At 54.0% G+C, this 57,671-nt stretch carries 35 protein-coding genes, 1 tRNA gene and 1 pseudogene (2 of these 37 running past the window's edge); 30 read left to right on the top strand and 7 right to left on the bottom strand.

Annotated elements, in window-relative coordinates:
• The 17 genes from D3A97_RS19145 to D3A97_RS19065 form a co-directional block, all read left to right on the top strand.
• Positions 1-1,729: the 3' portion of a putative Ig domain-containing protein gene (locus D3A97_RS19145; RefSeq protein WP_198674074.1), read on the top strand. It extends 2,411 nt beyond the left edge of the window; only the last 1,729 of its 4,140 coding nucleotides appear in the window; the start codon falls outside the window, past its left edge; the stop codon is at positions 1,727-1,729.
• Positions 1,730-1,817: 88 nt separating this feature from the next.
• Positions 1,818-3,644, top strand: a complete 1,827-nt coding sequence (locus D3A97_RS19140; RefSeq protein WP_119080115.1) for a glycoside hydrolase domain-containing protein — start codon at positions 1,818-1,820, stop codon at positions 3,642-3,644.
• A gap of 155 nt (positions 3,645-3,799) precedes the next feature.
• Positions 3,800-4,939: an SGNH/GDSL hydrolase family protein gene (locus tag D3A97_RS19135; RefSeq protein WP_119080114.1), complete on the top strand. Its 1,140-nt coding sequence runs from the start codon at positions 3,800-3,802 to the stop codon at positions 4,937-4,939.
• Positions 4,940-4,976: 37 nt separating this feature from the next.
• The gene (locus D3A97_RS19130) at positions 4,977-6,794 is read left to right on the top strand and encodes a glycoside hydrolase domain-containing protein (protein ID WP_157986632.1); all 1,818 of its coding nucleotides are present in this window, start codon (positions 4,977-4,979) and stop codon (positions 6,792-6,794) included.
• 29 nt (positions 6,795-6,823) lie between these two features.
• Complete coding sequence (locus D3A97_RS19125) at positions 6,824-7,549, top strand: D-lyxose/D-mannose family sugar isomerase (protein WP_119080112.1); 726 nt, start codon at positions 6,824-6,826, stop codon at positions 7,547-7,549.
• A 5-nt stretch (positions 7,550-7,554) separates the two neighbouring features.
• The gene (locus D3A97_RS19120; RefSeq protein WP_119080111.1) at positions 7,555-9,315 is read left to right on the top strand and encodes an exo-alpha-sialidase; all 1,761 of its coding nucleotides are present in this window, start codon (positions 7,555-7,557) and stop codon (positions 9,313-9,315) included.
• Between the two features lie 12 nt (positions 9,316-9,327).
• Positions 9,328-10,947, top strand: a complete 1,620-nt coding sequence (locus tag D3A97_RS19115) for a beta-N-acetylhexosaminidase (RefSeq protein WP_119080110.1) — start codon at positions 9,328-9,330, stop codon at positions 10,945-10,947.
• A gap of 40 nt (positions 10,948-10,987) precedes the next feature.
• A complete protein-coding gene (locus tag D3A97_RS19110; protein WP_119080109.1) occupies positions 10,988-12,292 on the top strand; it encodes an MFS transporter in 1,305 nt (434 codons plus the stop codon).
• A gap of 44 nt (positions 12,293-12,336) precedes the next feature.
• Positions 12,337-13,227, top strand: coding sequence for a phytanoyl-CoA dioxygenase family protein (locus D3A97_RS19105; protein ID WP_119080108.1), 891 nt, complete (start codon positions 12,337-12,339; stop codon positions 13,225-13,227).
• A 96-nt stretch (positions 13,228-13,323) separates the two neighbouring features.
• Complete coding sequence (locus D3A97_RS19100) at positions 13,324-14,469, top strand: glycoside hydrolase family 5 protein (RefSeq protein WP_119080107.1); 1,146 nt, start codon at positions 13,324-13,326, stop codon at positions 14,467-14,469.
• A gap of 255 nt (positions 14,470-14,724) precedes the next feature.
• Positions 14,725-15,723 carry a 2-hydroxyacid dehydrogenase gene (locus D3A97_RS19095; protein WP_119080106.1) on the top strand — a complete coding sequence of 333 codons (999 nt, stop codon included), beginning with the start codon at positions 14,725-14,727 and terminating at the stop codon, positions 15,721-15,723.
• A 65-nt stretch (positions 15,724-15,788) separates the two neighbouring features.
• Positions 15,789-16,331: an RNA polymerase sigma factor gene (locus D3A97_RS19090; protein ID WP_157986631.1), complete on the top strand. Its 543-nt coding sequence runs from the start codon at positions 15,789-15,791 to the stop codon at positions 16,329-16,331.
• Between the two features lie 25 nt (positions 16,332-16,356).
• Complete coding sequence (locus tag D3A97_RS19085; RefSeq protein ID WP_198674073.1) at positions 16,357-17,382, top strand: FecR family protein; 1,026 nt, start codon at positions 16,357-16,359, stop codon at positions 17,380-17,382.
• A gap of 105 nt (positions 17,383-17,487) precedes the next feature.
• Positions 17,488-20,553 carry a SusC/RagA family TonB-linked outer membrane protein gene (locus D3A97_RS19080; protein WP_157986630.1) on the top strand — a complete coding sequence of 1,022 codons (3,066 nt, stop codon included), beginning with the start codon at positions 17,488-17,490 and terminating at the stop codon, positions 20,551-20,553.
• Between the two features lie 24 nt (positions 20,554-20,577).
• Complete coding sequence (locus D3A97_RS19075; RefSeq protein WP_119080102.1) at positions 20,578-22,029, top strand: RagB/SusD family nutrient uptake outer membrane protein; 1,452 nt, start codon at positions 20,578-20,580, stop codon at positions 22,027-22,029.
• Positions 22,010-23,467, top strand: coding sequence for an alpha-L-fucosidase (locus D3A97_RS19070; RefSeq protein WP_198674072.1), 1,458 nt, complete (start codon positions 22,010-22,012; stop codon positions 23,465-23,467). The genes D3A97_RS19075 and D3A97_RS19070 overlap by 20 nt, the downstream gene beginning before the upstream one ends.
• An 8-nt stretch (positions 23,468-23,475) precedes the next feature.
• Positions 23,476-25,020 carry a sulfatase gene (locus tag D3A97_RS19065; RefSeq protein WP_119080100.1) on the top strand — a complete coding sequence of 515 codons (1,545 nt, stop codon included), beginning with the start codon at positions 23,476-23,478 and terminating at the stop codon, positions 25,018-25,020.
• Between the two features lie 93 nt (positions 25,021-25,113).
• Here the strand turns inward: D3A97_RS19065 and D3A97_RS19060 are convergent, their stop codons facing one another.
• Both D3A97_RS19060 and D3A97_RS19055 read right to left on the bottom strand, forming a co-directional pair.
• On the bottom strand, positions 25,114-26,391 hold the full coding sequence (locus D3A97_RS19060) for a TCR/Tet family MFS transporter (protein ID WP_119080099.1): 1,278 nt from the start codon (positions 26,389-26,391) through the stop codon (positions 25,114-25,116).
• Positions 26,392-26,566: 175 nt separating this feature from the next.
• Positions 26,567-27,784, bottom strand: coding sequence for an amidohydrolase family protein (locus D3A97_RS19055; RefSeq protein ID WP_157986629.1), 1,218 nt, complete (start codon positions 27,782-27,784; stop codon positions 26,567-26,569).
• Between the two features lie 366 nt (positions 27,785-28,150).
• Between D3A97_RS19055 and D3A97_RS19050 the strand changes: the two genes are divergently transcribed.
• From D3A97_RS19050 to D3A97_RS19020, 7 genes are all read left to right on the top strand, one after another.
• Positions 28,151-30,595, top strand: a complete 2,445-nt coding sequence (locus tag D3A97_RS19050; protein ID WP_157986628.1) for a mechanosensitive ion channel domain-containing protein — start codon at positions 28,151-28,153, stop codon at positions 30,593-30,595.
• Between the two features lie 499 nt (positions 30,596-31,094).
• The gene (locus D3A97_RS19045; RefSeq protein WP_119080096.1) at positions 31,095-34,397 is read left to right on the top strand and encodes a SusC/RagA family TonB-linked outer membrane protein; all 3,303 of its coding nucleotides are present in this window, start codon (positions 31,095-31,097) and stop codon (positions 34,395-34,397) included.
• A gap of 11 nt (positions 34,398-34,408) precedes the next feature.
• The gene (locus D3A97_RS19040; RefSeq protein WP_119080095.1) at positions 34,409-36,202 is read left to right on the top strand and encodes a RagB/SusD family nutrient uptake outer membrane protein; all 1,794 of its coding nucleotides are present in this window, start codon (positions 34,409-34,411) and stop codon (positions 36,200-36,202) included.
• A 26-nt stretch (positions 36,203-36,228) separates the two neighbouring features.
• Complete coding sequence (locus D3A97_RS19035; RefSeq protein ID WP_119080094.1) at positions 36,229-39,264, top strand: SusC/RagA family TonB-linked outer membrane protein; 3,036 nt, start codon at positions 36,229-36,231, stop codon at positions 39,262-39,264.
• A 21-nt stretch (positions 39,265-39,285) separates the two neighbouring features.
• Entirely contained in the window at positions 39,286-41,049 is a 1,764-nt protein-coding gene (locus tag D3A97_RS19030; protein WP_119080093.1) for a RagB/SusD family nutrient uptake outer membrane protein, read from the top strand.
• 41 nt (positions 41,050-41,090) lie between these two features.
• A complete protein-coding gene (locus D3A97_RS19025) occupies positions 41,091-42,089 on the top strand; it encodes a DUF5627 domain-containing protein (protein WP_198674071.1) in 999 nt (332 codons plus the stop codon).
• A gap of 161 nt (positions 42,090-42,250) precedes the next feature.
• Positions 42,251-43,279: an NHL repeat-containing protein gene (locus D3A97_RS19020; RefSeq protein ID WP_119080091.1), complete on the top strand. Its 1,029-nt coding sequence runs from the start codon at positions 42,251-42,253 to the stop codon at positions 43,277-43,279.
• Here D3A97_RS19020 and D3A97_RS19015 read toward each other — a convergent pair.
• A complete protein-coding gene (locus D3A97_RS19015; protein ID WP_157986627.1) occupies positions 43,238-44,545 on the bottom strand; it encodes a hypothetical protein in 1,308 nt (435 codons plus the stop codon). The two genes, D3A97_RS19020 and D3A97_RS19015, sit on opposite strands and share 42 nt — an antisense overlap.
• Positions 44,546-44,906: 361 nt before the next feature.
• On the opposite strand from D3A97_RS19015, the gene D3A97_RS19010 reads away from it, so the two are divergent.
• Together D3A97_RS19010 and D3A97_RS19005 are read left to right on the top strand one after the other, a co-directional pair.
• Positions 44,907-45,944, top strand: a complete 1,038-nt coding sequence (locus tag D3A97_RS19010; protein ID WP_119080089.1) for a multicopper oxidase domain-containing protein — start codon at positions 44,907-44,909, stop codon at positions 45,942-45,944.
• A gap of 5 nt (positions 45,945-45,949) precedes the next feature.
• Positions 45,950-46,432, top strand: coding sequence for a thioredoxin domain-containing protein (locus D3A97_RS19005; protein WP_119080088.1), 483 nt, complete (start codon positions 45,950-45,952; stop codon positions 46,430-46,432).
• Between the two features lie 364 nt (positions 46,433-46,796).
• Here the strand turns inward: D3A97_RS19005 and D3A97_RS19000 are convergent.
• Positions 46,797-46,880: transfer RNA gene (locus tag D3A97_RS19000), tRNA-Leu, on the bottom strand.
• A 240-nt stretch (positions 46,881-47,120) separates the two neighbouring features.
• Between D3A97_RS19000 and D3A97_RS18995 the strand changes: the two genes are divergently transcribed.
• Positions 47,121-48,302, top strand: a complete 1,182-nt coding sequence (locus tag D3A97_RS18995) for a hypothetical protein (RefSeq protein ID WP_119080087.1) — start codon at positions 47,121-47,123, stop codon at positions 48,300-48,302.
• Between the two features lie 232 nt (positions 48,303-48,534).
• Here D3A97_RS18995 and D3A97_RS18990 read toward each other — a convergent pair whose 3' ends face one another.
• Complete coding sequence (locus D3A97_RS18990; protein ID WP_119080086.1) at positions 48,535-49,521, bottom strand: MBL fold metallo-hydrolase; 987 nt, start codon at positions 49,519-49,521, stop codon at positions 48,535-48,537.
• A gap of 67 nt (positions 49,522-49,588) precedes the next feature.
• Between D3A97_RS18990 and D3A97_RS18985 the strand changes: the two genes are divergently transcribed.
• The gene (locus tag D3A97_RS18985) at positions 49,589-49,969 is read left to right on the top strand and encodes an MmcQ/YjbR family DNA-binding protein (protein ID WP_119080085.1); all 381 of its coding nucleotides are present in this window, start codon (positions 49,589-49,591) and stop codon (positions 49,967-49,969) included.
• Positions 49,970-52,409: 2,440 nt separating this feature from the next.
• Here D3A97_RS18985 and D3A97_RS25435 read toward each other — a convergent pair.
• Positions 52,410-53,165, bottom strand: a pseudogene (locus D3A97_RS25435) (ATP-binding protein); the annotation flags it as partial.
• Positions 53,137-55,002 (bottom strand): CHAT domain-containing protein, encoded by a 1,866-nt coding sequence (locus D3A97_RS18975; protein WP_119080083.1) that lies wholly within the window; start codon positions 55,000-55,002, stop codon positions 53,137-53,139. The pseudogene D3A97_RS25435 and the gene D3A97_RS18975, both read right to left, overlap by 29 nt.
• A gap of 187 nt (positions 55,003-55,189) precedes the next feature.
• Here D3A97_RS18975 and D3A97_RS18970 point away from each other — a divergent pair, with 187 nt between their 5' ends.
• Together D3A97_RS18970 and D3A97_RS18965 are read left to right on the top strand one after the other, a co-directional pair.
• Entirely contained in the window at positions 55,190-57,103 is a 1,914-nt protein-coding gene (locus D3A97_RS18970) for a caspase family protein (protein WP_119080082.1), read from the top strand.
• Positions 57,104-57,129: 26 nt separating this feature from the next.
• Positions 57,130-57,671, top strand: partial view of a S8 family serine peptidase gene (locus D3A97_RS18965; protein WP_198674070.1) — the start only. Its footprint extends 2,056 nt past the window's final position; the window shows 542 of its 2,598 coding nt (coding positions 1-542); the start codon lies at positions 57,130-57,132; the stop codon falls past the right edge of the window.

The raw sequence follows: 57,671 nt of genomic DNA, 5'->3' as shown, positions 1-57,671 counted from the left end.
TCCGTCTTTGCCGGCGGGGCTTGTTTTCGAAGGTGCAACAGGTACCATCAGTGGAACTCCGACTGTAGTATCTGGATCTACAAGCTACGTTGTTACAGCATACAATAATGTTGGGTTTGATTCGGATACCTTTAGTATAGAATTATACAGTGACGCTCCTCCGCAAATCAGCTATAGTACGCCGCAAACTTATTATACCAGCATCGAAACATCCTTTCAGATCCCTGTCAATAGTGGTGGGCCTGTACCCGCTGTTGCCGCCTATGGACAGGTCAGCACTTTTGCCGGTAGCGGAGTTGCGGGTTCAGCGAATGGACTGGAGATAGAGGCAACCTTCAACGGGCCGCACGGGGTAGCAATGGATAAGACGGGAAATATCTACGTAGCCGACCGGAATAATCATCTTATCCGGAAAGTCACCCCTTCCGGCGTGGTGAGCACATTTGCCGGCAGCGGTACAGCGGGCTCTGCTGATGGAATTGGAACAGCGGCTGGTTTTCGGGAACCTGCCGGTATCGCTATTGATACGGCTGGCAATCTTTATGTAAGTGATATGAAGAACCACACGATCCGCAAGATCACTCCTGCAGGTGTAGTCAGCACACTTGCGGGTACTGTTGGTATACTGGGTTTTGCAGATGGCAGCGGTAGTGCAGCAAAGTTCAATTATCCGTTCGGGCTGGCTACGGACGTGTCGGGAAATATCTATGTAGCTGACCGTTATAATCATAAGATCCGGAAAATCACGCCGGCCGGTGTGGTAACCACGCTGGCGGGCAGCGTGTCTGGCTATCTGGATTCGGTAAACCCCTTGTCAGCCAAATTCAATAACCCTGTAGGTATCGCCATTGACCAGGCAGGCGCTATTTATGTTGGGGATTACAGTAATAACAGGATAAGGAAAATAGCGCTGACGGGAGAGGTTAGCACCTTGGCAGGTCAAACAGCTTCGGGATCAACTGACGGGACAGGAGCTGCCGCCAGTTTTGCCAATCCTTTCGGGATAAGTGCAGATGATTTAGGCAATATCTACGTGGCGGATTACAATAATCATAAGATCCGGAAAGTAACTTCCACCGGGGTAGTAAGCACGTTGGCCGGCAGCGGTTCAATGGGGTCGGCTGATACTGTGGGCAGTTCGGCGGAGTTTAAATACCCGGTGGATGTAACTGCTGACGGCAAGGGAAGAATATATGTGGTTGATGGTAATCATAAGGTGCGCAAGGTGTCGGTTACGGGTTATTCGATAAGTCCGTCTTTGCCGGCGGGGCTTGTTTTCGAAGGTGCAACAGGTACCATCAGCGGAACTCCGACTGTAGTATCTGGATCTGCAAGCTACGTTGTTACAGCATACAATAATGTTGGGTTTGATTCGGATACAATTAGTATAGAAGTGGTGGATGACAGTCACTTATTGATGTCTGCGGGTTTACTCGAAAAAATAGCTGCTCTTAATACAAATTTAAACTCAAAAGGTGATACGATATTGCAACAGGCCTGGACTGTATATCCCAATCCCAATAATGGCAGGTTTACAATTGAGATGACACTTTCCTCTCCTGATCCACAGTTATTAAAAATTTATAATACTGTTGGTGTGCTGGTATATAGCAAAGTGTTGACTGTAGTGAAGGGTCGAATGGAAATAAATGTAAGCAATCAATTAACACCAGGTATTTATCTGGTTGTGATTGAAAGAATGGGGGCCAGGAAAATAATTGTGCATTAAAAAAGCTATACGAATTGACTTATGTAAATAGCGATCTAAAAGTTGAATAATCAGAATAAACATATATGACCATAATACTATTCCCCATATGAAAAAAATGATTAGAAACACCATGTTCTTAACAAGCCTGGTTGCATTTGCAGCTATTGCAGCGGCAGGGGATAGCCCAGCGCGTCTCAAAAATGTGAAGGCTGTATGGGATAGCGCTTTTCAGTGTAAATTGTTGGATATACATGCGCGTATTTATCCGGACAACTATGCAGGCTCTGGACCAGCCTATCAGATGCCTGATGCTCCCCGGAATTATACTTTAGGCATTCAGCTTGCGATCAATTCTGCCGGTAGTCAGCATTTTGAGATACATATGGATAGCTTGAAAAACGGCGAGGGTACGCTGTTTCCGGGTACGCTTACTTTTCGTCAATTGTTGCCTGTTCATATTGAAGCAAATACCCGGGATTACCAAAGCGAGCCGGGGGTACCTACTTATCCTTCGTGGGTTCCTAAGTACCTGATTAGAACCGCTCCATTTGATGTGTTGGAAGTTGTTTCGGATGTAGCGGGAGATACATTGACTGTGGGTGCGGGTAATACTTCCGGAATTTTATTGCGATTGTTTATCCCTTCCGGCTGCCCTACAGGAATTTACAGAGGTAATATTACAGTGACGGGGTCCTTGGGCGCGGAAGTTACCCTGCCGGTATCATTCGCTGTGCATAAAATTGTGATAAATGAAAATGATTTGTTGAACAGTGTTCATTGGTTGTCTTCACTCCCGGAAAACTTAAAAAGCGGGGCTTCTGTGGAATGGTGGAGCGAAGATCATTGGAAGCTATTGGAACGGGCGGGCAAGCTGTTCAGAGAAACAGGGGATAATGTAATGTATACACCGTTGGTAGATTATCCAATGAGCGGAGTGCCGCATCCTTTAATACGGTCGCTGTGGAATAGCAATACCAAGGAGATGTCATTTGATTTTTCACGACTTGACCGTTGGATGCAGACTTTTGATACATTGGGGTTTAAGTACTTTTCAGGACGGCACATAAAAAATATGGGTGCAAATCTAAAAGTAATAGACGTTATATCAGGAGATACGCTCGCCTATAGCGGTGCTGAAATTAAGATGGACCGGGATTGTTTTAGACAAGTATTTCTTAAGGCGCTGAACAGCCATCTACAGTCTATAGGTATGCTGAACAGATACATTCAACATATATACGATGAGCCCTGGCCAGAGGTTGTAGAGGAGTACAGACAATATTACAGCCTTCTTCAGAAAACGATGCCAGGCGTCAAGTCTATTGATGCATTTACAAGAGGCGCGGATGTGACTACATTGTTTTCAGATTTGAGTGATATTCAGGTAATGAATATTTATGGAATTACGCAATTAGCAAATTCCACTGTCAAAAAACGTATGCAACAAAACAAAGAAACCTGGTTGTATAATACTGTTGGACCTAAGCCTCCCTTGCCAAATCGCCACCTGGACCAACCCTTGACGCTAAACAGGCTTTGGCCCTGGCTTTGTATGAAATATAATGCATCCGGATATCTGTATTGGGCTGCTAATGAATATCGCGGCGTTACGAATGAATATCTCGCATCTATTGGCCCGTACCCAGAGCAAAATAACTACCCTATTGGTTACCCTCCTGGAGATAATTGGTTTTACTACAGAACATCAAACGGTTTAGTTCCTTCTATGCGGATTCTTAGCTATCGTGAGGGCCTAGTTGATGCTTTTCTTTTGACGAACATAAAAAAGACCAATGCAGCAAAATTTCAGGATTTGCTGTCCAAGGTGATTTTCCCGGAATTTGAGCCAGAGCAGCAGAAGGGCTATGAAGATTCGCCGGTTAAATTCAACATTTTCAGAAAAGAGATGCTGGATTATTTAGACACATTTTAAAATTAGTATCAATGAAAGTAATGAACCTGAAAAGAGCTGTAGTGAATGAGAGCGGCGATATTGCCAGTGAAGCAGTTTCCTGGGATTCGGGAAATGGGCATCAATAAAAACCTGCAGCAAAACCCCGGTTGGGAATAAAAACGATCGTACGGCATATGAAAAAGTTAATAGTTATCATCTTTTTGCTGCTGCACCTTCAGGTAGTATACGCCTACCGTGCAGACAGCCTCACCTGGTGGAACCCCGCAGAAAGCACGTTTCCGGTAATTGGAGGAAAAGGCTGGCAGCAAAGCGGCGTTATTGCCCCGTACCAGCGCCTGCCGCTCAGTGCGCAGGGCAAGGTAAGAAGCCAGGTATGGGCGCTGTCCCGCAACGCCACCGGGCTGGTCATCCGCTTTAAAACAAATGCGCATTTTTTCTCCATCCGGTACACGGTGGCGGGCGCGCTGCAGCTGCCGCATTTCCCCGCCACGGGGTTCAGCGGCCTTGACCTGTACTCGCGCAACAGCAACGGCGGCTGGAACTGGATACCGGGAAAGTATGCTTTCAAGGATACTATCTCGTATGACTATACCATCAGCGATGCCGATTCGCTCCGCAACCCGGAACGGGAGTACTTCCTGTACCTGCCCATCTACAACACGGTAAAGGAACTGCGGATAGGCATGCCGAAGGGGGCCATGTTCACGCCCCTTGCCGCGGACACTCAAAAACCCGTGGTGATATACGGTACCTCCATTACACAGGGCGGCTGTGCATCAAGGCCCGGCCTGGCATGGACGTCTGTGATGGGCCGCAAGCTGGAGCTGCCGGTGGTTAACCTGGGCTTCTCCGGCAATGGTACGCTGGACAAGGAAGTGATCGGGTTCGTCAATGAACTGGATGCCGGTCTCTTTGTACTGGATTGCCTGGGGAATATGATGGACCGCAGCAAGTTCCCGCTGGAAGAAGTAAAGCGGAGAATAGTGGCGTCTGTCAGCACCATCAGGGAGCGGCACCCTTCCGTGCCTATCCTGATGCCGGCCTTTGCCGCCTTTCATAAAGACTGGCTCACCAGCGAGCGGCAGCAGCAGATCAAGGAATTGAACAACGCCATGCTTGACACATACCGGCAGCTGAAAAAGGAGGGCGTAAAATATTTGTACGTGCTGCGCGCGGAAGACATGAAACTGGGGCCAGACCATACGGTTGACCACGGACACCCTAATGATGCCGGCCACCTCCAGTATGCGGAAGCCTTTGCAAAAACGGTGGCCGCCATCCTGAAAAAGCACCCGCGTGCAGTGGCCAGGTAAATTTTGTACCAATTGCAAACCCGGAAAAGACGTTACCATGATAAAGCGATTTTTTTTAACGGCATGTTATTGCCTGATGGCGCTCATCAACGCCACGGCCGGCAACGGTTCTCCGCTTGCGCCCGCAGGCGTTTTTGACGCCCGCCTGCTGGATGTCAACGCGCGGATATTCAAGGATAATTTCCCCGCGGATACCTGTTACCAGCCGTTCCACACGCCCCGGAAATACACCCTGTCTTTCCAGGTGGCGCTGCGGAGCCCGGCTACCCAACAGTTTTCCGTATCGGTCGTAGACCTGGAGCATAGCTCCGGCGCGGCGTTTCCCGGCACCGCCAGGTTCCGCCACATTTTGCCGGTTCACCTGGAAGGCAATACCCAGGGTTCCGGCATCAATGTGCCCAACGGCCCGGTGCCGGCTTCCTGGGTGCCGTACCTGGTCAGGCTGGCCCCGTTCGATATCATGGAGGCCTTGCAGGAAATGCCGGCCGGCACGCTGCAGGTAACGGCCAATGAGACCGCGGGCATACTGGTGCAGCTGGATGTGCCTGCCACCTGTACCGCCGGGCTTTACGAAGGCAAGGTGCGGCTGCAGGATGCCAGCGCCGGCGTGCAGGACGTGCCGTTCTCATTCAGGGTGTATGCCACCAACATGCCGGCCTTTCATCTCGATTATGTGAACTGGCTGTCTGAAATACCGGAAAACCTCAAAACCGGCACGCCCGTTGCCTCCTGGAGCGAAGCGCACTGGGACCTGCTCAGAAGGGCAGGGCAGCTCATGATAGAAGACGGCCAGAACATGATGTACACGCCCCTGGTGAATAACCGCCACCCGCTGATACAAACCTGGTGGGACCCCGCCACGGCCAAACTTTCCTTCAACTACAGCCGCTTTGACCGCTGGGTGCATATGTTCGACTCGCTGGGCTTTGAACGTTTTGCCGGCCGGCACGTACGTTTCCAGGGCCTCGGTTCCACGCAGGTGCTGTTCATCAAGAACGCCGCCACCGGAGATACCATCTCGCTAACGGCCACCCAACTGAGCCTGGAATGTTTCCAGGAAACTTTCTTTGCTGACCTGGACAAGCACCTGGACACGCTGGGCCTCAAGGGCCGCTACGTGCAACACGTATTTGATGAACCTCCTCCCGCCAATATAGAAGAGTACCGGCGCTACAACGAACTGGTGAAAAAGTATATGCACAACGTAAAAACGATTGACGCCATTAATTCACAGCCGCAGTTGTTCTCGCCGCTGGTAGACCTGCAGGTGTTCTCGCTGCCGGGCCTGGTGTTGCAGAAGAACTCAACAGTGCCGGAGCGCCTGGCGGATAACCGGGAGGTGTGGCTGTACCATACGGCCAGCCCGTTCCCGCCGTACCCCAACCGGCAGCTGGACAGGCCGCTGGTAGAATGCCGGCTCTGGCCCTGGCTGGCCTTCCGCTATAACGCCAACGGCTTTTTGTGGTGGGCGGCCAATGAATACCGCGGCGTGCCGGATGAATACGCCACCTCGCTGGGCGCATTGCCAGACGGTACGCAGCATCACGACCCCGGCGGCGCCTGGTACTACTACAGATCAGCAGACGGCCTGCTGTCTTCCATGCGCCTGCTGAACTTCAGGGAAGGAATGGCAGACGTGACCCTGCTGGCCAGGCTGAAGACCATCAACCCCGCCAAAGTGCAGGAGATGATGGACGCGCTCATTCAGCCGGGCATAGAGGTAGGCATGGCCCGGCCTTTTTCGGATTATAAATCAAGGGCGGAAGCTATTTCCAAAGGATATGAAACAGACCCGAAAAAATATTACGACAACCGCCGGCAAACATTGGAGTTGCTGGAAGCTGGCGGTCTATAGGAATTTTCAGAACCAATATTTCATCAACAATGAGTTTAAAAAGATCTGTTATTAACGAAAGCATTGAAATAGCCCACCATGTGATAGACTATTTTAAGGTAAAGCTGCCGGACTTCGCGTATTGGGGGCCGGATCAATGGCTCCGGGCCGGCAGCGAGTACAGGGAGGTCAAAGAATGTATGCTGGGTTGGGACGTGACCGACTTCGGCAGTAATGATTACGCCAACATCGGCAGGGTGCTCTTTACGCTCCGGAACGGGCGCAAGGGGCAGGCCGGGTACCCGAAGGAATACGCCGAGAAACTGCTGATTGACCCGGAACACCAGCGCGCCCCCGCGCATTTTCATATTTCGAAGCGCGAAGACCTCATCTGCCGCTCCGGCGGGAACATACTGGTGCAGCTGTGCAAGGCGGATGATGAAGGCAACCGCTCCACCGAGCAGTTTACCATACAGGTAGACGGGTGCACCAAAAGATTGTCGCCCAACGATACCATCCGGCTGAAGCCGGGCATGAGCGTTTGCATCCCGCCCAGGACCATCCACCAGTTTTGGGGGGAAGAGGGAACAGGGTACCGGTATAACGGTATAGGGTACACGCTGAGTACGGAAATATCAAGCGTGTGTGATGACTGGAACGACAATGTTTTTCTCGTAGACTATGGCGTGCGCTTCCCCGATATTGAGGAAGACGAGGCCCGCCGGTATTATTTATGTCATGAATATCCTGTAACAGGTTCAACCGTTAGCCGATAACGAACATGAAGAAATATTTATTATTCCTGGTCTTGTCTGCAGCATGCTGCAACGGCCGCCTCCTTGCGCAAAGCGGAGACTGGAGGGATATCTCGAACGGGTATCCCATATATTCCAACAGCTATATAGATCAGCCTTATGTGTCTGTGCTGAAAGACGGCCGCTGGCTCTGTGTGTTCACCACGGGCGCGGAGTCGGAAAGCCGGCCCGGCCAGCATGTAGTGTCTATTACCAGTTATGACAAGGGAAGAACATGGACGGCCCCGGTGTCTATAGAAGCCAACACCGGCCCCATTTCTTCCTGGGCCATTCCTTACGTTACCCCGTACGGAAGGGTCTATGTGTTTTACAACTATAACGGGGACAATGTGGCTGAAGTGAACGGCAAACCCATCAGGCAGGCCGGTTTGCTGGGATGGTACTGTTTCAAGTACTCTGATGATAATGGCCAGACCTGGTCTGCCCAACGCTACCGCATCCCCGTACGGGTAACCGCTGTAGACGCCGGTAATGAATTTAAGGGAAAGGTGCAGATGTTCTGGGGCATAGATAAACCGCGCCAGATAGGGGATACCGTGTTGTTCGCCTTTACAAAGCTGGGCGTGTTCCCGCAGGGCATGGGAGAAGGCTGGCTGCTGCGCTCCGCCAACCTGGCCGTTGAAAGGGACGCCGGCAAGGTGCAATGGCAAATGTTCCCGGAAGGAGACAAAGGTGTACGCAACCCGGCCCTGGGATCTGTGCAGGAAGAGCATAACATAGTGCCGCTTGATAACGGCTCCCTCTATTGCATTTTCAGAACGGCTATGGGTTTTGTGGCGTCTACGGTCAGCCATGACCTTGGCAGAACGTGGGCAATGCCGCAGCCCGCCACCTATGCGCCCGGAAGTGACCAGCTGATCAGGAACCCGCGGGCATGCCCCCGGCTTTTCAAATGCGCCAACGGGAAGTACCTGCTATGGTTCCATCACCACGGCGGTATCACGTTCAAGGAGCGCAACCCGGTGTGGATCACCGGCGGCGTGGAAAAAAACGGACAGATATACTGGTCGCAGCCGGAAATATTGCTCTACACCAATAACCTGGAAGTGAACGGCATGAGCTATCCTGACCTGGTGGAGGAAAAAGGGAAGTACTGGATCACGGAAACACAAAAATCCGAAGCTAAAGTACACGTGATCGATCCCACCCTGCTGGAAGGAATGTGGGCCCAGGCCCAGGCCCAGGCCAGGTCGGAGGTTACGCAGGGGCTCGTTTTCAGGAAAAAGAACCCGCGCGCCAACAGCACCTACACATTGCGCGATATGAAGGCGCTGCGGGAAAGCGGGCTCACCATTGACCTCCGGCTTACGCTGAACAGCCTGGCGCCCGGCCAGCTGATAGCAGACAGCCGCAACCCCGCGGGGCAGGGTTGCTGGATCACAACAGACACGGCCGGCACGCTCCGGCTTCACCTATCTGATGGCGCCGTCACAGAAAGCTGGCAAACCGACCCCGGCATGCTCGTGGCAGGTAAATCCTCTCACGTGGTGTTTATTGTGGATGGGCAGCCCCGCATTGTCAGTGGGCTGGTGAACGGGCGGCTGTGCGATGGCGGGAAAGACAGGCAGTTTGGCTGGATGCGGTTCAACGAAAAGCTGAACAGCATTTCCGGCGAGGACATGATGCTGAAGCTGCCGCGTTTCAACGGCCGCATCAGGAACATCCGGGTATACAACCGGTACCTGAGAACATCTGAGGCCATTAGTAATTACAACCACGGTTTATAAAAATTTTGCCGCATGAGATCAATGTATGGAATTACGTTTTTGACCATAATCCTGCTTTCCGCTGTTAGTACGGCCGCCGGCCAGGAGGCGGGCCGCTACCCGGTAATACCCCGGCCTGCGGTGCTGACGCCCATGGCCGGCAACTTTGCCGTTACCGCCGGTACGCAGGTGGTGTGGGACCGGCGGCAGGCAGCGCTGCATCACATCGTTACCGCCCTCGTAGCAGACATCAGCAAGAGAACTGGTTTCTCCCCCGGTGGCGGCAAGAGCGCCGGCAATACCATCCGTTTTGTACGTGACGCAAGTTTGCCCAACACCGCCGGGTACCGGCTGGATATCAGCCCCGCATCTGTAGTGGTACGCTTTGCCACAGACACGGGAGCTTATTATGCGGCGCAGACCCTGCGCCAGCTGATGCCGCTGCACCCGCAAAAAGGGAAGCCGCTGCTGCTGCCTGCCGTGAAAATAGAGGACCAGCCCCGGTTTGCGTACCGCGGCGTATTGCTGGACGTGGCCCGGCGCTATTTTCCCGTATCTTTTATAAAAAAGTACATAGACGCCATGGCCTTCTACAAGATCAACACGTTGCACCTGCATTTGAACGATGACCAGGGCTGGCGGATGGAAAGCAGGTCATATCCCCGGCTGCACGAAACCGGGGCCTGGCGCAAAGAGACCGTGGTAGGCCACCGTACAGACAGGCCCGAGCGGTTTGACGGTACGCCGCACGGCGGGTACTACACCCAGGCGGAATTAAAAGAGCTGGTGCAATATGCCGGGGAGCGCTTTATTGCCATTATCCCTGAAATTGACGTTCCCGGCCATTCCCAGGCTATTCTGGCCGCTTACCCGCAATTCGGTTGCATAGATTCTGCATATACCGTATCTACCAGGTGGGGCGTGCATAAAGACATCCTTTGCCCGAAAGAAGAAACGTTCGCTTTTCTCAGGAGCATTATGGCGGAAGTAAGTGATATCTTTCCCGGAAAATATATTCACATTGGGGGAGATGAGGTGCCCAAAGACCGCTGGAAGCAATCTGCTTTCTGCCAGGAGCTGATCAGAAAACTGTCTTTGAAAGACGAGCACGAGCTACAGAGCTATTTTATCAGGAGAATGGAAGATATTGCCCATGCCGCCGGCAAACAGATCATTGGCTGGGACGAGATACTGGAAGGGGGGCTGGCCCCCAATGCTACGGTGATGAGCTGGAGAGGGGAGAAAGGCGGCATTGCGGCCGCCCGGCAGCACCACTATACCATTATGACGCCCGTACAGTATACGTACATCAATCTTTACCAGACAAGTGACCGGAAATCGGAACCTTTGTCTAACGGCGGGTTCCTTCCGCTCAACAAAATATACGGGTATGATCCCGTACCGCGGGAGCTGGCGCCCGCAGACGCACAATACATACTCGGAACGCAGGCCTGCCTGTGGACGGAGTACGTGACCAATGAAGCAGACGCGGAGTTTATGACCTTTCCCCGCCTTTGTGCGTTTGCGGAAACCGCCTGGAGCGAAACAGGGCGGAAGAACTATCCGTACTTCCTGGTACGGCTGAAAGAGAACGTTCAGCATCTGAAAGATATGGGTATGCGGGTAGCGCCTTTCTTCCCGGAAGGAGAATAAGGCCCGCCCGCCATGTTGTGAATGAAAATAACAGCTTACTATGCAGCAAGCAGATACTTTGAAAAGGCGGTGGTACCGGCTGATACCGGTGGTTTTTGTCACTTATAGCCTGGCCTATCTTGACCGTGCCAACTTTGGTTTTGCCGCGGCCGGCGGCATGGCGGAAGACCTCGGCATTTCCGCAGCCACACTTTCCCTGTTAAGCGCACTGTTTTTCCTCGGGTACTTTATTTTCCAGATACCCGGCGCCCATTATGCCTCCGGGAAAAGCGCCAAGAAGCTGATCTTCTGGTCTTTGATACTCTGGGGCGCGCTGGCTACCGCAACAGGCTTTGTCAGCAACGTGACCCTGCTGATCTGCATCCGTTTTACACTGGGCGTAATGGAGAGCGCCGTTATTCCCGCCATGCTGATATTGCTGAGCCGGTGGTTCACCAAACATGAACGGTCAAGGGCCAATTCCTTCCTGATACTCGGCAACCCCGTTACCATGCTCTGGATGTCTATTTTATCAGGCTACCTCATAGACTGGATCGGCTGGCGGGGCATGTTCATCATTGAAGGGGCTCCGGCGGTATTGTGGGCGTTCATCTGGTGGAAACAGATCGAAGACAGCCCGGAAAAAGCCGCCTGGCTGTCTGAGGAAGATAAAAAGCTGCTGCGGGAAAAACTCCTGCAGGAGCAGGAAGACATCAAGCCGGTGAAAAATTACCTCACAGCTTTCAGGTCAAGAGAAGTGATACTGCTTTCCCTGCAACTGGCCTTATGGAGCATCGGCACCTATGGATTTATGATGTGGCTGCCGTCTGTGCTTAAAACAGCGCCGGGCATCAGCATTGTGGAGGCCGGCTGGCTTTCCTCACTGGCCTACGGTGTGGCCATTATAGGCATGATCGGCATTTCCTATTTCTCGGACCGCTCGCTAAAACGGAAACCATATGTTACCGGCGCCCTGTTAACGGCATCACTGGCCTTTTTAGGACTGTTCCTCGCAAAGCCGGATAATTTCTGGTTATCCTATTGCATGCTGGTGATAGCAGGAGGGGCGTTATGCGCGCCCTTTGGGCCGTTCTTTGCACTGATAGCGGAAATATTGCCGCGTAACGTGCTGGGCGTGTCTATTGCCCTCGTTAACAGCGTGGGCGCGCTGGGGTCTTTTGTGGGCGCCTACCTGGTGGGCTACCTCAACGGCCTCACCGGGTCTTTCACCTATGCGTTTTTGTTGATGTCCGTGGCCATGTTCCTGGCCGCCGTTATCATGAAGTTCGGGATAAAGTTTGAACCGCGGCCGGAGGCCGGGCCGGAGCAGTATAGCACCAAACGCCCGGCTTTCGGGAACAGGTAAGCCACGCAATTCCGCAAACTATCTAACACTTAAAATATTATACCATGTATCCTGATTTATCAGCATTCCATGCACCTGTATCAGATATCTTCACCCGGCCTTCCGCCGCGGCAGACTGGAAGCAGCACATGCTGAACGAAAAGCAGCTCAGTTTCTTTCACGAGTACGGGTACGTTAGCGGCATCAAGCTGCTGGAAGAATGGCAGGTAGACCTGCTGAACGAAGAACTGGCGGATATTGTGAAACCGGAGCACCCCGGCAACGGCCTGTTCCATGAGTTTTATTCCAACGCTTCCACAGACGCGGACAATGTGCTCTTTCACGCCCTGGGCGCGTGGCGTATTACGAAAGGGTTCCATGATATCCTGTGGAACCCTGCTTTCCTGATGCCCGCCAGCCAGCTGCTCGGCAACCGCAGCGTACGGTTCTGGCACGATCAGTTGTTCTGCAAGCCCGCCAAACATGGCGGCGTGGTAGCCTGGCACCAGGACTATTCCTACTGGACGCGCTCCGTACCCGTGCAGCACCTTACCTGCTGGGTAGGACTGGACGATGCAACCACTGAGAACGGATGTTTGCATTACGTGCCTGGCAGCCACCGGTGGGGATTGTTGCAGAAACCGGAACTGGCCGGGGAAATGGAAGGGCTGATGGACTTCCTGAATGATGAGCAGAAGGCTGCGTTCAAGCCCATCCCCATAGAACTGAAGAAAGGTTATGCGTCGTTTCATCACCCCATGCTGGTGCATGGCTCTTACGAAAACAGGTCAGACAGGCCAAGGAGGGCCTTTGTAACGAATGTGTTTGCAGATGGCACCCTGTCAGACGCGGACCAGGAGCTGATGCCCGGTACGCCGCCCGTTCCCCGGGGAGAAAAGATACAGGGCCGGTTTTTCCCTTTGTTGCTGAACGTGAAAGACCTGGAAGAAGCGTAAACACCACCTGCCGCCCGCGCATTAGGAGGAGTAGATTTGTTTGTTTAACTTGTATGTCACGCCAAACGGCCTGAAATTTCACGTTAAACTACCCTCATGGAACGCCGCTCTTTCATCAAACATGCCGGCCTGCTGACCGCGGGCCTGGGGCTAACGGCCGCCGCAGGTGCGCTGCCCGCCCCGCAGGCCAGCGCCAACAAGCTCCCCGCCTGGAAAGGCTTTAACCTGCTCGATTTTTTTTCGCCAGACCCGGCCCGCTCGCGGCCCCGCACGCCGGAAGACCACTTCCGCTGGATGCAGGACTGGGGTTTTAACTTTGTGCGTATTCCGATGGCCTACCCTAATTACCTGGCCATTGACCACAGCAAACGCATTACGCCCGAAGAAGTGTACAAGATAGACGAAAGCCGGGTGGAAGAAATTGAAAAGCTGGTACAGATGGCCCACCGCTACAATATACACGTGAGCCTCAACCTGCACCGCGCGCCGGGGTACTGCATCAACGCGGGTTTTTACGAGCCGTACAACTTGTGGAAAGATGAGGAAGCACTGAAGGCATTTTGTTTCCACTGGAATTTCTGGGCCAAACGCTTCCGTTCCATACCAGCCGCAAAGCTCAGCTTCGACCTGGTGAACGAGCCCGCTATGCGGGAAGATATGAACGATCAGCATTCCCGCGCCACCACGGTGCCGGGAGAAGTATACCGCAAGGTGGCCAAAGCCGCCGCGGAGGCCATCCGCAAAGAGAACGCCGCCCGCATCGTAATTGCGGACGGTAATAATGTTGGCACCACCGTGATCCCCGAGATCATGGACCTGGACATTGCCCAGAGCTGCCGAGGTTATTACCCCGGCAAAATATCGCACTACAAGGCGCCCTGGGCCAACAAGAACGTAGACAACCTGCCGGAGCCGAAATGGCCGGGGCAGGTGGGGAACGAGTACCTGAGCCGCGCCATGCTGGAAAAACATTACCAACCCTGGATAGACCTGGTGAAAAAAGGCGTAGGTGTGCATTGCGGGGAATGCGGCTGCTGGAACAAAACCCCGCACCCCGTGTTCCTGGCCTGGTTCGGAGATGTGCTGGACATCCTGAACAGCAATGGCATCGGTTTTGGCCTCTGGGAGTTTAGCGGGGACTTTGGCGTGCTCAACTCGCGGCGGCAGGATGTGCAGTACGAAGACTGGTACGGGCAAAAGCTGGACAGGAAACTGCTGCAGCTGCTGACCAAAAACGTGTAGAGATGATCACCATCGGTATAATGGTATGCATGAGCCTGCTGCAACTGCTGACCAAAAACGTGTAAAAATAATACGGCCCCGGGAACGGGGCCGTTTGCCTTTATAAATTCCACGTTTAATGAAAAAAGATCTATACCTGATGAAGAATGTCTAATGTATGCTTGCACGCAAAGTTCCGAATGTTTAAAACAAGAGGATAGTACAATTGTACTTTTTTAACAGCCGTCAGGGGCATTTTTTCGTATTTTCAACCATATGAAAATCGTCTTCTTTTCCGCCAAACCATATGACAGAACGTTCTTCAACCGGCAAAATGAGCAATACGGCTTTGAGCTGGAATACCTGGAAACCCACCTGGGCCCGCATATTGTCAATGCGGTAGAAGAGGGTACCTACGCCGTATGTGTTTTTGTGAACGATAAGCTGACGGCGGAGGTCATAGGAGTGCTGGCCGCCAAAGGCGTGAAGGTGATAGCCCTGCGCTGTGCCGGCTTCAACAATGTACAGCTGGAAGCGGCAAAACAACACGGCATCCGCGTATGCCGCGTACCGGCCTATTCCCCGGAGGCTGTGGCGGAACATGCCGTGGCCATGCTGCTCACGCTCAACCGTAAAACGCACAAAGCCTACAACCGTGTACGGGAGCAGAACTTTGCGCTCAACGGCCTGCTGGGCTTCAACCTGCACGGCAAAACGGTGGGCGCGGTAGGCACCGGCAAAATAGGACGCGCCTTCTGTAACATCATGCAGGGCTTTGGCTGCCGCGTGCTGGCCTTTGACCCTTACCCGGACGCTTCCCTGCAGGCGGCAGGCGTGGAATACCTGCCGTTTGAAGCGCTGCTGGCGGCGTCAGACATTATTTCCCTCCATTGTCCGCTGACACCTGAAAACAAATACCTCATTAACGACCATGCTATCCGGCAAATGAAAAAAGGGGTTACCTTGATCAATACCAGCCGCGGCGCGCTGCTGCATACCCATCACGTGATAGAAAGCCTCAAATCCGGCCACATTGCCTACCTCGGCATTGACGTGTACGAGCAGGAAGAAAAGCTGTTCTTTAAAGACCTGTCCGCCAGTATCATTGAAGATGATATGATACAACGGCTGACGAGTTTTCCCAACGTGCTGGTCACCGGCCACCAGGCGTTCTTTACCGAAGAGGCCCTGCAGCAGATAGCGGAGATCACCCTCCGCAATGTAGACGGGCTGCGCAAAGGGCAGGAGCCGGGCGGCGGGGTATTGCTGGCGTAGTGCATGCAGCGCCGGAAAACCCGCCGTTGACTGCAACTGCGGAAAAATGCTTTATTTTCACGCTTGTGTCTGAACTTGTCAATGCCATAAAACAGGGGAACGAAGCTGCGTTTGAACAGGCTTTCCTGCAGCTCCGCGATAAGGTATTCCTGTACTTCCTCAAAAAAACGGGCGCGGAAGAAGATGCCCGTGACCTGTTGCAGAACACTTTCCTCCGCCTCTGGCAATACCGCGGCTCCATGAACGAAGCCTTCTCCCTTGATCAGCACCTTTTCAACATCGCCAAAACGGTTTATATAGATCACCTCCGCAAGCGGCAGCTGCTGGTGTTCAAGGGTGTGCTGCCGGAAGGGCAGGCCACTCCCGCGGCAGACATCGCCTGGGATGTTGACCGCCGCCTGCAGCGCATCCTTGAAAAAATGCCGCCGGCCCGCCGGCAGGCCTTTGTGCTCAACAAGCTGTACGGCCGCTCGTACAGGGAGGTGGCCGCCGCCATGTCTATTACCGTAAAGGCCGTGGAGAACCACGTAGCCAAGGCGGTAAAGGAACTGCGGAAGCACCTGCCGGCCGCGCTGATATTTTTTTTCTGGATAACGGAGGGTTTTTAAGATACCGTTCGTATTAATGATTAACATGGATATTTCCCGGGAACTGATTACGCAATTTTTTAAAGGAGCATGCACGGCTGAAGAGGCCGCCGCAGTGAGTGACTATTTGACGCAGCACCCGGAGGAGGCGGCGGAATGGCTGCCGGAAAAAGAGTGGGCGCTGGCGGAAGGTACCGCGGGCCGGCCAGAGGAGTATTGGCAGAAAATATGGCAGGGAATAAAACCCGCCCGCACGGTCAGCATCTGGCGGCTGGTGAGGAACGTGGCCGCCGCGGCCATACTGGTGGGAGCCCTGGCAATGGCGGGCTATTGGTTGATAGCCGGCCGGGAAAAGATGCCCCAGGCCGCGGAAGGTTTTATAGTCACCAATACCAGCGGGGAAATAATGCGCCATACGCTGGAAGACGGTTCCGTAGCGGAACTGTACCCCGGTGCTTCCCTCCGCTACGATCCCGCTTTTGCCGGCGGGCGGCGGGATGTACACCTGGCGGGGGAAGCCGTGTTCCATACAACAGGAGATGCGGCCAGGCCCTTCTCCGTATTGGGCAATGGTATTGCCACTACCGCGCTGGGTACCACCTTCAGGGTAACGGCGCCGCAGGGCAGCGGCAATACCAGCGTAACGCTGCTGGAAGGGAAAGTGATAGTGGCCAGCGCAGACACCACACTGGCCAGGCTGGATACCACCTACATCCTGCTGCCGGGAGACGAGTTCAACTATAGCCCTGAAAATGGTATTGCCCTCCGCAGGAAACAACCGGCCCGCCCGCAGCCTGCCCGGAAAAACGCGGCCATGCCGGAAGACGATTCGCCTGTGAACAGCTGGTACATGTTCGAGAACCAGGGCCTGGAACAGGTGTTCGAACAACTGGCGGCCATCTATAACGTACGCATCTATTACGATCCGGCAGACCTGAAAGGCCTGAACTTCATCGGTAAAATAGACCAGGCAGACAGTCTGGAGAACATCCTGCGGGATATTGCAATGCTGAATAATCTGAATGTTATGAAAAATAAAAAAGACTACGTTATCAAGGCACCGAGAAACTGACCACGTTTTTCCTGAAAGATCTTAATCACCGATGCTACTCTTTATTGGAACGCATACTGGCGTTCAGGGATAGCTATGTCCATTTTTTACCGTAAAATCCGTTCCATGAAAAGGAGGAAATTTTTATCAACCAAACTACTGATGGCCGCATTGCTACTGCTTGGCCTCTTCCAGGTGGCCCAGGCCCAAACAGGGCGCGTGAAGGGGGTAGTGAGAGACGAGGCCGGCAAGGCCATGCCTTTTGTGAATGTGCTCGCCAAAAACAGCGTAACCAGTCTTACTTCCGGTGCGCAAACAGATTCTGCCGGCGTATTCGTATTTCCGCGCCTGCCGGTAGACGGCACGTATTCCTTCACCGTGAGCATGATGGGGTATGAGACGCAGACGCTTTCCGGTTATACGCTGAAGGCCAGCGAGTCTACTTCCATCATCGTGAAAATGAGAACCAGCCTGGCTTCGCTGAACGAGGTGATAGTTGTTGGCTACGGCACCCGCCGCAAAAGCGACCTCACCGGCTCCGTAGCCACCATTGGGGAAAAGGAACTGACGCAGGGCGTGAACAATAACGCACTGCAAGCAGTGAACGGCAAAGCGGCCGGTGTATATGTGAGCCAGTCAAGCTCCGCACCAGGCGGCGGGGTCAACATCCGTGTGAGAGGGGCGGGCTCCATCAACAGCAGCAATGCCGTACTGGTGGTGGTAGACGGTTTGCCGGGCGTTGATCCGGCTTCTATCAGCCAGGACGATATTGCTTCCATACAGGTGCTGAAAGACGCCAGCGCCGCCGCCATCTACGGCTCCCGCGCGGCCAACGGCGTAGTGCTGATCACCACCAAGAGAGGAACGTCCGGCCAGATGAACATTACCTACGATGGCTACGTGGGTTTTCAACAGCTGGCTAAAAAGATGCGCCTGCTCACCGCGCCGGAATACATGCAGGTGCTCAATGAAATGTCTGCGGCGCAGGGGCAGCCGGAGCCGTTCTCCCAGCGCTATAAAGATTCCATCGGGCAGGGAACGGACTGGCAGGATGAAATATTCCGGACGGCCATTGCCCAAAGCCACCAGGTGTCTTTCAGCGGCGGCGCCAAAAACAACAAGTATTACGTAGGGCTCAACTATTTGAACCAGGAGGGCATCCTGAAAAATACGGACTATGAGCGCTACAATGCCCGGGTGAACTACGAGCTGGCGCCTTCTGATAAATTTGATGTGTCCCTGGCGCTCAACCTGTCCCGCTCGGTGAACAACCAGCCGTTCAACCAGACGGGCATTAACGAGAACGCAGGCGCCATCAATACGGCATTGAACTTTGATCCCACCATATCCGCCTCGCTGGACGAGAACGGCCGCTACCGGCAGAACCCGCTGATAGCGCTGGAAAACCCGCTGGCCATTATCTACGGTGTTACCCAGAAAGCCGTGATCAACAACACCTACGGCATGCTGACGGCCAACTACCGGCCGGTGAACGGGCTCACCCTTACAGCAAGGGTAGGGGCGGACCTGATGAACAGCCGGAACGATTATTATAACAGCCGCATGACGCAGTACGGCCAGTCTGCCGGCGGCATCGGTTCCATCACGCACAATGATGATACGCACTGGCTCATGGAATACCTTGCCAAATATGACCGGCAGGTAAAAGACCACAACTTCTCCCTGCTGGTGGGCACCACGGCGGAACGGTTCGACGCTTCGTCTGCCACGGCCGCCTCGCGCATGTTCCTGTCAGATATCACTTATACCCACCTGCTGCAAAGCGGCGACGGTATCAGCGGAGACAATGTGAGCAGTGGCCGCAACTCCAACAAACTGCACTCATACCTGGCACGCCTCAACTATGAGTTCCGCGACAAGTACCTGCTCACCGCTTCTTTCCGATCAGACGGTACGTCCCGCTTCTCGGACCAGCATAAATACGCCCTGTTCCCCTCTGTGGCCGTGGGCTGGAATATTCATAAAGAGCCCTTCATGCAACAGGCCACGGCCGTGTCTAACCTGAAGGTGCGGTTAGGGTACGGGCAGATCGGCAACCAGGCCATCGGTAACTTTGCCACCCTGCAAACGTATGAGGCCGGCGGCCGCGCCGTATTTGGAGACAACCTGTACCAGGGCGTGCAGCCCGCGCGCTTGCCCAACGTAAACCTCCGCTGGGAAACCACGGAAGAATACAACGCGGGCATAGACTTCGGTTTCTTTGGTGAACGCATTGCCGGCTCGCTCGAGTTTTATATGAAGAACTCGATGGACCAGCTGTTCAGCAAACCCGTACCGGCCTTTACCGGCTTCCCCTCGCAGGTGGTGAACTTCGGCAATGTGCGCAACAAGGGGATAGACTTCCAGCTGAACACCCGCAACATCACCGGCCGCAACTTCAGTTGGGAAACCAGCGTATCTTTTTCTTACCTGCATAACGAGGTAACGCAGCTGCCGGATTTTATCCCGCAGTTGCTTACCGGCTCCTTCAGCTTTGTACCCAATTTTGCGCTGGTGCAAACCGGGTATCCCGTATACTCCTACTACGGGTATGAAGTAGACGGCATATTCCAGACAGACCAGGAAGCCGCCGCCGCCGGCCAGCCGGGCGCTAAAGCAGGTTCTCCGCGCTTTAAGGACCAGGATGGCAGCAAGACCATTACGCCAGATGACCGCGTGGTACTGGGCAGTTCCCTGCCCAAATACACCTGGGGCTTCACCAATACGTTCACCTGGAAGAACTTTTCCCTGAATGCGCTGGTGCTGGGTGTTCACGATGTATTTGCGCTGGATGCCAACGTGATAGAGTCCATCTATCCCATCAACTTCCAGCGGAACCACATGGCCGAATATTACCTTGACCGGTGGACGCCGCAAAACCCTGGCGCGCGCTATCCGTCTGGTATCAATGCATCCACTTACGGCGGTCAGTACTCCGTGAACAGCTACACTGTAGAAAATGTATCGTTCATCCGCCTGAAAACGCTTACGCTGGGGTACACGCTGCCGCTGGAAAATAGAACGCTGAAAAGCATATCCGCCTACCTGGCTGCAGATAACCTGTTCACCATTACCGGGTACAAGGGGTATGACCCTGACGCTAACTCGAGAGGCGGGCAGATAGCGCGTGTGGCGCAGAACAGTTACCCGCTGTCTAAAGTATACCGCCTGGGCCTGAAGCTCAATTTTTAAACCGGCACGTAAAAAAGTCAACACATGAAGATCATAACTCCCGTCATACTGGCCGCGCTGCTGATGTGCTCGGCCTGCACCAAATTCCTGAAAGAAGATATCTATACGGAATACGACCCGGCGCAGTTCGCCAATTCTGTAGACGGTTTTGAGAAGGTGCTGAACAGCGCTTATGCGGAACTGCAGGTAAGAGGGTACGATAACCGTAACGATGTGTATTGTTATGGTGAATTTTGTACTGATGTAATGCTTCAGACCGGCGGCGGTTTTGAAGCGCAGGCCAAAGAGTTTATCACCTTTGCCTGGAACCCCACCAACGGTTTTTTTAATACTACCTGGAGCAAGGCTTACCGTGCCATCCGCAACAGCAACGTATTGCTGGATAACAAAGACGCCGCCACCGCCATACCGCCGGCAAAACTGGACGTGCTGGTGGCGGAGGCGCGGTTCATACGCGCTATGGCATACGCTTACCTCTACAACCTCTTTGGCCCCGTGCCGCTGATCACCACCGCGGAAAATGTAGATCCCGGCGCGGCCAGGGCAACAGATGAAGCCATATCAACGTTCATCATAGACGAGCTGAAAGCGGCCGCTGAGGCCCTGCCGGTAAAACAATCGCTTCGCGGCAAGGCCACCAAAGGCGCGGCGCTGGGCGTACTCTGCAAGTTTTACCTGAACAAAAAAATGTGGCAGGCCTGCGCGGATGCGGCGGAAGAGATACGTGGCCTCAAAGTATACGACCTGTTTGACGATGTGAGCCGCCTCTTTGCGGTAGAAAATGAAAACAACAACGAGTATATTTTCGCATACCCCTGCATTGCCCAAAGCGGGTACGGCAATATTACCATGGCGCACACTTTCCCGCCGGCATATCCCATCCTGCCTAACTGGATCATCTTTGGCGCGCAGTTCAGGTTGTATACCAGTTTTGTAGACTCCTTTGAGCCGGCAGATGAACGGCTGAAAATGATACTGACGGAGTACACCAACACCAGCGGGGTTACCATCCAGATGAACCGGAACGGGGCCGGCGCCGCATTGAACAACGCGCGCTCTTTCAAGTACGTACCAGACCCCGCCGGCCAGTCCGATGCCATGGGTAACGATATTCCCTATATCCGCTATGCAGACATCCTGTTGGCGTTGGCGGAAAGCCTCAATGAGCTGAACGGCCCCACCCAGCCCGCCATAGACCTGGTGAATGAGGTGCGCGGCCGTGCCAGCGCCAGCCTTATTACGCTGGGCGGTTACGGTTCCAAAGAGGCGCTGCGGGATTTTATACTGGCGGAACGCGCCCGGGAGTTTGTGGGCGAAGGCAAAAGGAGGGAAGACCTTATCCGTATGGGCAAGTTCATTTCCGGCGCGCAGGCGCGCGGGATGAGCGCCAAGCCAGGGCATGTGCTGTTCCCCATACCGCAAAGGGAAATTGAGGCCAATAAAAACCTGCAGCAGAATGAGGGATATGTGCAGTAAGTTCATTGGCCGCCTGGCGGACGCACTGCAACCTGCACCCCGCTGTACGGCATTGTTCACCAAGATCATTACCTGCCTGTCAGCCGTCATAATACCGGCCGCGGCGGCAATAGCCCAGCCAAAGCCTTCTCCGGCACAGCTGGCCTGGCAGCAGGCGGAGCTGGGCGTGGTATTCCACTATGACCTGCATGTGTTTGACGGGAAAAAATACACGCAGGGCGGTAACCGCATTACCCCGGTGCCGGACTATAACGTGTTTCATCCCTCCCGCCTGAATACGGACCAGTGGGTACAGGCGGCGAAAGATGCTGGCGCCCGTTTTGCCATCCTGACCGTTACGCACGAAACCGGTTTTGCCCTTTACCAGTCTGACGTAAATCCCTTCTGCCTCAAGGCGGTAAAATGGAAAGACGGAAAGGGAGATATAGTGGCGGACTTTGTGGCCTCCTGCCGCAAGTTCGGTATTGCGCCCGGGCTGTACATCGGCATCCGCTGGAACGCTTTTATGGGCGTGCATGATTTTAAAGTGCAGGGAGATCCCGGCCGGTTCCGTACCGCGCGCCAGGCTTACTATAACCGCATGTGCGAAGGTATGGTCAGGGAATTGTGTACCCGCTACGGCCCGCTCTTCGAGATATGGTTCGATGGCGGTGCGTCAGACCCCGCGGACGGCGCGCCGGATGTATTGCCCATTGTGGAGCGATACCAGCCCGGCGCCCTCTTCTACTGGAACGGTCAGCGTTCGGATGCCCGCTGGGGCGGTTCCGAAACCGGCACGGTGGGGTATCCCTGCTGGTCTGCCTTTCCTTATCCCAGTATGCTCACCAGCCGTTACCCCCGCATTGCGGAGCGTGGCTTTGAGCTGGCCAGGCATGGAGATAAAGATGGTGCGTATTGGATGCCGGCCATGTCTGACGCCCCGCTCCGCGGTTACAACGGCCGTCACGAATGGTTCTGGGAGCCGGAAGACGAGCACAGCATTTACCCGCTGAACAAGCTGCTTGCCATGTATGAGCAGGGCGTGGGCCGCAATTCTACCCTCATACTCGGTGTTACGCCAGATACGGCCGGCCTGGTGCCGGAAGCAGATGCCCGCCGCCTGCGGGAATTTGGCGACGCGGTAAAAGCGCGCTACGCCCATCCGGTTACCGCCCTGCGGGGCAACGGCAACATGCTCGAAACACCCGTCCGGCCCGCCCGTAATATTAATCAGGTAATGATTAGTGAGGATATTTCCCTGGGAGAACGTATTTTGTCTTTCGTTGTGGAAGTGAAGAGCGCCGGCCGCTGGCAACAGGTATACAGCGGAACGGCCGTGGGCAACAAGCACATTGCTTCATTCCCGGCGGTCAGCGCCGGGGCGGTAAGGCTGCGGGTAACAGCGGCCCGCGGGGAGCCGCACATCCGCGCATTTCAAACGTATTATATAAACCAATGAATGGACGTATGAACAACTTCCTGAAAATAACGACCGCTCTGCTCTTTTGCGGCGCAGCCGCCATGGCGCAGCAAAACAAGCCCAGACCCAACATCATCTTCTTCATCGTGGACGATATGGGCTGGCAGGATACCTCAGAGCCCTTCTGGGACAGTGTGACCACTGCCAACGGCAAGTTCCGTACACCCAACATGCAACGGCTGGCCAAAGCCGGCATGAAGTTCACGAACGCGTACGCTACTTCGGTATGCACCCCTTCCCGCGTGAGCTTTATTTCCGGCATGAACGCCGCCCATCATCGTGTTACCAACTGGACGAGCCGGTGGAACACCAGCACAGACGCAAAAGACACGCTGCTGGCGCCGCCCGCCTGGAACCTCAACGGTGTTTCGCCAGACCCGAAGCAGGAGCGGAGCGTGTACGCCACCCCGTTACCGCAGGTATTGAAAGATAACGGATATTACACCATCATGTGCGGCAAAGCGCACTTCGGTACTTACGGCAGTATCGGGAAAGACCCGCTGAACCTGGGTTTTACAAAGAACATAGCAGGCAGCGCCGCCGGTCATCCCGCTTCCTATTTCGGGGAAAAGAACTTTGGCTACAATCCGGAGAAGTACATCATACAGGCAGACATGCCGGGCATGCAGAAATATTACGGGCAGAACATTTTCCTGTCTGAAGCGTTGACAAAAGAGGCCATGCTGGCTATGGACACCGCCCGCATCCAACAGCAGCCCTTCTTCCTGTACATGGGTCATTACGCCGTACACCTGCCTTTCCACGAAGACCCGCGCTTCCTGCAAAAATACCTGGACCAGGGGCTGCCCCGCCCGGAAGCCGCCTACGCGGCGTTGCTGGAGGGGATGGACAAAAGCCTGGGAGACATCATGGACTATCTCGATGCCAACCACCTCACGGACAACACTATCCTCATTTTCATGTCAGACAACGGCGGCTACTCCCACCCGCCCCGCCAGGGCGGCCACAATACGCAGAACTACCCGCTGAAAGGCGGCAAGGGGTCTTTGTATGAAGGCGGCATCCGGGAGCCCATGATGGTGCGGTGGAACGGGGTTACTACGCCCGGCAGTGTAAACAGCCAGTACGTGATCATGGAGGACTTTTATCCCACCATTCTTGAAATGGCCGGCGTGAAAAAATATAAAACCGTACAAACGGTGGACGGCATGAGCTTTGTTAAGAACCTGCGCAATAACCAGTTGCGGGACAACCAGCGCACGTTGGTCTGGAACTATCCCAACAACTGGGCCGGCGGCAACCTGGGAGAAGACAATTCCTTTCTCACGGCCGTGCGCCAGGGCAAGTGGAAGCTCATTTACTTTCACAAGAACCAGCGGCTGGAATTGTATGACCTGGACAGTGACATCAAGGAAGAGCATGACCTCGCCGCCAAAGAGCCGGGCAAAACAAAAGAGCTGGCTCGCCTGCTTACCGCGCGGCTAAAAGCATATAACGCGCAGTTGCCCACCTACATCAGCACGGGTAAAACAATTCCCTATCCCGATGCGGTGGCGCAAATCAACAGGTAGTCTTGATCATAATGAAAAGTAAAAGCACCCGGGCCGGGTGCTTTTACTTTTTAAGGGAGAGAGGCAGTTATTCCCATCCGGCAAATGATGGTATCAGTGCGCCGGAACATCGCCCACGCCCGCGCTCTTGATCATTTCCGCGAGGTCTGGCTGATCCTTTTTCTCCCGGTTGAACACGCGGTTGATAATAACAATGCTCAGTACCATGCACACCGTGCCCAGTACAAAGTGAATGCCCGGGAAGTGGAACGGCGCCCGCGCAGAAGTGAAGTAGGCAAAAGAGCCGTTCATGATGAGCGGGCCGAAAATAGTGGTGAGGCTCATGAGGCTGGTGAGCGCGCCCTGCAGCTCACCCTGCTGGTTGGGCGGTACATGCACGGAGATGACAGACTGCAGGGAAGGGCCGCAGATGCCGCCCAGGCAGTAAGGCACCAGGAAGGCGAACATCATCCAGCTTTCCGTGGCAAAGGCAAACAGGAGCATGCCCAGCGCATACAGCCCCAGCCCGATGTAAATGCTTTTTTCGTTCCCCAGTTTAGGCACCACCACACGGGTAAGCCCGCCTTGCACTGCGCCTACCAGCACGCCTACCACGGCCAGGGAAATCCCCACCATGCCCTCGCTCCAGTTGAACCGGTAAATGGTATAGAAGTTCCAGTTACCCTGTACCGCCTGGGCGCCCAGGTAGATGAGGAAAAAGCTGGCGGCCAGGCCCGCAATTTCAGGATGGCGGCTGAGGAACTGCAGGGAACCGAGGGGGTTGGCGCGTTTCCATTCAAACGGCCGGCGGTTTTCCTTGCTGAGAGATTCTGGCAGCAGGAAGTACCCGTACAGGCAGTTGATCAGGCAAAGCGCCGCCGCCGCGTAAAACGGCGCCCGGATGCCCCAGGTAGCCAGCAGGCCGCCCAGCGCGGGCCCCAGCACAAAACCCAGCCCAAAGGCCGCGCCTATCAGGCCAAAGTTCTTGGCACGGGAGGTTTCATCAGGACTTACGTCTGCAATGTACGCGGAAGCCGTGGTGAAGCTGGCACCGGTAATGCCGGCAACAATGCGCCCGGCAAACAGCCACCCGTAGGTAGGCGCCAGGGCCAGGATGATGTAGTCTATGCCGAAGCCCAGCAAAGACAGCAGGAGAATGGGGCGGCGGCCGAAACGGTCGCTCAGGTTGCCCACCAGCGGGGCGCAGGCAAACTGCATGATGGCAAAAACGGACAGCAGGATGCCGCCGTAGGTACTGGCCTCATTGACCGGGATGCCTTTCAGCTGCGCGATCAGGTCCGCCATCACCGGGATGATGAGGCCCCAGCCCATTACGTCAATTAATAGTGTTACGAAAATAAAGCCCAGGGCTCCTTTTTTGTTCGGTTGCATATAGTGTATTTACAGGTTCAAACTTACGGTCAATTTCCCTTTCTCAACGGGCGTGAAAACGACAATCTACGGGGGGATTGCGGCCATGCTTCCTTCGTTCCCGTTCAACCGTGCAAAGATGGAACGGGAAAGTGACAGCCTTATGTCAGCAGTTGGAAAGAGAAAAAAGAAACACTTATTCACCCCCCGCTTTCCCAAGCATGGCATGCAAGGTATCCCGGCCCAGGTACCGGCCGTTCAGGATAACGGCGTAAATGTTTTTCGTATGCCGGATATCTTTCAACGGGTTGGCGTTCAGTATAACAAGGTCTGCTATCTTTCCTTCTTCCACTACGCCCACGGAATCTGTCATATACAGGCATTCCGCCGGGTGGATGGTGGCAGCCTGAAGCGCTTCAAGGGGGGAGAGGCCTGCTTTACAGAACAGGGCCAGCTCGCCATGGAGGTCATATCCCGGCCGGATACCGGCTTCTTTCCAGGCAAAGTCCGAGCCGGTTAACAGTTTCACCCCGGCCTGGTGCAATGCCGTTACCACCGGCAGCAAACGCGGGCCCAGCGTTTCTTCATAAGCCGTTCCCCTTAGCCGGTAAAGGGAAATTAAGGTAGGGTCATAAAATATCTGCTTGGCGGCCATGGAGATTGCCAGTTGCCGGGCATACCCGCCGTAGAGCTTTTTTAACGCGGCGGCGGTATGCTGTTCCCTGGCCGCCTCTTCTTCGTTGTATATGACATCCCCAAGCAGCGATTCGGTGTGTTCAATGCTCCTTATCCCGGTGAGGACCGCCTCCTGCGGTGGTACATCTCTGGGAAGGTGAACGGCCACCGGTATATGCTGTTTGCGCGCCTGGTCAACTAATGCGAGGAAAAGAGCATGGGGGAGCCTGCTATGTACTTTCAGGAAGTCTGCGCCCGCATGCTGCAGAGAATCAACCAGCAGGCGAACGGCCGCTTCATCTGCCGGGGTGCAGGTGAACGATGCGCGAAGGGCGTTCATGCTCTTGGGCCCATCTATAAATGGCCCGGCCCTTTTGATACGCGGCCCGGAGAGCGTACCGGCGGCTATGGCAGCCCGCCATTGATCGATCTGGCCAAGGTCTCCGCCCATGTCCCGTACGCCGGTTATGCCGTTTGCAACAAGCATGGGCAGCGCGCCGGCGCCGTAATAGGAAAGATGTACGTGCATGTCCCACAGCCCGGGAATGAGGTACTTCCCCTTTGCATCCATCACCGTTGCGCCGGGAAGGGGACGGGCCGTTTTGCTGATACCGGTAATGCGGTTGCCGGAAATGGTGACGGTCACTTCCCCGGAAAGGCCCCCGTTCAGCACGTTAATCACCCGGACGTGCTGCAAAACGAGTTGCCGGTTTTGCGCCAGCCCCTGCTTCAGGACCAATAAAAGAATAAATGCAACTAAGGGCCGCTTCATAGGGTTCAGCTATTCTGGTGAACGGTGTGTCTGTGAAGGATCTTTTCAAAAATAGGCAACCGGAACGGTATGGTCAAATTTTTAGATTTTAGTAATAAGTAGGCGGCAGCGCGCGCTGCCAGGTACACGGGAAAACAATACGGAATTTACCGGCTGCAGCATGTTCACGGCTGCCTCATGGTTATTTTGGGGCGGCCGTTTTAAACGTGCCGGCTGTAACATGGCGGAAAAGATTTTCCTATATTTGTTTTAACCTCAATCGGATGATTGAAAAAAGTATCCTGTGCATGCCCCCGGGGCATGCGTTGTTCCCATTCAAACAAACGTTCCCGGATGCAATTCACATACCGCGCCATTCGTTACAGCCTCTTCCTGCTTTGCCTGTGTACACTGGCGCGGGCGCAGGACCCCGCCGCCCCTAAGCCGGGCTTCATGCACTTTGTACGGGACTTCGGGAAGGAAGAAGCGGCCCGCAGCGTGGAAAAGTTCCGCAACGGGCGCATCGGCATCCGGCAGGAGCAGCTGCTGCAGGAGCTGCGGCAAACCAGCGGGCGCGCCCGGATATTTCTGCGTAAAGGGCTGGATACTGCCCGCCTGAAGGCAGACCTGGTATTGGCGCAGCAGCAGCTAACATTGCTGCGCGAAGGCATTTTTCACGGGGCGCCCCAGCATGCCGCGCGCCACCTCACGGTAACCGCTTCCGTACTGGACGAGCTGCTGGAAGAGGTAACGGAGAAAAGGGAGGCGCTGGAACGGCGCCTGCATACGTTGATAGGGTTTGTAGACCGGATAGATTCGCTCTCCGCGGATTCCAGCCTGTACACTTTCCCGTTCGATTCCCTGCACACCGCGCGTTACATACAGAAAATGGCCGTGGTGGCCAAAGAGCTGGGCCCGGCAGATACCGCGTTGCGCCGCTCCGTTACCGCCCTGCAGCGTTTGCAGACGGAGGCGGACCTGATGGTGTTCACCATCCGTTCCACCCGCGAAGACGTGGAGCAGCTGCGCATGGCACAAGTGGCCCGCACTTTTGAGCAGGAATATCCTTACCTCTGGCAGCCTCCTTCCCCTGACCTGCCGCCGGGCAAAATACTCGCGTTGTCTTACGCCAAGGAAAAGCTGGCCTGGGCCTACTATGTGCGCGATGCGGGCGGGCGCCTGCTGGTGTTGCTGCTGCTCACGCTGGCGGCCTGGTACTTCCTGCATTCACTGAAAAAAAAGTGGCAGGTGGAAGGGACTAACAGCCCGGAGCAGCCGAGCAGGCTGGTGTTGCGCTACCCGCTGCTGTCCGCTATTGTGATCGTACCCAGCATTTTCCAGTTCATTTTCCTGCAGCCTCCCTATATTTTTAGTTGCGGCCTGTGGCTGACGGGCGCCATATGCCTGGCTTTTATCTTTCATGGCTACATCACGCCTTTCTGGATGTGGTTCTGGATCATCGCCATAACCTTCTTTATACTGTCAAGCGTCACCAATATGATATTGCCGGCTTCCAGGCAGGAGCGCTGGTGGATGCTGCTGCTCTCCGCCGCCAGCCTGGCATATGGCGCCTACGTGCTGCGGCTGCGATGGCGGGCGCAGGTGCGGGAAAAACGCATCCTGTACTTCATTTCCTTCCTGGTCGTGATGGAGGCGTGTGCGCTGCTGTTCAACGTGGCGGGCCGTTATAACCTGGCAAAGACTATATTCGTGACCGGTTTTGCCGGGCTGGTAATAGCCATCCTGTTCCTGTGGACCATCCGGTTCATCAACGAAGGGCTGAGCACTATTGCCGCCATCTACAAACATCCTGAACGGAAGTTCTTTTACCTGGATTTTGAGCGCATCGGGGAAAAGGCCCCCGGCTTCTTTTACGTGTTCCTGGTGGTGGGCTGGTTCGTACTCATCGGCCGCAACTTTTACGCCCTGCAGGAAGCCGTTGCGCCGGTGGCGGACTTTCTGCATGCAGAGCGGACGTTAGGCAGCTATACGTTCACCATCAGCAGCCTGCTCATATTTATACTGGTCATAGTGGTGTCTGCCCTGCTCTCGCAGATCATTTCCTTTTTTGCCGGGGAGCGGGGAGACCAGCATGCCAAAGACAAGCAGGCCCGCCGCCCCGGCGTAGGCAGCTGGCTGCTGCTGATCCGCATTTTTGTATTGGCGCTGGGGCTTTTCCTGGCCTTTGCGGCCGCGGGCATCCCGCTAGACAAAATGGCCATTGCCCTGGGCGCCCTCGGCATCGGCATTGGCCTAGGTCTGCAGGGCCTGGTGAGCAACCTGGTCAGCGGGCTGATCATTGCCTTTGAGAAACCGGTGAACGTGGGAGATATTATTGAAGTGAACGGCATGCGGGGCACCATGAAGGCCATCGGGTTCCGCAGCAGCGTGGTGGCGCTGATAGACGGGCCGAGCCTCATCATCCCCAACGGGGACCTGTTGAGCCAGCATCTCATTAACTGGACAATGGGCCAGAACCGCAAACGGGTGAACCTGGTGATAGGGGTAGCCTACGGCAGCCACCTCAGAAAGGTGAAAGAAATACTGGAAGCAGTGCTGCACGATAATGAAAGGGTGCTCCGTTTGCCGGAGCCTGTAGTATCTGTCAAGGCGTTCGGGGACAGCTCCATTGATTTTGATCTCTATTTCTGGGTGGGGCATGTACGGGAATACCTGCAAATACGGAGCGAGGTCATTTCATCTATTGATGAGGCCTTCCGGCTGGAAGGGATCACCATACCCTTTCCGCAGCGGGATATACACGTTATTACGGGTAAAATACGCCCCAGTAATGATTAAAATAACATCAGTTTATGTCAAAATAGTATTTAATAATCCAAGATAATTATCGAATCTTTACCGCAGATTACAATCGTTTGCAATTTTTCAAGGGCATAAGAACCAAAATCGCTGGAAAAAAAGGCTTCGGGCAACCAAACGAAGCTGTACATGAGAAAGAACAAGTCTTTAACAATGTTGCGATTCACGTTTTAGCAAGTTAATGTGTGTTTGAAATTACACCCTGATCAAATTTATTTTCCCTGTGCTGCAAACGTTTGCATGTCACAAATTATGCAAACGTTTGCGCGATAATGAAACTATTTAACCTATGGTCATGAACATTTCCACGAAGTTCCTGCTCCTATGTAGCGCTCACGGCGCTATATCAAGAGGTAGTCCGCCGCGTACAGAGAATACTTTCCTGAAGGCAATACGATGTCCGGCACGTTTACAGGTCAATCCCACTTGCTTCAGATAATGCTATCAACCAAATAAGCTCACAGAAAATTTAAATTCCATGTTATATTCTACACGTCTTGCAGGCGCAGCCCTGTTCCTTGTACTGGCGCAGTCATCCGCTGTTGCCGGGAGTACACCGGCAGACGTAGGTGTAAGCGCCGCCAGTCCCGAAGGGCGGCATACACTTTCCGGCCTGCCGCCCGCCATTACCAATGAACTGTTCCAGGCGGCGCCGCAGCAGCAGCGCCGCATTACCGGTACGGTAACCGATGAGGCCGGGGCGCCTATCCCCGGTGTAAGCGTACACGTTAAAGGTACTACCACGGGTACCCAAACACTGGCAGACGGCCAGTTTGCCATCAACGTGCCAGACAACGCCACCCTGGTGTTTTCTTTCATAGGCATGGTCACCAAAGAAGTAGTGGTGGGCAGGCAGGCCAGCCTCAAAGTATCGCTGGCCGCCAGCAGCACGCAACTGAGCGAAGTGGTGGCCGTAGGGTACGGTACCCAGAAAAAGGAAAGCGTGGTAGGCGCCATTTCACAGGTATCCAACAAAGAACTGAAACGCACGGGTAACGTGCCTGACCTGCGCGAAGCATTGATTGGCCAGGTACCGGGCCTGGTGGGCATCATCTCTTCCGGTGAGCCGGGCGGCATCCTGGCCGGCGAAAGCGCCGTGAACCTGTACATTCGCGGCCAAAGTACCTGGAACGGCGCGCAGCCGCTGGTGCTGGTAGACGGTATCAAACGTAACATGAACGATATTGATGCAAACGACGTGGCCACCATTTCCGTGCTGAAAGACGCTTCCGCCACCGCAGTGTTTGGTGTGGAAGGCGCTAACGGCGTAATTCTCATTACCACCAAACGCGGGAAGGCAGGGAAGACCACGCTGAACTTCAACTATCTCGCAACAGCCAAAATGCTGTCCAAACAGCCGGCTACGCTAGATTCCTATGCTGCCCTCAACGCGCGCAACGAGATCATTGAGCGGGAAGGCGTGCTGAACGAGTCTTCCTGGAACGACTACATGCCTTACGAGATCGTGAAGCGGTACCAGCAACCGCAATCGCCTGAATATGCGGAGATCTATGCCAACGTTGACTGGCAGGACGCCATGTACAAGGACGTGGGCATGTCTCACAAAGCCACCCTCAGCGCCAGCGGCGGTAGCAAAACCGTGCAGTACTTCGGCTCCCTGACCTATCTGCATGAGGGAGACATGTTCAGGCGTTATGACAACGGCAAGGGTTATAAACCCAACTACAATTTTGACCGTTTCAACTTTCGTAGCAACATAGACATTAACCTTACTAAAACCACCACCTTCCGGCTGGGCCTTTCTGGCTTCTACAGCCAGAAGAACACCAACTTCAACAACGAAGGCAGTACCGGCCGCGCAGACGCCTGGATGTGGCGCGCCACTTACGGCCTGGCGCCAGACCTGTTCCTGCCCATGTATTCCAACGGCCGCTGGGGCGCCTACTCCGAAGGGGGCAACAACACGGTGAACCCCATTGCAGCGATATATAATATTGGTATACGCGAAACACGCACCACGCAGTTGCTGTCTGACTTTACCATAGATCAGAAACTGGATTTCATCACAAAAGGCCTTACCGCCAGGGTATTGCTTTCTTCAGATAACAACATCCGCTCCGAAGGTGGTATTTATGATATTCAAAACTCCATCCGCCCGGCGGAGGCCAGGACCAATGTGCCTTTTCAGCAGATATATCCCCTGAAGTATGAAGGCCCCGGACAGGACCCTTCCGAATATACGGTGCTGCTGCCTGTCAGCGATGAGGAGTATGACTGGGTACTGCAGCCCTGGACTATCCGGCAGGAGGATATTACCAACGCCAACTGGTCTGGCTACATTCCCATTGACCGCCGCCTCACTTACCAGGGGCAATTGAACTATGCCCGCAAATTCGGGCAGCATGATGTAACGGCCATGGCGCTCTTTAAACGTGAAGAGTACGCCCGGGGCAGCATGTTCAAGAATTACCGGGAAGACTGGGCTTTCCGCGCCACCTATAACTACAAGGGGCGTTACATCCTGGAAGGCAACGGCGCGTACAACGGTTCCGAACAGTTCGGCCCCAACTACCGTTTCCATTTCTTTCCCTCCGCGGCCATTGGCTGGTATGTGTCTAACGAAAAATTCTTTAACGTAAAATGGGTAGACAAGCTGAAGCTCCGTGCCAACACAGGCCAAATAGGCAATGACGACGTGAGCGGCGGCAGATGGTTATACAACTCTTCTTACGCCCGCGGCGGCAGGTCACGCCTTACGGAAGCTACCAATGGCCAGAGCCCGTACGATATTTACCGGCAGAACGTGGTGGGCAACCCGGACATTCACTGGGAAACCGCACAGAAAACCAACTACGGCCTTGAGCTGGATATCTTCCGTCAATTGGTGTCCATTAATTTTGACTATTATACGCAAAACAGAACAGACATCCTCCTGGGCGGCAGCTCCCGCGCCGTGCCTCCCTTCTTCGGCCTGACGCCGCCCAGCGCTAACCTGGGACAAGTAAAGTCAAAAGGGTTTGAGCTGGAAGTGCGTGTGAACAAGGAGTTGAATAAAGACTGGAGCGTATGGTCAAACATTGCGGTAACGCACAACCAGAATACCGTTATATTCCGAGACGACCCACCGCTGCAGTACAACTACCTGAAGGCCGCCGGCTATCCCATTGGCCAGCAGCGCAGCCTGGTAAAAACGAAGATATACCAGAACTGGGATGACGTGTATGCCAGCGTGCCCACGGAAAATAACGACCAGCAAAAGCTGCCGGGGTACTACGACCTCGTAGACATGAATGCGGACGGTGTCATCAAGAGCAGTGACGATGTGGTGCCGGTAGGCTATTCTGAAGTGCCCCAAAACTCCGCTACGTTAACGCTGGGCTTCAACTTTAAAGACCTCAGCTTCCTGGTGATGTTATACGGCGTGAACAATGCCAACCGCATTATCAATTTTCCCAACTTCCAGAATTTCACCAACATCCTGTACGGAGATGGCAACTACTGGTCCAAGAACAATGCCGGTTCAGATGTATTCCTGCCCCGCTGGAGAACACAGGGAGAGAACATTGGCGACTATTACCTGTATGACGCCTCTTACATCCGTCTCAGAACAATAGAGGTGGGATATGATTTCAATAGCCGGTACCCATGGATCAAACGTGCGGGTATTAATGGTATGCGGCTTTTCGTCAACGCCAATAACCTGTTTTTCTGGTCAAATCTCCCGGATGACCGCCAGGGCACCTACTCCGGCGGCAGCGCTACAGAAGGCGCCTATCCCACGGTGAAAAGGATCAACATGGGCATTGAACTCAACTTTTAAAAAAACGGAACATGAAGCGCATAAAATTTTATCTCGTTTTTTTTACGGCCATTCTGTTTTCCAGCTCTTGTGAAAAGTACCTGGACAAATCGCCGGAAGCGGATATCAACGAAAGACAAGTGTTTGGCAACTTTATCAGTTTCCAGGGCTTTGTGGAGGAAATGTACAACTGCATCATGGACCCTAATAAAGGTGGTGCATGGAATACTTACCTCTTTGCAGATGAAACGCTCAATAACTCGCCATACAATTTTGACAATGGTAACTACTGGGGCGCGGAAGGCCTGTTTTACGGCCAGGGTGTAAATACCACGGATAATAACTCCCGTACCAAAAGGATCTGGGAATATGCGTGGTACGCTATTGCGAAAGCTAACCAGGCCCTTGAGAAAATAGAAGAGGAAGGCCTTTTCCAGGGTACGGAAGAGGAGAAAAAGATACTCAAGGGGCAAGCCCTTTTCTTCAGGGGCTGGTTTTATTTCCAGATTTCCCAATACTGGGGCGGCATGCCGTATATCACCCGCGTGCTGAGCCCTACGGAAAGCCTGATCACAGAAGAGTTTACTCGTCTCAACTTTCAGGAAACGGCCAAAATGATGGCCAAAGACTTCCGCGAAGCGGCAGACCTGCTGCCGGCTGATTGGGATGACGTGCCCACCGGCCAACCCACGCTGGGCCAGAACCGCACCAGGATCAATAAATATTTTGCGCTCGGTTACCTCGGCAAAGCCCTGCTGTTTGCAGGCAGCCCCATGGTCAACCAGGAAGCCACCGGCAGCAATGCCTTTGATCCCGAATTATGTCAGCAGGCGGCAGACGCGTTTGGAGAATTGCTGACCCTGGCAGACCAGAACGGCAAGTACAAGCTGCAGTCATGGAGCACCTGGACGGACAACTTCTGGCGCTGGAACAATGAACGTCCCGGCGGTACGGAAGTGATCATGGCGCCTACCATTTATGATAGGAGCCGTGTTAGATGGTCTACCGTAGGCGCTACCGTGCCATCTTCAATGGGCCTCAACAGTGGTTCTTCCGCAGATGTACCCACGCATAACTTCACAAAGAATTATGCCATGGCAAACGGTTTGCCCATCACAGACCCGGCCTCCGGTTATAACCCCAACGATCCCTGGACCGGCCGTGAACCGCGTTTCTATAAAGACATTGTGGTAGACGGAGATAAAATATTCAGCTGCAATTGCGAAGACGCTACGGCAAAGTTGTACAATGGCGGCTACCACCGCTCACAGATCAACCCGCCCAGCATAACGGGGTATTATGCAAAAAGGTATTCTCCCATGGATGCCAGCTTTTCCATTTCCAAAGCCAACGGCCTGCAGGCGTACGTACCTTACCTGCGCCTGGCGGATATTTACCTGATGTATGCGGAAGCCGTGCTGTACGCCCAAAACGGCGGCACGCCCCAGAGCACTTCCGGCAATTACAGCCTTACGGCAGCCGGTGCGGTGAACGTGATCCGCAACAGGGCACAGCTGCCCGACCTCGACGCGAAGTTTACGGCCAGTGCGGCAGTCTTCTTCGAGGAAATTGTGCGTGAGCGCGCGGTAGAACTGGCATTTGAAGGTGCCCGCTTCCTTGACCTCCGCCGCTGGAACCGCAACTGGGACACACGCTACCTGGACAAGACCGCTATTGACTTTGACCGCGGTCAGGATGGCAAGCCCGTCAACATACAGGAAAGGCTGATCATCAGAAGGGTGGCTACCAGGAAACATAACTGGCTGCCCCTGCAGGTGAAATTCATCAATCTTTATGAAGGCTTCCCCCAGAATCCGGGCTGGTAATCTTTCTGCATCTTAAAACTTGACCAATGAATTATAAACACGCTATTATATTAACATGCCTGAGCGCTATGCTGCTCTGCGTTCAAGCAGACTCGTACGCCCAGGAAGGGAAGCCCGTGAAGACGCAGTACGTTTTGGTGGACGAAGAGGGGAAGCCCATCAGGAATGCAGATGTCTACAGCGGCACCGCTTATGCAAAAACTAACGCAGAAGGAAAGTTTTCCATTGCGGTAGAGGCAGGCTCAGACCTGGTGGTTGTGGCCAAGGGATATGACAAGATGTCCCTGTCATCTGGAGACGCATTGCAGCAACCCCGCATTACCATGAAAAAGTCGGCGCTGTTGTACGCGGAAGAAGACAGAACAAACCTCGCCTTCCGGAAGGCTTTCCAGGGAGACATTGTAGGTTCCGTTACAAAGCTGGACATTGCCGAAATACAGAAATATGATCACACCATCCGGCTGGTAGACGTGATTGCCGGCCGTTCCCTGGGCATGATGGGGTATGACCGCATTAGGGGCCTGGGCCGCGGTATCACCGTAGAAGACATTACGGGCAGTGGCACGGGCCGCGCCATGTTTGTGGTAGATGGCCTGCCCCGCGATGCGGAGAACATGCGGCTCAACGAAGTGGAAAGTATCACCATTCTCAAAGACGTGAACAGCGCCATCCTCTATGGTACCGGCGCGGTAAACGGTGTAGTGCTTGTTACCACCAAAAGAGGGGAGGCTTTCAAGAAGCGGTCAGACTTCAGCGTGAACTACGGTATTGCCACGCCAAGAGCGCTGCCTAAATACCTGAACTCCGCGGACTACATGACCTACTTCAACCAGGCCCGCGAGAACGACGGGTTAACGCCCCAGTTCAGCGATGAGACCATTGAAAATTTCAGGACCGGCAATAAATACCGCTATCCCGATGTGGATTATTATTCCGATGCCTATCTGCGTTCTTTCAAGAACTATTACGACCTCACCGGTGAGTTCTCAGGTGGTAACAATGTGGCCCAATATTATACCAACCTCGGCTGGTATAATGCCGGAAGCCTCCTTAACTTCGGAGAAGAGGCCAAAGGCCGGAGCAACCGCTTCAACGTACGTGGCAACGTAGACCTGAAGATCAATGACTGGATCAACACCGCGGTAGATGCGTATGGCGTGTTCCTTATCAGCAAAGGCGCACGCGGCAACTACTGGTCTGATGCCGCCACCGTACGGCCTCATGAATACGCGCCGCTGCTCCCCATCAACCTCATCAACCCGCATGACCCGCTGCTGCTGGGCCGCAAGAATGATATAAACGGGCAGTATCTGCTGGGTGGCGTTTCCAACCGTACCACTACGCCGTTTGGATACGGTTACTCTGGCGGTACGGAGGAGATAATATCCCGTAACTTTGCCTTTAACAACCGGGTAAACGTTAACCTGGACAGGGTAACACCTGGCCTGTCTTTTCACACCAACGTCAGCTTCGACTATTTTGTGGCCTACAGCCAGACCGTTGCCAACGAGTATTCCGTGTATGAACCGGTATGGAGCGCTACGGCAGACAGCATTGTGAGCCTCAAACAATACGGCAAGGACTCCCGCCCCGGTACACAGTCCGTTGGCGGTTCTTCCTTCCGCAGAAGGTTTGGCGGATACGGTTTGCTGGGGTATGACCGTACGTTCAACAGCAAACATCACTTTACAGGCTCGTTGCTTGGTTTCCTGGGCAACTACAAGGTGGAAGGCGATTTCCAGGGCGTAAAGCTGGCGCATGCCGGCCTGCGTGTGGGATATGCGTTTGACCGGCGGTACCTGGTAGATTTCAGCAGCGCCTATGTGGGCTCTGTTAAACTGGCAAAAGGCAACCGCGGTAAATTATCCCCCTCCCTGGCCGTGGGCTGGGTGCTGAGTGAAGAAGACTTTATGTCTTCCTCCCGGAACGTGAACTACCTCAAGCTCCACGCTTCTGCGGGTATGATGAACTCAGACTTCCTCATCAATAACTTCTTCCTGTATGACAACCGGTATGCCGGCTCCGGCAGCTACAACTGGTTTGAAGGCGGCAGAAGCCGTTCAGGCATTGCCTCTAGCTGGGGCACCAATCCCAACCTGGACTATACCCGCCGTAAAGAGATCACGCTCGGCGTGGAAGGCCGCTTCTTTAATAACGTGCTCGGCGTTACCGCCAACGTGTTCCACGATGTGTACGACAGGTTGGTGACCCGCCCCACTACCAGGTACCCCAGCTTCTACACGGACTTTATCCCGTATGAGAACTTTGGCGCTAACAAATACCAGGGCGCTGAACTGGGTGTGGAAGTGAACAAAACATTTGGAGACTGGAAGATTGCTGCCGGCGTGAACGTGCTGTACTCCACCACCGAAGTGTTGAAAATGGACGAAGTGTATAATAACGCTTACCAGTACAGGGCCGGCCACCCCGCAGACGCCCGTTTCGGGCTCGAGGCACTGGGCCTGTTCCAGGACGATGCGGAGATTGCCGCCAGCCCCAGGCAGGTGTTTGGCGCCGTACGTCCCGGTGATATCAAATACAAAGACCAGAACGGGGATGGCATTGTTGACGAGAACGATGAAATATACCTGGGCCGCTACCAGCAACCCATTTCAGGCGGTTTGCAAATAAGGGTCTCTTACCGCAATTTCACCCTCTATGCACTGGGTGAGGCCAGCTATGGCGCAGATGAATTTGTGAATAACAACTACTACTGGGTAGACGGGAACGACAAGTATTCCGAACTGGTGCTGGGCGCCTGGACGCCTGAAACCAAGGCTACGGCCACATATCCCCGTCTCAGCTCCCAGACCAACAGCAACAACCACCGCCAGTCTACTTACTGGGAATATGACAACGATTACTTTAACATCCGCAGAATACAATTGAGCTACGATATGCCCGCTTTCGTGAGCAAGGCGTTGAGAATGCGGCTGTTGAATGTTTTTGTGGACGGCTTCAACGTGTTCCGGTTTGGGCCAAGCCGCCGGATACAGGACCTGAGCATTGGAGGAGAACCTTCTTACCGTGTCTTTTCCGTTGGCCTGAACGCGAGCTTTTAATGATCTTAAAAAGAGAATGTTATGAAAAAACTCAAAATACCGTTGTTCCTGCTTGCCACATGCGCGTTGTGCTCCTGTGAGAAGCTGTTCAATCCGAATAATGATAATCACAGCACCTTTGACCGGGTGCTGGTAGACCCGGCCTACGCGGAAGGGCTGCTGATAAAGGCCTACACTTATATTCCCACTAATGACTACAACTACAACGAAGTAGCTACGGACGATGCGGCCACCAGCGACAAGAACAGCACGTACCTGAAAATAGCTACCGGCGGCTGGACCTCGCTGGTAAACCCGGAAAACCTCTGGGACAATGCCAACAGGGCCATCATGTACATCAACCAGTTCCTGGAAGTGGTGGATATTGTTCCCTGGAAATATACAGACCAGCAACTGAACGGGCTTTACATCCGCCGCCTGAAAGGAGAGGCGTTTGCCCTGCGTGGTATGTTCAAGTATTACCTCATCCGCAACCATGGCGGTATTGGGGAAAATGGTGAGTTGCTGGGCTTCCCCATCTACAACAAGTTTGTAGAATCTGCGGAAGAGTTTGCCGCGCCCCGGAACACGTTTGCTGAAAGTGTGAAAAGCGCCAATGACGATCTGGACAGCGCCCTGGCCCTGCTGGCGCCCAACTACGGCAACGTTAACAACCCGATAGACCTGCCGCCCGGCTTCTCTGACATTACGGATGTAGACAAGTACAATACCGTGTTCGGTGAGGTAACGCAGCAGCGCGTCAGCGGCCGCATTACGCTCGCTATCAAGTCCCGCATGGCACTGCTGGCGGCCAGCCCCGCCTTCAACACCAATAACAGCGTACAGGCATGGGAAGAAGCGGCCAAACTGGCGGGTGACGTACTGGCCGAGATCAACGGCGTGGCCGGCCTTGACCCGAAAGGGAACATCATCTACCTCAAAGCGCAGGTAGATGCCGCAGACATCACCGCCGGCGATAAAAAGGATATTCCTGAAGTACTGTGGCGCCGGCCTATTTATACCAACCGCGCCCGGGAGCAGGCCAATTTCCCGCCCACCCTGTTCGGGAACGGGAACATCAACCCCTCCCAGAACCTGGTAGATGCGTTCCCGATGGCCAACGGCTACCCGATCACAGACGGAGCTTCCGGTTACGATCCCGCCAATCCCTATGCTGGCCGGGACAAGCGCCTGGCCCTGTATATTGTGTACAATGGCAGCAAACTGCGCAATACCACCATCAATACCGGTGTAGGCGCCGGAGACGATGGCCTGGACGCCCGCCCCAACTCCACCCGCACCGGCTACTACCTGAAAAAGCTGCTGCGCGAAGACGTGAACGTGAACCCGGTGTCTACCTCTGACCAGAAACACTTCAACACACATATCCGGTATACCGAACTGTTCCTGAACTATGCGGAAGCAGCCAATGAGGCCTGGGGCCCTGATGGAACGGGAACGCAGTCTTACTCCGCCCGCGCCGTGATTGCCGCTATCCGCAAACGAGCCGGCATTCCCGCACCAGACGCGTACCTGCAGTCTGTAACCACCAAAGAGGCCATGCGCGAGCTGATCCGGAATGAAAGAAGGCTGGAGCTGTGCTTTGAAGGGTTCCGCTTCTGGGACCTGCGCCGCTGGAACGCAGACCTCACAGAACCGCTGAGAGGCGTAAGGATCACCAACGGTACTTACGAATACTTTACCGTGGAGCCGCGCGCGTATAACAACGATCATATGCACTACGGGCCCATTCCCAACAGGGAGATTTTCAAGTTCAATCTGATCCAGAACAAGGGTTGGCAGTAACCACTATAAAATTTAAAGCTAGAAGCATGAAAAAGATATTGATGGCATTCACGATTCTTGCGCTCGGGTTACCTGCCTGCAAGAACTTTGAGATCGCCCACCCGGACTTTAAATACACATCGGGCTACTTCCCTTACCAGTTCCCGGTAAGAACGCTCGTGCTGGGGGATGATATTTACGATAATACGAATGATAATAACGGCAAGTTCCGTATATCCGCTCACCTGGGCGGTATCTACGAAAACGACCGTAGCCGTAGCTTTGACATCCAGGTAGACAACAGCCTGGCAGACCGCCTCCTCTTTACGTCAGGTGGAGATACGGTACGGGCGCTGCCGGCAAAGTATTACACGCTCAGCGCCAACAAGCTGGTAATACCCGCCGGAGAGATGAACGGCGGCGTGGAAGTGCAGCTGACAGATGAGTTCTTCAATGATCCCGAGGCCATTAAGCTGAACTATGTAGTGCCGGTCAAACTGCTAGGTTCAACAGATGTAGACACCATCCTGGTGGGCCAGTCAGATGACCCTAACGCAGACCCTCGTGTAGCCGCCCAATGGGCAGTGGCGCCGAAGAACTTTACCATGTTCGGCATTAAGTTCATCAACGAGTTTCACGGGGCGTATTTCCATTACGGGCAAAGCCAGGTGAAAGACGATGCCAACACGGTACTGGAAGACACCACCTATTCTCACAAATTTGTAACCAGCAACCCGGTTACCAGGCTGGCCACGTCAGGCAGGCACCAGGCAACCACCTCTTTCTTCATGCGCTCCAAAGTGATGACAGGAGAGATCACCCTTATACTGGAATTTAACGGGAACAACTGTACCATATCCGCTCCCGCCGGCGCCGGTTATACCATTACCGGTACAGGAGAGTTCAAGAAGGAAGCGTATGAATATGGAGACAAGAAGCGGAACGGTATTGCGCTGAACTACGTAGTGAGCCGCAATAATCAAACGTACAACGCCAGTGACGTACTGGTAGTGAGAGACAGGGGAGTGGTGATGGAAACGTACGCGCCGGTGACGTATTGATGTTGGAAAGATTTTTTAAAAGGCTTGCAAACAATTGATTTGCAAGCCTTTTTTAATGTGTTTGAGCAGACCTTTGCAATTTGCCGGAATGTTGATTAAGTTTAGACCAGGGAGCGGCAGGAAGGGTGTAACAGGATATTGTCTTATAAAACTGAAAGACCATGAAACGAAAAGATTTCATTCAACAGGCAGCGTTTATTTCAAGCAGTTTTTTTATTGCCAGGGATTTGCAGGCAAAAGATAAAGGCCCGGTCTTTGGTCATGGCGACAAACGGTACCGCATGAATACCAAATGGAGCGGCGCCAACCCTGCCGTTAACGCGGTGAATGACTGCCATGAAATGGTGCAGGACCAGGAAGGCCGGATCCTCCTGCTGACGAATGAAACAAAAAACAATGTGCTGATCTATAAAAAATCAGGTGAGCTGGTAGGTACCTGGGGCCATGAATTTCCCGGGGCGCATGGCCTGACACTGACCCATGAAAATGGTACGGACTTCCTTTTTATCACTGATACCGTAAAACACCAGGTGTACAAAACCACCATAGACGGTAAAATAGTAAAAACGATCAGTGTGCCGCTGGAAGCCGGTGTTTATAAAAAGGCGGAAGAGTTTGTGCCCACTGAGACCGCCGTAGATACGAACGGCGATTTTTTCATTGCGGACGGTTACGGCGCCCAGTACATTACGCATTACGATAAAGACGGCAGGCTGAAGAATTGCTTCGGCGGGCGGGGAGAGGGAGATGAACACCTGGACAATGCGCATGGCATTACCATAGACCGCCGCCAGGGCGCGCCTACCTTGCTGATCACGGACCGCACGCGCAATTGTTTTAAACGGTTCAGCATGGACGGGAAATTGCTGGAGATAATTAAGCTGCCTGGCGCCTGCGTATGCCGGCCGGTTATTAAAGGAGATCACCTGTATGCCGCGGTGTTGCGCTCTCCCAGCCTGGCCAATGCCGATTCAGGGTTTGTGACCATTTTAGATAAAGACAACAAGGTAGTCTCCAATATCGGGGGTACGGCGCCCGTGTATAAAAACGGTACCTTGCAGCCCATGTCCCAGGCCGAAAAGATATTCCGGAACCCGCATGATGTGTGTGTGGATGATGAAGAGAATCTTTATGTAGCGCAGTGGAGCTCAGGTAAGGTGTATCCGTACAAATTTACCCGGGTGCAGTGATGAATTTCCCTTGTTCTTTTCTGCATCTGCACTGCTGATGCCGCCTGCCGGGCCCCGCCGTAGGGCAGCGGCGGCAATTACAACAGCGCCCGTCAACAATCCGATAGCCGCTATCCACAATAACCAGGGGTACACCATGCTGCTGAACCGCAGCAGGTAAGAAAACCCCTGCGCCATCAGTACCGCTTCATTTGCCACTATTGCCCAGGTGAAAATTACAATGCCTGTTTTTGCCATACGCCCGTCTGCTTTAAAGTACCCGTGCTGCACCAGGCAGCCCAGCAGGTATAACGTAACAAAGCCAAGCATTACCAGGTGCAGATAACCGATAATAACAGGCCGGTTAACAAATATCATATTGCCAACGGCAGGCAGCACAATGACCACCTGCATGGCTGTTTTAAGTACAAATGCAACTATAGCAAGCACACCGGGTTTTTTCGCAAATGGGTGTACGCTGCGGAAGGCTGCGCTGGCATGCCGCATCATGGCTATGAACCAGGCTAATGCCACCGCCATGCAGGCGCATCCTGCAATGGCTATTGCATGTATCACAATATTGGAAGTATGCCAGAGATAGGACAGGAACAGGGTTGGGAGTACTGATACGGACATGGCCGTGGCAAAACGGCGCAGGTACCTTTGTGCAGCCTCATTGAAAGCGCTGCTGAAATCATGCGCAAACAATGCAAGAATACCCAGCGTAAAGAACCCGTTGTATTGCAGGTGGAGGTAGGTATAAATAGCATCCCTGTACAGCACAGGGTCTGCCGTATGCGATGCCATCAGATAGGCCAGTGCAAACGGCCCTGCGGAGGAAAGCACAAGCGCGCCTAATGCAGAAAGCAGCAGTATCACTACCGGACGGCTTACCCGTGATCTGAAAAGGTGCTTCGCCAGTACCCAGGTAAACGCATAGGAAACGAGTATGGACAGTGTGGAGAAACAGATGGATACAGCGGCATAGCCCTGAAAGGGGAAGCTCAGCAGCATGCCAACCGCGCTTACCAGCATGCCGCCTAAAAGCCATTGGTATATTGGCCGGCTGCTGCAGGTGGCAGGTAATATCTCATAGGTGATGAGTGTAAGCAGGCAAAGTGTGATCCACCCGGTAAATGCAAAGTGAGAGTGTGCATGCAACACGTAGCTGAAGTTAATGCCAGGCATCGGGAATAATATTTTGCTTCTTAGCAGCAATCCAAGTAAAGCCACAATGGCCAGGTTGACCAAAGATACAGTCAGCCATTTTCTTTCTGCTTTTAACATGATGGTCCCTTTTTTAAATGCATCACTTTTGTTAGCCGGTTGAATACCCGTTTTCCGGTGTAAAAGTAGTGCATTTTTCAGTAAGTAAAGGATAGTTTAGTCCTTTATTTATCCTCGCCTATCCCACGCCAGTGCAGTGTATGACGCCCGTCATGCCGGTAAATGATACTGGTCATATTCCTCAAAAAACGATTAAAATAGAAGTATTTAAATACTTTTATTATCTACTTTTACATTGTAACCGGATATGTAAAAAGACAGGACAGAATGATCACAGTGTTTGGCCATGTTTTGATCCTTGCAGTGTACATGCAACGGCGGCGTTGTAACAGCTCTCAAAGAATATTTAATACCAGTTTTTATGAAACGCGATAAAACAAGTTGCTGGCTTATCATCCTGGCGGCAACTTTATTCACAGCATGTTACTCCAATACAGACAATAAGTATGCAGCCGGCAAAGGCGGTAAAATAGTGTACGGCGCCCCTGAAGCATATATTACCGATGAGGCAATACCGCCTGCCGCTATTGCAGGCCCTGCGGCCTATGCGCCAGCCATCCCGTCACTGGCTGACGGAGACACGGTAGCCATCCGGGTAGACGTACTGCATAAAAAAATTTCCGTATCAGACGAAGTGAGCTTTTGGGCATGGACATTTGGAGACGAGGTTCCCGGCCCGGTATTGAGAGTGCGTGTAGGGCAAACTGTTAAGTTCACAATGGCAAACCGCTCCAACCTTACCGCGGAGGTATCTCCTCCAATGCCGCACTCTATTGACTTTCACGCGGCCCTGGTAAATCCGCACGACAAATACAGGAGCATTGCCCCCGGCGCCACCCTGCATTTTCAATGGACGGCAAATTATCCCGGTGTGTTCATGTACCACTGCGGCACCCCGGTTATTTTACAGCACATGATCGCAGGCATGACCGGCATGGTCATTGTAGAACCGGCCGGTGGCTTCCCGGGTACGGTAAACAGGGAACTGGCCATTGTACAGAATGAATTTTACCTGAAGCCCATGGGGGATACGGCGTACCAGACAGATGTAGCCGGCGCAAGGGCCAGGCAGCCCATGTTTGTTACGTTTAACGGTCAATACAGGCGGTACATGCAGTCGCCCATAGCTGTGAAAGCAGGAGAGCGTGTCCGTTTATATGTGCTGAATGCGGGCGCCAACCTTACATCCGCCTTTCATGTGGTAGGCGTTATTTTCGATAAGGTGTGGATAGATGGCAACCCCCGGAATGAGATGCAAGGAATGCAAACGGTACTCCTGGGGCCCAGCAGCGGCGCTATCCTGGAGTTTACAGTTCCTGAAAAAGGCATCTACGCTTTTGTTGACCACTCTTTTGCCAGTGTGGAACAGGGCGCTATTGGTTTAATCGAAGCAAAATAAAGCATATGAAAAGTTTATTGCTGGCAATAGCCATCGTTATAACAGCAGGCTTTAACATCAAGGCGGCGGCGCCGGGCAAGGTAAAGGTGTACCTCTTCATACAAACACGATGCCCCTGTATTTACAGCCATAAAGAAACTTTCGGAAAACTGCTTAAAACCTACCGCAACCAGGTGGAATTTACGGCTGTGTTTTCAGATAGTAAGGACAGTGATAAGGATATACAGGAGCTGATGCGGGACCTTGGCTGGAAAATGCCTTATGTGCGGGATACCGGCCACCGTTTACTGATGCGGCTGCACCCCAGGGTAAGCACGGACGTAGTGCTGCTGGATGCCGGTAAAGTGCTCTACAAGGGTGCTATAGATGACGGGCCTTCCAACATGGGCATGGTGAAACATTTTTATCTGCAGGATGCGCTGGAAGCATGCCTGCAACATTTACCGGTACCTGTGCCCAGCGCACCGGGGAAAGGTTGCTTGCTGTAGCACTGAGAACAGCCACTGAGCGTTACCGGGCGGGAATAACGAGAGACCCTGGTGAATGCTATACTTGTTACCAGGCGTGTTACAGGGATCTTTGCAACAGTTTCAGGCCGATAAGAAGATGACAAGCCCGGGGCTCCAAGGCGATAAGAAGCCGATAAGAAGCCGATAAGCCCGGGGGGCCAAGCCGATAACAAGGCGATAAGAAGGCGATGGCCTGCTTTTATGTCAAATTTGAATCATCATTATAGTTATGATTATTAATACGTTGTAATATATTCTTGCTTTTTTACGCCGTGAATAACGGGCTGGTTTATCTGCGGGATTAAAAAAGCCCCTGTAAGTCAAAGACTACAGGGGCTTTTTGTGCCCAGAACTGGATTCGAACCAGCACACCCTTGCGAGCGCTGCGACCTGAACACAGTGCGTCTACCAATTTCGCCATCTGGGCATCCTTTGTTTCAGGGAGTGCAAAGGTATGCAAGAATTTCATTTTTCCAAATTTCACTAAAGTAAATTTTCCGACCCGCCGGCAAGCGGTAAAATACCCTTTGCTTTTTAGGGGCTGAAGGACTATATTTATAGAGTACCGGGTACGTTACCGGAAATAGGCCTGTTCCTGCAAAAAAGTTCCCGTCAATATGTTTGCAAAATATTGACCTCAATTCTATTTACGTATAAAAACACCGCTATGAAAATTGCTATCGTTGCACTGTCTTTTCTGGGCCTTGTGTACTGCAAGAAGGCTGATGTGGAGCCTGAGAACAATACACCCGTCCTCCGGTCTGACGCCCCGTCGCTTTTGTCAACCACTACTTTCAATGTTTCACCGGCTACCAATTTTAATTCCACCTTCTGGTCTAACGTACAAACAGCGCTGGCCAGCGGCCCGGTAGATGTCATTTTTGCGAACGGCACCTACACCCGTACGGCTACGCTAACGCTGTCCAACATCGGGGACGATGCGAACCTCCTTACCCTGAAAACCGCATCCGTCCCGGGCGGCGCTGTTTTCAACGGCAGCATTGCCAAGCTGATGAACGTAAACCTGTGTAAAAACGTCAAGCTACAGGGCCTCAAGTTCACGGGTGCTGCAACGGGGTATGCGCTTACAATTGTCAGGAGCCAGGATATTGCGGTGGAAGAATGCATTTTTACCGATCTGCCGGATGTAGGCTATGGCGCGCTGGGCGTGCATTATGAAACCACCAACCGGGTGCTGGTGCGCAACAATACATTTGCCCGTGTAGGGTACGATTCTCATGCGCATATGATCTACGGTGCTTACGGCATTCAGCGGCTGAGTGTGGTGGGCAACAGTTTTACGGACTGCTCGGGCTCATTTGTCCGTTTCCGCGGTAACCTGTCTTCCAAAGGCGTGGTGTACGACAATGATTTCACATCTACCGGTACCTACCTGACGGGCATCAACCCTGTGTTCATCGAGATACCGGTATTCAACGACGTGGACCCCGGAGATGAAAGAATGGGAACGCAATTCATGATAACGAAGAACACGTTCACCTACGCCACGGCCGGTTCTCAGGCCACCCGCTACGCGGTGGTATTCCATCACACCGGCTTCAACCCGCCAGACCGTACGCACCTCATCAGCGCGGCAGATGCAGCTACGCTAAACAGTGGCACGGTTACCCAGAAACGTACCATCATGAGCGCCCAATTGGGGCTGGACGGTAACGAGATACACTTCGGCGGCAATACCAACAGCAATGTGCAATACAATGTACTGTACCGCTGCTGGAACGGGTATGGCTCTTCCGGGCCGTGGGCGGGCATTGCCAGCATAGGCACGGCGGTGAACGCTTCCGGCCTTGCAACAACGGAGCTTGCCGCTATCAATTATTACCCCTGAATACCGTTATCATCTGCTGACAACAAAATAGCCCGCCTTGTCCGACAAGGGGGCTATTTTTTTCCACCTGCTTCACCAGTTTTTCCGGCGGCGGGGTTTTGCCTTTTTTGGGGTTAAACAGCTTAACTACTCCAAAGCTACGCCGCCGCCCGCCCATTGAACAGGGAGCAATTACCTGAATTTATCCGTATTTATACGCAGGGAAGGAAAGGTACTTTGTACGCTGGCATGGCTAGACAGATGCCCACCAGTGTTCAGCAGGATATGGTTTCCCCAGCTCCACCACTTCTCCTATACGCGGCGTGGCAATGGTGAGGCCGCGTTGTTGCGCCGCCGCTGTTACACGCACGGCGGGCTCATCCCAGGGGTGGTTGGCCAGCGCGAACTTGCCCCAGTGTACGGGCACCATCACTTTGGCGCCGAGGTCTGCCGCGGCCGCGGCGGCTTCTTCCGGGTTCATGTGGATGTTGGGCCAGGAAGGGTTGTATTGCCCGGTTTCCAGCAGGGCCAGGTCAAAGGGGCCGAGCTTTTCGCCAATGGTTTTGAAATGCGCGTCATAGCCGGAGTCTCCGCCAATGTAGATGCGCACATCAGGCGTCTGCAATACAAAAGACGCCCACAGGGAGCCTCCCCGTTTAAGGCCCCGCCCGGAAAAATGGCGCGCGGGCGTGGCGGTAAGGGTGTACCCTTCCAGCGGGTCTTCTTCTTCCCACCAGTCCATTTCCGTGATCTGCGAAGAAGGGATGCCGGCGCGTACCAGGTCCCTGCCCACGCCCAGCGGCGTGTATACTGCTTTTATTTTCGGAACAAGCTGACGGAGCGTGTGGCTGTCAAGGTGATCGTAATGGTTATGGGTGATGATGAGCAGGTCTATATCGGGCATCTCTGCCGCCGTGTAGATATTGGTGCCGGCAAAGGCCTTTATCATGAACGAAAAAGGGGAGGCATACCCGCTGAAAACGGGGTCTACCAGTATGTTGCGCCCGTTGTTGCGCAGCAGGTAGGAAGAGTGGCCGAACCATACCAGCTGCGTGCCGGTGGCCGGCAACTGGTGCAGGTCTGTTTTAACGGCGGGCAGCGGCCGCGGCGGCCACACCGTTTTGGGTTTGTTCAGGAAGGCCCGCAACACGGTGAAATAGGAAGCGTCTCGCGCCATGATCTCGGTAGGGGAAAGGTTTTGAAAAGAACCGTTCCGGTAATTCGGTGATTTCCATTCCATTTGTTAAAAGTACGAAGATGTCGCGTTTATACAATTGTGCCGGGCGGATGTGTCGTAATTTTGGGTCATGGTATCTGTAGAAACTTTTAAGGCCTTGTGCATAGGCATGCCGGAGGTGCAGGAGGTGCTGCATTGGGGCACGCCGGCCTTCCGCACTAAAAAACGGATATTCGCTACCCTGTGGCCGCAGGAAAACCCCGGTAACAAGGCACTGAACCGGCCCAGCGCCAATTTTGGCTTCACCCCGGAAGAGCAGGACGCCTTTTGCAAGGCGGCGCCTGACAGTTTTATGCCGGTGGAAGGCGGCTGGGGCCGCCAGGGCTGGACAACCGTTAACCTGCACAAAGTGAAAAAGAAGATGCTGGAAAGCGCCATCCAGAGCGCATGGTACAGCGCGGCGCCTCCAAAGCTGCAGGAGCGGTACCGGTTGGATAACGGGCTGGAATAGGGGGCACGGACAGCATGCCAACCGGAGCGGCGCCATCCGCCAGGCCAAAACGCCGGGCCACCCGGCCGGGAACCCGACCGGAACGGCACGCCGCTCAGAACGGCAAACCCAGCTCCTTCTGCCGCTGCCTGCTCAGGTGGCGTTTGAGCGGGGAGCGTTCCTGCGCCAGCAGCCTCCATACCCGGGCGGGACTGAACACGTCCAGGTAATCCAGGTTGTTGGGAAAGGCGCTCAGGTACTGGTCTCTCACGTAGTATAACACGGAGCCGTTGCCGGACATGCCGTAAAGGTCGTTGGCGGTGATCTGCAGGCCGGTTTTTACGGCCAGGCGGCTGTCAAGTATCAGCAGCTTGTTTTTTCTTGTGAGCACCACCAGTTCGTCTGCCGCGCGGTTGTGCCGGATGGTCTCAATACCGTCCGGGTGCGTGAAGATAAAAGGAGGGGCGTTGCCGTCAAGGTCCCGGCGGAAAATGGTATCCCTTCCCTTGTCAAATGGCGCCTTGTAGGTAATGATGGCATTTTTGTCGAACACGGGCGCTATCAGCTGCTCATGGAAGTTCATACGGCCGTTGGTGTTCATGTCAATCACTTCCACCGTTTCCTCAAAAGTGGTATACAGGCCCATTTTGGCTACCAGCTTGTTGCGTGCCACGTTCCCGTAACCGTAGGTGTAATAGTTCCGGGTGGAAAAAGAAAGCGTGTCTTTTCCTTTCATCACGTGTATCATGGTGTCTGCTCCCCACACCAGCGCCCCGTCTTCCGTAAAGTCCCCGAAGGTCACGTTGGTAACCCGGTGCAGGCGTTTCCCGTTCTCGTCATACACATCCAGCTGGTTGAGCCCGGAAGGGATGGGGTAAATGGTGAGCAGCTGCTGCATGTTGCGGGAGCTGGTAATGGTGGTTTGGGAAGGGATGTGGCAGATGGGTTTTTTCTGCGGGTCAAGTAGCTGCACTTTTTCTATGAAGTCCCCGTTGGGGGCCAGCTGTACGTAAGGTATCACCAGGTTGCCGGAGGCCGTGAAGCGTACGCGGTAAGAATCGAACTGTGTAAAAGGCCCGTCTGCTATATGTTCTGCCGGGTGCAGGTAACGGTTGGCGCCGCCCAGCGTAACAATTTCTTCCTGGTTGGCCGCACAGTCGTACAAAATGAACTCTTCCGGCAAGGTGGCTTCCCGGCTGTATTGCCAGATGGAATTTTTACGCGGCTGTTCGGCCTTGCGGCACAGCAGCAGCACATTGTCGCGGTTGGTGAAGTACATGTAGGAAATTTCCCGGAAGCTGTGCATCACTTTCCCTTCTTCGTTCAATACAATATAGTCGTGTACGTTACTGCCGGTGGCGGGGCCGGAATTGTCCAGCACAATGAAACGCCCGCTGGCGGAAATGTCAAACCGGTCTGCTTCCTGTATGGAGGCGGGGAGCGTGTCTGTATAGAGGCTGAAGAGAGACTGCACATCCTGCCGCTGCATGTACTCCAGCAGTTTGTTGTTGACCTGCTGCGTGTCTTCCGCGTATACCTTTTTTTTCACGGTGCTGAACAGGTTCAGCGCGTCTACCGGGTCAATATTGTTCATCTGGTAGCTCATATAGGCCAGGGCCTTGTTGCGGCTAATTTCGCCCCTTACATAAGTAAAATAGAAAATAGCCGTGTACGCCAGCAACAGGCCAATAACGGCCCATATCCACTTCCAGTTGCGCTGGCGGAACTTGAGCTTCTCCAGCCTTTCTTCCTTGTCTTTCCGGATGGCCTCTTCTTTTTCCCGTGCGCTGATGCTGTCTTCAAAAAACTGCTGCATCTCCGGGCTGAGGTTGAGCATATTGATATAAGGGCGATAGGCTTCTATTTCCTTGGGGGTGAGGTAATCGCTTGTTTTGTTCCGGAAGCCGGTAAACCGGCTTTGTATCTGCTCATTGGTGTAGTTGACGCGGCGCTGTTCTTCCGTACGGCGGCTGTCTATCAGGCCTGCCAGCACATCATGCGCCAGCTCGTAGGTTTGCCCGTCTGTACGGAGTATCTTGTTTTTCTCCAGCTCCGCCAGGCAGCGCAGCATCAGGCTGCCGGAGCGTTTGAGCAGGTAAGGGGCTACCTGGCCGGTAAACCAGATGCCGCTGGTTTTCCCGTCTGTAATGCGGTAATAGGCCAGCGGGCGTTTGGTGCCTTCGGGGGTTACAAATGCATCCAGCACATTGCTGACAAAATCTGCCGGGATGCCCGGAAATTCTTTTTCCAGCTCGTCCTGGATCACGTCTATCCGTTCCCTGATGAAGCGGTTGAGCACCTCCTTCATGCTGCCGAAGCGTTTGATGATGCTGGCGTCAAACGTGAGGGGAGGGTAGGGCTCGCTGCTGTCCGTCCTTTTATCGCCGGTATTCATGTACACGGTGCGCCAGAGCTGGTCCAGGTAGATCTGCAGGTACGGCAGGGAAACGGTGTTCTTCTCCGTCAGCACGCTGATGATCTGCTGGGCATTGGCGGCGCCTTCTTTCAGGGTGATGGAAAACTTCTGGCACGATCTGACAATGACCTCTTCCACGTTCTTGGCATTCATAGGCTCAATGCGCAGGCGGCGGTCGCAGAAATCAGGCACTTCCTTTTCAAACTCGCTGAGGCCGGCAAAAAACTCTTCGCGCATGATGAACAGCATGCTGCAGAACTGCAGGTCTGGTGCGCAAAGGATGTGTTCTACAATATCTATGAAGGTTGTTTTCTCCTGCTCGCTGCCCATGATGAGCAGTTCTTCAAACTGGTCAAAAATGAGGTATACAGGGCGCAGGTAACGGAGGTTCACGTTCCTGAGGGCGTCAAACACCTGCTCGCTGGTACTGCCCTGCGGCATGTTGGCCCGCTGTGCCACCAGCGTTTGCACCACGCTGGTTTTGCCGGCCATGGCGCTGGTTACGGAGGTTTCTGTGTTTTCCCTGCCGGAGAGCGTTTTCTGCAGTATGCTCCGCAGGGAGTCATTGATATTTTCTCCTCGCCTGATGAAAAAGGGCGTCCAGTCAGTGTCTTCCATCCTGTTCACCAGGCCGCATTGCACAATGCTGGTCTTGCCGGTGCCGCTGGTGCCGTACACCAGTACCAGCCTGTTCTTGTGAATGTACTGGTACAGTTGTTTGATCTCCTTGTCCCGGCCAAAAAAGATGTTGTAATCATCTCGGCCGTAAGGGTCAAGGAACTTGAATGGGCTGTTGATCATGAGACGGGGTTATGGGGGTCAGTTGCAAGGCAAAATCCCGAAAAGCGTTCAGTTGTATGCATACGGCTTCGTACCGGCTTTGCTCCTGTTGTTCCGTTCGGCCAAACTTCCGGTTGATGTTGATCTCCACATGGTTCAGGTCATCGTCAGGCTTGCTGACGTTGCGGAATACGTACACCTTGTCCGCCTCGCGGTACTGCCCGTAAAACACCAGGTTGGAGCGGTCTGAGCGGCTTTCGAACGCATTGATGTCTACCACCAGCGGGGAGAGGTTCAGAAATTCCAGCGCTTCGCCTTTGTATTGCCTTCTTTCCACGTTGAACACCGTGAGGTGCTGTTTGGTGAGTATCACGCCGCTGTTGTCAAGGTGTTTGGCCAGCAGGTAATAGTTCACCTCATGGCTGGCATTGGAGTTCATGAGCTTCACTACCTGGTGGTCAAACTCGGTGAGTATGTCGTGGCGGTATTTGTTGATGCGGATGTTCTGGATGCTGGTGAGCGTGTAGCGGTGCAGGAAGCCCAGCTTTTCGAAGAAGACGGACAGCATGGCCTCCGCGGTAAGGCAAAGTTCCGATACTTCAGATTCCTGTACGGCAACGGGTTTGCCGGGATAAGTGGCATTGCGGATATAGGTCAGGTACTCGCAGGCCTCGCTGAACTTTTTGTTCTGCGCGTCTTCTTCCCGCAGGGTTTTCAGTTCCGTTACAAAATAGTCCACCCTGGGCAGCGTATCAATATACATGCGGATGCCTTTGATCAGCGTGCTGTAATTGTACACCGCCCGTTCATCTATAGACAGGTTGAAATAGTCTTCCAGCAATTGCCGGATGTTGCCGGGGAGCTGGGCCACCTTGCCGGTGATCTTCAGCTCCCACAACTGGCTGATCATGATAATGCCCATAAATTCCGTGGTGATGTGGAATACCCGCGCTATCTGCTCCAGCCTTTTGAGACTGGGCTTTTTGAGCGCTTCCGTACCGTATTCCGCGGCAAACAGGGTTTTGAGCTGTATGGCAATAGGATGGGGGAATACGTCCATGATCGTTTTCTGGAACACATAATCTTCTATGATCTCCTGCTTCTTCTTTTCGTCCAGCTGCATGGCGGGAGCATTGCCGTCCAGCACCAATGATGTAAAGATGGTTTGGGTGAGCTGTATGTTTGGCTCATAGAGGGCGGCGGCCTGTTCGTTCACAATGGGCAGCGGGTTGAGGTCTACCGCATCGGCGTTTTTGAAGAACAGCCCCCAGAAGGGTTCCCGGGGTTTTTCGCCGGGCAGGTGCAGATCGCGGCTGGCGGCGTCATCCAGCCCCAGCGGATCTTTCGTGGCCGTTTGCGCGGAGGCCAGCGCCGCGTTGAACGCATTGCGGACGTTCATTCTTTTCTGGGAGATGTTGCGGAAAAATTCCACGCCGAAAATTTTTGCGCTGGCATCATTTACAGATGCGCTGGTGGCAATAACGGCAGGCACGCCCAGCTCCAGCAACGTGGTAACCTGCGGGGCGGTGGAGCAGCCGTTGAGGATCACCAGCCGCAGGTTGCCGGCGGCAATGCTGGGTTTTAGCTGATGGGCAATGCCGGTGCCGTTGGCTTCCTGGTCGTTAAACAGGAGAGAATGCTGGCCGGCATGGCCCGCATAATGGAAAATGGCAATGTTGCCGTTGTAGGTGCCGAGGGCGTGGTTGATATTGTCTACCGTGGCAAAAGACTCCCGGTGTACACTATAGTTGCCGCGGTTGTTCTCTATCAGTATGCGGTAAATGTTATCGTCTTCTTCTGTAATGGAGGCGAGCGGCTCAGCGGCACTGTTCGCAAATGAAATAATGATCGTTTTCATGACAAAAACACTTCGGGGTTGAGGAAAAACGCGCTTGTATTTTTTGGGGTCAGCGCGAGCGCATATAATATTTACTTTCTGTAAGTTACGAATTTTAAATTATATTTGTTACAGGCCAGAAGGACCGGTAGCCTGAGTGTAATCCCAAAAGTATGTATCTCCCAACCCCAGATTAAACCTCGCTTTTATGCAGGACCGTATGTTTTATGCCGCTTTTGTGGGCATAAACGCTTATCCGCAGGGTGCCCTGAGCGGCTGTGTGCGTGATGTGCTGGCGCTTGATCTCCTGTTCAGGGAACAGTGCGCGCAGCAGGCAGGCGTGCGTTACAAACCCGTGTATTACCTGGCCCCCAACGCCGCAGACGCTTTGCAGATAGCAGATCACGAAGCGGCCACGGGGCAGCAGCTGCCGTATGAGGCCCCCACCTTCGCCAATATTTCCACCCGGCTTTTTACCCATTTCAAAGATGCGGGAGAGGGAGACGTTTGTGTGTTCTACTACAGCGGCCACGGCTCCCAAACCGAGGCCCCGCCGGTATTTGACCGGCCGCAGATGGAAACGCTGGTGTGTGTGGACAGCCGCAGCGAGGCCGTTCCACCCGCCCGTGACCTCATTGACAAGGAACTGGCCTATCTGCTCTGGAAAACCTTTTCTGGCAAACAGGCGCATGTGCTGGTGGTGATGGACTGCTGCCACTCCGGCAACAACACCCGTAACCTGGAAGGTGATGGAGGGCTGCGGTTCCGCTACGTTCCGTCCGGGCGGAATAAAGTGGAATTTGCAGATTACCTGGGCTATGGGGACACCGGTTTTTACACCCTCGAAAACGGCAAGGCCGGTTTCAAAATACCCCGCTATGTACACCTGGCCGCCTGCCGGGACGATGAGAAGGCGCAGGAAACCATGCAGGGCGGCCTGTTTACCGGCCGGCTGCTGGAGGCCCTGCGGCTGGGCGGCGCGGCGCGCAGTTACCGGCAGCTGATGCAGGGATTGTCTATTACCGTGGGCAGCCGCGCGGAAAAACAAACGCCTGTTGCATTTGCGGGGCAGGACCAGGACCTTGACCAGCAGTTCCTGTCTGCCGGCATCCGGCCTTACCGGCCTTTTTTCAATGTACAGTACAACGCCCGGGAAAAGCGCTGGAAAATGTACGGCGGCGCCATGCACGGCTTGCAGCCGGGCGCGGTGGTACAGGTATCTGACGGGGAGCAGGAAGTGAACGTGGTATTGCAGGAAGTAACCCCCGCCTGGAGCTGGCTGCCGCTGGAAGGGTTTGATGAAGACAGCCGGCAGGTAACGGCCGTATTGCTCCGTATGGCCAACCCTCCCCTGAAAGTGGGCGTACCGCCGGGTTTGACCGCGATCAAGGGCGCTTATCCCTGTTTTACCCTGCACGAAGAAGGCGCGCCCGGCTTGCCATACAAGGTACGGCAACTGGCAGACGGCGCTTACGTATTGCTGCCGGAAAACGGTACCATGCCGCTGTTCAGACGGGAGCGCAACGCCGCCGTTTTCCTGGAAAATGTGAACAAGGTAGGCAACTGGATGGCCGCGCTGGCGCTGCAGCAGGAGGCCCCCGGCATCAGCCGGGAAGACTTTGTGCTGGAATGGACGGCTGCCCCGGGTACGCTGTTGCCCGATGGCGTGGCGCTGCATTACGAAGGGGAGCAATACCCGTCTTTCGGTTTGCGCATCTCTATTCATCCTGCCTCTTCCCTGAACACGTGTTACATAAAGGCCCTCTACCTCGGCAGCCAGTACAGCATCAACGGCACGCTCATCCGGAACGACAACAGCAGGCTTGAAAAAAAAACAGGCAGCAGCCTGGAGCTGTCCATGCTGTACGGAGAAACGTTGTACACCCGCATACCGGTGAGCGTGAACGATGCTTATGCCCGCTACGATGTTCATACGGTTACGGACTACCTGAAAATTATTGTATCCACCACCCCTGTACAGCTTGACCAATATACGCAGGAAGGGCTGGAACTGGACGATGGGGAGACTTCCCGCGACCTGGCGCCGCCCGGCAAGGCCGGCGCTGTTACCGGGCAGTTGCCCTGGTCTGTATTCACCTTTCGGGTACAATGCAAACGCTGATCCTCCTGACTTCTAAAACCATTCATATGTCAAAAGGTTATTCATTACATATCGGCCTCAACAAAGTGGATAAAGAAAAATATCCCGGCGTGCCGCCGTTGTTTGCGGCGGTGAACGATGCCGTGTTCTGGGCCTCCTTTGCCGAAGAGCAGGGGTATGCGGGGCAGTCCCTGCACAACGAAGACGCCACTGCCGAAGCCGTGCTGGACATGCTGAACAACTATGCCGGACAGATGAAAGCGGGAGACATCCTGCTGCTGACCTACGCCGGCCATGGCAGCCAGCTGCCGAATGAAAAGGAAGAAGGTTTTGACGATGAGCGCAATGACCAGACCTGGTGCCTCTACAACCGGGAGTTGCTGGACGATGAGCTGTTCGAAGCCTTCCGCGGGTTTGCGGAAGGTACGCGGATAGTAGTAGTGTCTGACAGTTGCCATTCCGGCACCATGGTACGCGCCCTGCCTGATGAGCTTGACCTGAGCGCACTGCTGGAAAACGGGTTGAACAGCAGCATGGCGGCCCGGGGGCTACGCTCCCGCAAATTGCCGCTGGAAGTGCAGCAGGCCGT

The organism is Chitinophaga alhagiae, from assembly GCF_003568665.1.
In the GTDB taxonomy this organism is placed as follows: Bacteria; Bacteroidota; Bacteroidia; order Chitinophagales; family Chitinophagaceae; genus Chitinophaga; species Chitinophaga alhagiae.
Note: the sequence above shows the minus strand (reverse complement) of the source record. Positions and strands in the feature narration are given on the sequence as shown.

Bases quoted from the DNA above. Each gene is read 5' to 3' on its own strand.
- D3A97_RS19070 (WP_198674072.1), top strand. From the start codon at position 22,010: ATGAGGGATATGTGCAGTAAGTTCATTGGCCGCCTGGCGGACGCACTG.
- D3A97_RS19045 (WP_119080096.1), top strand. From the start codon at position 31,095: ATGTTATATTCTACACGTCTTGCAGGCGCAGCCCTGTTCCTTGTACTG.
- D3A97_RS19005 (WP_119080088.1), top strand. From the start codon at position 45,950: ATGAAAAGTTTATTGCTGGCAATAGCCATCGTTATAACAGCAGGCTTT.
- D3A97_RS19075 (WP_119080102.1), top strand. From the start codon at position 20,578: ATGAAGATCATAACTCCCGTCATACTGGCCGCGCTGCTGATGTGCTCG.
- D3A97_RS19020 (WP_119080091.1), top strand. From the start codon at position 42,251: ATGAAACGAAAAGATTTCATTCAACAGGCAGCGTTTATTTCAAGCAGT.
- D3A97_RS19140 (WP_119080115.1), top strand. From the start codon at position 1,818: ATGAAAAAAATGATTAGAAACACCATGTTCTTAACAAGCCTGGTTGCA.
- D3A97_RS19030 (WP_119080093.1), top strand. From the start codon at position 39,286: ATGAAAAAACTCAAAATACCGTTGTTCCTGCTTGCCACATGCGCGTTG.
- D3A97_RS18995 (WP_119080087.1), top strand. From the start codon at position 47,121: ATGAAAATTGCTATCGTTGCACTGTCTTTTCTGGGCCTTGTGTACTGC.
- D3A97_RS19095 (WP_119080106.1), top strand. From the start codon at position 14,725: ATGAAAATCGTCTTCTTTTCCGCCAAACCATATGACAGAACGTTCTTC.
- D3A97_RS18970 (WP_119080082.1), top strand. From the start codon at position 55,190: ATGCAGGACCGTATGTTTTATGCCGCTTTTGTGGGCATAAACGCTTAT.
- D3A97_RS19015 (WP_157986627.1), bottom strand. From the start codon at position 44,545: ATGTTAAAAGCAGAAAGAAAATGGCTGACTGTATCTTTGGTCAACCTG.
- D3A97_RS19040 (WP_119080095.1), top strand. From the start codon at position 34,409: ATGAAGCGCATAAAATTTTATCTCGTTTTTTTTACGGCCATTCTGTTT.
- D3A97_RS19050 (WP_157986628.1), top strand. From the start codon at position 28,151: ATGCAATTCACATACCGCGCCATTCGTTACAGCCTCTTCCTGCTTTGC.
- D3A97_RS18985 (WP_119080085.1), top strand. From the start codon at position 49,589: ATGGTATCTGTAGAAACTTTTAAGGCCTTGTGCATAGGCATGCCGGAG.
- D3A97_RS19115 (WP_119080110.1), top strand. From the start codon at position 9,328: ATGAGATCAATGTATGGAATTACGTTTTTGACCATAATCCTGCTTTCC.
- D3A97_RS19010 (WP_119080089.1), top strand. From the start codon at position 44,907: ATGAAACGCGATAAAACAAGTTGCTGGCTTATCATCCTGGCGGCAACT.
- D3A97_RS19135 (WP_119080114.1), top strand. From the start codon at position 3,800: ATGAAAAAGTTAATAGTTATCATCTTTTTGCTGCTGCACCTTCAGGTA.
- D3A97_RS18975 (WP_119080083.1), bottom strand. From the start codon at position 55,002: ATGAAAACGATCATTATTTCATTTGCGAACAGTGCCGCTGAGCCGCTC.
- D3A97_RS19025 (WP_198674071.1), top strand. From the start codon at position 41,091: ATGGCATTCACGATTCTTGCGCTCGGGTTACCTGCCTGCAAGAACTTT.
- D3A97_RS19110 (WP_119080109.1), top strand. From the start codon at position 10,988: ATGCAGCAAGCAGATACTTTGAAAAGGCGGTGGTACCGGCTGATACCG.
- D3A97_RS19125 (WP_119080112.1), top strand. From the start codon at position 6,824: ATGAGTTTAAAAAGATCTGTTATTAACGAAAGCATTGAAATAGCCCAC.
- D3A97_RS19105 (WP_119080108.1), top strand. From the start codon at position 12,337: ATGTATCCTGATTTATCAGCATTCCATGCACCTGTATCAGATATCTTC.
- D3A97_RS19130 (WP_157986632.1), top strand. From the start codon at position 4,977: ATGATAAAGCGATTTTTTTTAACGGCATGTTATTGCCTGATGGCGCTC.
- D3A97_RS19080 (WP_157986630.1), top strand. From the start codon at position 17,488: ATGAAAAGGAGGAAATTTTTATCAACCAAACTACTGATGGCCGCATTG.
- D3A97_RS19065 (WP_119080100.1), top strand. From the start codon at position 23,476: ATGAACAACTTCCTGAAAATAACGACCGCTCTGCTCTTTTGCGGCGCA.
- D3A97_RS19060 (WP_119080099.1), bottom strand. From the start codon at position 26,391: ATGCAACCGAACAAAAAAGGAGCCCTGGGCTTTATTTTCGTAACACTA.
- D3A97_RS18990 (WP_119080086.1), bottom strand. From the start codon at position 49,521: ATGGAATGGAAATCACCGAATTACCGGAACGGTTCTTTTCAAAACCTT.
- D3A97_RS19035 (WP_119080094.1), top strand. From the start codon at position 36,229: ATGAATTATAAACACGCTATTATATTAACATGCCTGAGCGCTATGCTG.
- D3A97_RS19100 (WP_119080107.1), top strand. From the start codon at position 13,324: ATGGAACGCCGCTCTTTCATCAAACATGCCGGCCTGCTGACCGCGGGC.
- D3A97_RS19120 (WP_119080111.1), top strand. From the start codon at position 7,555: ATGAAGAAATATTTATTATTCCTGGTCTTGTCTGCAGCATGCTGCAAC.
- D3A97_RS19085 (WP_198674073.1), top strand. From the start codon at position 16,357: ATGGATATTTCCCGGGAACTGATTACGCAATTTTTTAAAGGAGCATGC.